We start from the raw sequence: 57,671 nt of genomic DNA on the forward strand, positions 1-57,671 counted from the left end.
GGTCTGGCAGGACGGGGACTGGAAAGCCGCCGACTGGTCCTACCGCCAGGGCCCGCGCCCGGAAGACGCGTCCTACCCGGCCGTCGATTCCGCGCTCGGCGGTCAACTGACCGCCGGGTACTACACCTTCTACATCGACTAGGAGAGAACATGATTCGCCGTCTCGTTCTCATCGCGGTCACCGCCGCACTGGTCGCTCTGTTCGGATCGCCCGCTGTTGCGCTCGCCCAGCCTTCCGCCGTTCCCGCTCCCGCACCGGGGGCGGTCACCGCCCAACAACCGGCATCGAGGCTGCCCGCGCACTTCCCGGACGATCTCAAGAAATTCATCGGCGGTACCGAGGAATTTCGGAGCGGGCCCTGGTTCACGGGGAACTGCGCAGACCACGGCGGCGACCTGGGAACCTATATCTCCCAAGCACTCACGAACGAAAACCGGCTCCTGTACTGGACCGCATCGGACGAGAACAAAGCCGTCATGCTCGGCGGTGCGGGCGCGGTCGGCTCCGACCCGCAGGCCCAGGCCACGGCCGAGATCACCCGTCAGGCCGTCGCCGACGGGACCGAACCACCGGCCGACGCTCTGCCGACCGTATTCCCGGCCGGGGACACCAGCTTTCACCCACCGACGGGAACCTGCGCCGCCGACCTCGCCCGGTGGGGCACCAAAGAATGGGGCACGTGGGGCTTCGCCTGGGCGCAGAGCCCGGACGCGGACTCGCTGACCGCGATCAAGGCGCTGCCCGGTGCCGACAAGGTGCCCGACGCCGCCTGGTCGGACCCGTGCTCGCAGGGTTCGGGCGACCAGTACTGCATGCATGCCTTCTTCGTCGACTGCTCGAAAGCCGAACGGGCAGATGCCAGCCGCTGCCAGGACTGGAACTTGTCGATCGGGCGATTGTTCGCCGGCACCGCGAACTGGATCGACAAGAACACCTCGTTCACCGAACGCCTCGACGACACTCTCGGCAAGGTCATCGCCGCCACCTTGCAGTACAAGCTCGGAAAGGCCTACCTACAGGCGTTCTCGTGGATCTCGGGGGCAGCGAACGACGTCGTCGACTTCGTCACCGATCCGACCACCGTCATCGACGACTGGGTCAACGCCACCAAGAGCGGGGCACTCTCGCTCACCGACGCCGTGCTGCGTGGGTTGACCTCGACCGGCGACTTCGATCCCACCCAGCAATGGTTCGTGACCTATTACGCCGGATCAACGGGTCTGGGAATCATGGTCATGTCGCTGGCGGTCCTGCTGGCGATCATGCGATCACGGCACAAGGGCTCACCGTCGGAGCTGGTGGCCAACGTCTTCGGCTACATGCCCGCCGGGGTGGTGATGATGCTGTTCTCCCTCGCTCTGGCCCAAATGGTGATCGAATTCGCGACGGTGCTCACCGAGGGCATCGCCAGTTTCAGCGGATCCACGATCACCGAGATGGTGGAGAACATCTACGCCACGATGGGCACGCTGAACAAGGACACCGTCGTCGGCGGCTCGATCGTCGGACTGGTCTTCTTCGGCATCCTGCTGCTCGGTGCGATGTCGGTCTACCTGGGTCTGCTCATGCACCAGATCGGGCTTCCGCTGACCGCGTGCGTCGCCGGAATCGGCTACGGCATGTGGGTGCACCCGACGTGGCGGACCAAAGCTCTGCGGCCACTGTTCACGTTCGTCGGCATCGTGCTCAGCAAGCCGATGCTGTTCCTGTTGATCGCGATCGTGCTCGCCGGGGCGAACAACGCTCTGCTCTCGGGCGGCGGCGGCTCGGGAGATCTGACCTCGCTCGGCGCTCTCGTACTCGTCGGTGCCTCGATGGTCGTGGTCGGTCTGGCACCGTGGGCGATGCTCAAGTGGGCACCGATCCTGCCGACCAAGGCCGACTCCGAAGGATTCGGCGGTGGTGGTGGCTCCGTCGCCGGTGGTGTCATCGGAGGCGTGGGCAGCTCGGCCCTGTTCCGCAGCCGCAGCGGCGGAGGCGGCGGAGGCGGGTCGACCGTCACACCGCGCTCGACCCGCTCCGGCGACGGCGTCGACAAGGCCACCCGATCCGGGCATTCGACACCGTCGACCAATTCCGCCCCCGGCCACACCACCGGGGCCGCCCACAGCGGCGGTGCCGGACACAAGAGCGGCACCCCCACACGTGGCGCGGTGGGCATGGCCGGGCGACTCGGCGGAAAGCTCGCGATGGGCTCGGCCGCGACGGTCGCCTCGGCCGGGGCCGCGGCGGTGCCGATCGCCGCACAGTCCGCAGCGGCGGCGATGAACAAAGCCAAATCCAGTGCCGAGTCCGCACCGTCCGAAGCCGAAGGCAGGTAAGCGATGTCGACCGAGACCGTCGAGCACGACAGCGAGCAGAGAACCTCGATCCTGGGCGGTGAGATCGCGCGCCGGGGAATGACCGGGATCTCGGCACCGGTGCTCATCACCTGGACCGCGGCCCTGGTCATCGGCGCGGTGTACTACTTCGCGGCCGGCGGCGGCGCGATGACCGTCGGGCTCGTGGCGGTGTTCTACGTCGGGGTGTTCGCCTCGACGTACGAATTCACCGAGACCTCGCTGGCGTCGCGGCAGTTGCACCGGTTGCGGAACTGGGCGCGGATGCGGCGAGGTGAGCACGTCTACCGCAACGCGGACGACCCTGCCTACGGGATCACCGACCTCGACCCCGGCTGGGAGTACCCGGTCCCGCTCGGGCGGACCGCCCCGCTCGACGTCGCCGGCACCGGCCTGGACGAGATGTTCATCGTCCGCACCGCCAACCCCGGCGAGCGGGCCTACTACACGGTCGTACTGTCCGTGCAGGGCCTGGCCGGGGGGCTACGCACCGACGCGGCCTGGGCGACGACATCGGAGAAGTTCGGTCTGTTCAGCGCCTCGATGGCCCGCAAGACCTCGCTCATCCGCGGAGTGCAACTGATCCACCGCTCCGTTCCCGCGGATCTGACCATGCACGAGGACTGGGTGGAGCGGGAGGTCGAAAAGCTCGGCGACATGCGTCTGCGGGCACCGGTGGAGTCCTACGGCGACCTCATCGACACCATCCGGCCGCACTCGGAAGAGCATCGGGCGTACGTGGTGCTCAAATTCCCCCAGACCGACCACTTCGAGGACGAAGCCGCGCGAGCGGCGGGCGGGAAGGGTGCCCGATTCGAGGGCGGTGTTGCCCAGGTGATCCGCGACGAGACGATGCGCGCAGTGAGCAAACTCGTCGCCGCGGGCCTGGGCCGCGTCCAGGTTCTCGGTGAGCAGCGCACCTGCGCGCTGATCCGCGCGTTCGTCGACCCGTCGAACCCACTCGATCGCCACCAAGGGGCGCGGTGGTCGAACTGCTGGCCCTCCTACATCGGTGGCCAGGACTCGGTGGTGGTGTCCGGACGCTGGCACACCCGTGTCGGGTTCCTCCCGCCGGCGAGCATCGAACCCATTCCGTTGGGCCCGTTGTGGCTCGCGCCGCTGCTGACCGGGGTCGCCCCCGACATCGGCGACGACGAGACACCGCCCTCCCCGACGATCCGAACCGTCAGTGTCCGAGTCGATTTCGTACCCGACGCGGTCGCCCGGGAAGCGGCGAGCCAGGACTTCACTCAGGACAAGGCGGCGCAGGAAAGCGCCGCACGCAAAGGCATCACCGGCGACGGCTCGGCCGAAGTGATGGCCACCGCGTCCGGGCGTCGCCGCGCCGATCTGATGCCCGGCTCGGGCCATCACGGCACCATCTACTCTCTCGCGGTCGCAGTGACCGGCCGCGACGAAGACGACCTCGAGCGGGCCTGCATGCGCGTGGAGGAAGCCGCCGACGAATCAGCCATCAAAACCATCACCTGGCAGGACGACACGCACGACGTCGCCTTGTTCACCACCCTGCCCTTCGCTCGCGGTCTCGCCGTGACGCGCTACACCAAGTAGCCCAGGAGATTTCGATGCCGCAACACACCACCCATCGCCCCTCCACCCGACCGGCCGCGACCGAGCAGCCGGCCCGATCGACGCGCCGCCGCCTGCTCGGCGACGACACCGCCGTCCTCGAGGCCGCGGAGGCGATCCCCAAGCGGATTGCCCGCCGCAAGCCGCCTAGGCGGTTCGCGCTCCTCGACCGCTACGGCTGGTACGAACCCCGCACCGAAGGCGCGTGGAGTACGACCAGGCAGTCCGAAGCGCTGAACCTGGCCATCAGCCGCCGCAGTGCCCGCCACCAGGGAGCAGTGACCGGCCTGAACCGGATCTCCCAGGACCTGGTGATCACCGATCCGTTCGAGCTCTACGGCACCGACATCTCCAACATCAACGTCTGCGTCGTCGGGGACATCGGCAAGGGCAAGTCCTCGATGATCAAGACCGCGTTTTTGTGGCGGCAGATCATCTTCGGCCGACAGGTGGTGGTCATCGACAAGAAACGCCAGGGCATCGAAGGCGAGTACTCCATCTTCGCCCGCACCCTCGGAGTGGAATCGGTCCGGTTCAAAACCGGTGGCGGCGGGGCGCGACTGAACCTGCTCGACCCCGCGATCACCACCGGCGGTGAACATGCCGGCGGTCTCGACGGTGTCACCCCGGCCGGTCAGGAAGCCCTCGTGCTCGCCGTCCTCGCCGACACGATGGAACGCCCGCTGACCACCCCGGAGAAGAGTGCCGTCGGCCGAGCGTTGGAGCTGGTCAATGCCGACGCCGCCGCGTCCCGTCGCGCACCGGTACTCAAGGATCTCGCCCGCCGCCTCGTCGAACCGGCCACCGACGACGGCACCTATTTCGGTGACCGTTGGTCCGAGCGCTCGCTCGAATGGGGCTACGAACCGGGTCTGGCCCTGCTGCGTCTGGTCGACCGGGACCTCAAAGGCCTCGTCGATGCAGAAACTTCCCCGGAGGTCCGGGACGCGCTCGAGCACCCGTTCGCGCATTTCGACGTGTCCGCTCTGCCGACCGAAGGGCCCGCACTGCGGGTGGTGATGACCGTGATCAACACCTGGCTCGCGAACCTGCTCGCGGCGCGCTCGTCGGTGTCCAAGCAGACCATCCTCATCGTCGAGGAAGGCTGGCACGTCGCCGAAGGATCGACCGGCGCGGTGTTCCGCTCGAACATGAAACTCTCACGCGGACTAGGCCTGTCGACCGTCTCGGCCTTCCATCACCCCTCCGATATGTCCCCCGACTCCCCCGCCCGGGCGCTCATGCAGGAAGCGGGAATCGTGTTCCTGTTCGCGCAGGAACGCTTCGACGACGCCCGCGAGACAGCGGAGATGTATCACCTGCCGCCCGGGTCGATCGAGATCATCATGGGCCTGGGCCAGGGCGAATGCCTGGTCAAGATCGGCTCGTCCGACCCGATCTTGATGGAACACGTCCGCTCCCCGCAGGAAATCGCCCTCACCGACACCGATGCCGCCGTCAAAGGAACGAGACTCGCATGACCGAATCATCGCCACCGTCATCATCGCCACGCTCATCGTCGCGGCCGGCACGGCGAATCCGTACCGGCCGCACCATCGACGTGCACGTGAGCTCCGCGGCCCCGATCGGGCCCGACGAGACCTCGCTGAGCAGCGAGCGTCGGTTCGCTACCCCCTCTGCCGCAGCACGATTCGCCGTCACCCAATCCGCCGCCCTCGACTTCGACAGTGCCGACATCACCGTCACTATCACCATCGACGGAGCCGACGACGTCTGCGTGTCCGGGACCCCCGGTGAGATCGCCTGCGCGCTCGCCGCCATCCCGACCTACACCGCTGGCGTCCGAAAAGCGCGGACCTCGCCGTCCGCCGAACTGGGCGGGGAACCGATGCGGATACCGGCACCGGACTTTCTCCATGCCGCGGTCGACGAGGTCGCACTGCCGATCCAGCGGGAGGGACGTGCGGACCCCGATGGCCGCGTGAGCGCGGAGACCACCGTCGATGTGCGTGTGCTCTCGACCCGGCCCGACCCGCTACCGAACTCGACGCTGCCGCTCGGACAGTGGCCACCGGACGTCGCCCACACGCTCGCGCACGACCTCGCGCGCGCGATCACCGAGCGCAGTGGCCAGCGCAGCCCGGCGACCGTGACCTACCGCCCCGACCATGAACGGTACGAGATCACCCATCCCGCCCCGATCTCCGATACCGACGCCGCCGCGGTGGCCCGGTACATCCGGATCATCCAACTGCGAGCCAACCTCGCCGCCCTCGACCCGATCGCCGACGCGGACTGCGCAGTCGGTCTCGCCGCCGAGCTGCACGTGCTCGAAAGCTATTCCCGCCGCACACCTTCCACCGACGACAGGACAGTTCGATGAGTGCGATGCAATCCCCTCCGCGCAGGCCCAGCGACCCGTTCATCCCGGCCGAAGTGTGGGTGGGCGCAACTCTGATCGTGGGTCTGGTGTTCGCCGTCGCCGGCGGCGGCATGGTCTCCTCGCTAGTCTCGAGCAAGGTGATCGCGATGCCCACCAGCCTCGGTGAGCTGTTCTCGATCTTCCGCGGATTGGTCACGAACCCATCTAACCCCGCGGCCGCGTGGCCGGCGACCGCGCAGCCGGGCCCGGCGTGGGTGACCTGGGTGTGCATTCTGGTGCTCGGTGCGCTGTATACCGCTGTCGCCCTGTGGATCAGCTCCGAAATCGACGACTGGCAACACCACCGCGGTCAGGCGCAACGTGGATTCGCCGGTCGACGTGAGCTCGCCCGTGCGGGTATCGACGACAAGAGTGTCCGCAAAGCCGCCGTCGCCACCCGTTCCTCGCTGAAGGGCACGCGGGCATCGAGACTGGACGCGAGCGAGGTCGCGATCGCGTTGGGCCGCAACATGGTCGACCCCGACAAGATCGTCTACATCAAACAGAACGACTGCATGCTCGTCGAAGGCGTCACCGGCTCGGGTAAGACCTGGCGCGTGGCATATCAACGTTGCATGGACGCACCCGGCACACTGCTGGTGACCTCGACGAAAGTGGACCTGATCTCGGCGACGTACGAGCACCGCGCCGCACTCGGGCGGGTGTCGATCTTCGATCCGGACAACATCACCGGATGGCCCGACCCGATCCGCTGGTCGATCCTCTCCGGATGCCAGGATCCGGACGTGGCGATCCGCCGCGCCCAGAGCTTGGTGTCGGCAATGCCGATGGGAGACACCAAGAACGGCGGCTACTGGGAAGACAAAGCAGTCGTGCTGCTGCGCTGCTACCTGCACGCGGCCGCGATCAGCGGCGCGGATCTGGCCACGCTGCGCGTATGGGTGAACTCGCGTAAAGGCCGCGAACCACGCGAGATCCTGACGCGGACGATGCCCGGCTGGGAAGCCGAACTCGGCCAGATCCTCGACTCCGGATCGGACTCCTCCGACGACATGATCGGCGCAGCCAGCAGACTCCTCGCCCCGCTCGCCTCCCCCGCACTGCTCAAGGCCGTCGATGTACCGATGAGCGAGTCGTTCGACATCGACGAGTTCATTCGATCCGGCGCGGACACGCTGTATCTGGTTTCCAAGGGCAAAGACAATTCTGCGGCACCGTTCATCGCGGCCCTGGCCAGCGAAGTGCACTACCTCGCCGATCGCCACTCACAGTCCCTGCCCGGTGGCCGATTCGATCCCCCGATCCGATTCGAGCTCGACGAAGTCAACAACGTCGCCCCGATCCCCGGCCTGCCGGATCTGATGTCGGACTCGGGCGGCCGAGGCATCACCATCCACGCCTACGCCCACAACGAAGAGCAGAACAAGCTCCGCTGGGGCGCGGTCGCGGGCAAGATGTTCGCCGACAACTCCCCCGCCCGACTCATCCTGCCCGGCCTCAAAGGCGACGAGCTGCAGGCGATCTCGAAGATGCTCGGCGACCGATACGAGTGGCAGCCCTCCGGCAACGCCCAGTCCGGCCCGACGCTGCGAGAGGTACCGGTGATGTCACCGGCGCAGATCCGCCAGATGGACCCCGACCAAGGCCTGCTCATCTACCGGACCGCTCCGCCGATCCTGGTGCACCTGCCGACGGTGTGGGACGAGAAACCGTCGCGTGCCGCGGTGCTGCAGTCGCAGAAGGTGTTCGACGCGATCGTGGCATCGGGCACCGCGCCTCATGCCGAGGTCCGGTCCGACGCGGTGGTGCTCGACAAGGTCAGTGAAGGGACGACACTGTCGTGACCACACCAGGCGGCGAGCAAGAAGAGTTGGTGCCGTCCCGGTTCACCTGGCGCTACCTCGACGCCGAGCAGGCGCGGGCCCTGTGGTCAGAGCTGATCGACTGGACCACGTGGCTGCGCGAGCGCTACGAGCTCGGCACCAAGATCCCGCCGTGCTGGTACCGCCACGATCCCGTCGTCGAGGAACTGACCGCCCTGATGGCGGCGTGGACCGATGCCTACTACCGCGGTGACCAGTACCGGGATGACCTGACCGCCTGGCATACCCAGTGGTTTCGCCCGCTCATGGCGCGCATCCGCGACATCTCGGACTTCGACAGCTGCACCCACGATCGGTGCGCGCACCGCCCGCTGCCGCCGGCCACGCTCGCCGGCATCGAGGAGTTCGTCGACGCCGACGTCGACGCCCGCCCCGAACCATCACCGGCCCCGCCTGCACCGGTCGTCGACGTCACCGCGGCCGAGGAAGTACGCACCATCCCCGCCGACGACATGGACATGGCCATCGACTCCGGCCTCGCCGAACCGCTCGACCCCGCCGACCCCGACAGCCCCGTCAGCTTCGAGGGCACCGAATGGACCTTCAACGCCCGCATGGGTGCATGGGTTCCTTCCACCTGACCGCATTCCCACTCCCTGAGCTCCAAGCCTGCGCAGAAAGAGCGCGGCGGATCTGCCGTACATCCCGCCCGGATACGACAGAACCGCAGCAACTTGCCGCGGGCTTGCCGAGCCCGGCTACCGATCGCACGTCACCCGCCCGGACATGTGATCGGTAGTCCGGGTGAGAAGAGATGCGGTGCGCGCCTCTCTCTAGCCTGAGAGGCCAGCGTCGGCACCTTGCCTGTCTACGACGCAGGCGGCACGATACGGTGGCGAAACTCGACCGTAGTCAAGCGACCTGGGTCCGAAGTACTTGCAGAGGCGACGATGACGCGACACGACGAACCGACTCGCGATGCCGAGAGCAGTGACGATTCCTCCGATGCCGTCGACTCCGAACGTGACGTTCCCAGTGAGGCGCAAGGGGAACAGTCCGTTGCAGCGCGCAAGGTCCGCCACGACGCGATTAGAGCTAGGGTCGATCGCAGCTACGAACTTGTACCGCACATCGGCACGCGGTGGCTGAGGTGGTACGACATACCCTATCGAGTACTGTCATGGCTCCTGACTTCTTGGCGACGCCGCATAGTTCCCTGGCGTCTGCGCCGTCGACTGAATAATGGCCGGATCTTTCTAAGTGCTTTCAACCATCACAGACGTCTCAAAGTGATGCCTTTGGACGACCCCTTGGACAACCTTCTTATCCCGTCTGACGAGCAAGTAACGCAGGGAGGAATGTGGGTCGTCGAGTTCTTTCCTCCCAGCTTGTACTCGGATCTTCACGACGCTTTAGATGCGAATCGGTGGGACGAGAATAACCATCTGCGTGCAATTGACGGTACCAACTCGGAACGAGTGACACAGGCGCGACGAGGGCAAAAATTTGGGTGGACTAAAATTGGCACAATCGCGAACCCTGGTTCCGGATATTTTCTCATCGACAAACAAGAGCATCTTCCAGATGAGTTCTCACTCATCGAAGTGACTGCCGTTCACATCGGCCCTAGCCTCACGGCAGTAGTGGCGTTTATCCAGTTGAGCGATCACGGCAAGAACGCTCTCAACTCAGTATGGAAAGCTCAGCACGAACCCACCCTCACATGGCAGGGACTCCGGCCACCTCACGTCGAGGACCGCCATTTTGCGGCGATCAACGCCACGCAACGGGAGCGTCAGAGGATGCACGACCTCGGTCGGTCCTGGCTGGCGGAACGATGCGGAGGGTATTTCGCCACGACCAAGACTCGACAGCCCGTGGTTGACTTCAGTTTATTCAAGAATTTCGATCCGACTTCGGGTCGTCCCTCCCAGGAGATTGGTGAGGCGCTCCGTGCACTTGGCATGGAGGGCGATCACTTGTATAACTTCATTTCGCCACAGCTTCCGGGGGCGGTATTCGTTCGAGGCGAAGCTTTACGTCAACCGGACGTGCTACTCCGGAATTGTTGGGGTGTAGTCGGTAATTATGATACTTTCGCCGGCTTCTACGACGACGACGGCTTTGGGACAAAGCCATATTCTGTTTCCACTTTCGCTCACATAGCCGACGATATGATCCGAAGTTTCCTCCTCCACACTGCGGTCCTGGAATACACCAGACAGCTGCGGGAGACGTTTTCGGATGCCCGCGATACTGCTCGGAAGAAGCACCATAAATTCAAGCCCAGCCAGCTCGATAAACTCAGGCAGGAAATGCTTACAACAAGCCTGGACTTGCCAGTTGTATCCCGTGACACTGCGCTCCTGTGGAAACGGAGATATCCAGGTGACTTTAGCGTCAAGGCGGTACCGATTCCCGGGATACCCCGACCTCCGGACGAGTTCGACTTCATCGAGTATCTCAGTGACCAGCGCACTGACGCATTCGACAAACTTCTGGAGGAGGATGTCGCGTACCGAGATGTCCTCTCTACTGCGTCGGCCCTCGGCTCAAGCGCAGCAAGCGCCCGCCTTGGCCGCCGCGCATTGTTCGTATCCGTCACTTCACTTGCGGTGTCCGCCACCACCATTCTCACTGCCAACGGAGCCGCCGTATGGCATCTGACAACGACAGTCCTCATCACGAGCGGTGCAGCTGTATGGCAGCAGATCGCCGAGTGGTTGTAAGGTTTTTCTCGGTCCGCTCAGCACCGAAGTCCAATATTGGGCGAGCGCCTCGGCCTGGCTGCACGGCCGTTAAAGGCCAGGCCGCCGCCGGGATGGAGTGTGAGGGCCGCGTGGGTGTGACTCAGCGATTGGCTGGTTCAGACGATCAGCGGCGGGTTTGGGTTCGTAGCGGAGTCCGCTCGCCTGGCTGCGGGTCGTAAGAGGCTCGACCTGGACGGGCTTTGATCGCCCGAGTCCAGTTGCTTGTTCGCTCCATTCGCGGATCCGCGCGTGGGACATGTGCGTGGAGAAGTCTCGTTTGAGGTCGACGCTGCGGTCGATGTGGTCGACGACGTCGTGGTGCGCGGCCGCCTTGGAGACCTCGATCGCTTCGTCGAGGTTCTCGACGGTCCTGCGGGTGTGGTCTCCTCCCGGCCAGGAGCGGAGTTCTGCAACACGTGCCTCCCGGGTGACCTCGTCGTCGAGCGTGCCGATGAGCTCGTACATCGATGCTCCTCCGAGGCCGGTTGCAGCGCGGTGTACGTCGAGCTGCGCTTCCACTGTCTGCATGTGTTGCAGCAGCGCGGGGGTATGGATCTGGGCCGCAATCGCAGCGTCATCGGTGGTGTTCCCACTCAGCACTGCGAGATCGCGGCGCAGTGACTCCACCTGAAAGACCAGACCGAGGTTGTCGAGGTGCAAATCTGCGTACTCGGCGAGGGTTGAGTCGGCGTGCATTTCCCGTCGGATTGCGACGGGCAGCTCGACGCCGGCGTCCACGTCCAAGTGATGTGCCAGCTCGTCGGGGCTGCGCATGCATTCCCATGCCTCGATCGGGTGGTCCGGCCCCACGAGGGATGCGTGGAAGGTCGGCCGGGACAGCTCGCGAATGTCGATCGAGCTCAGGGTGTCTTCGGCGATGCCGAATGTGTTGTCGAGATGGTCGAACAGTTCGGGGCACAGTCGCGCCCGGGTGGTGAACAGGCGCAGGGTGCGCCCGTCCGGCAGGTCGATAGTGCGGGGTGGGAAGTCGTGCTGCTCGACGACGTCGATATCGGCGGCGTGTGTCAGTGCATACGGGTCGTTCGCCGGGAGGTAGTGGGCCATGTCGAGGTGTTCCTTCGAAGTCGCTGTTCGCGCGTGCCAGGTCGGTCCACGCAGGGGACGTGCTGCTGGCGTGGTCGGACTTCTGGCTGGGTGGCACGACTGGCGACGGAAGGTTCGGCGGGCTTAGATGCGTGGGCCGCGGGTCGGCCCGGATCGGCGGGCCTGTTGCTGGCGCAGTTGTTCGCGCCGTTCGGCTTTACGTTGCTCGGCGAGGCGGCGTTGTTCGGCCGCGCGTTGCTCAGCGGCCTGTCGTCGCGCCCGGTCGGTGGCGACGATCGGATCGGGCGTCGCGGGTTGCGGGGTCGGTGTCGACTGCTGTGCGGGGCCTGCGTGTGCGGGCACCGGCGCGGGCGCGGGCGCGGTGACTGTTTTGATGCGGGCGTTGACCTGATCCCATGCTCGGGCGGATTCCCCGTGTTCGGGTCGGTCGCCTATGAGGGTGCGGTCGGTGTCGATGCCGAATTGTTCTCGGTAGGCCCCGACTTGCCCGGCGGTGATCTGCCAGCGCAGTCGGGCACCGCCGGAGTCGGGAACCTCGCCGAGGTGGCGAGTCCAGGCGGGTTGTTCGTCGACGGCGTGCTGTCCGAGCTCGCGGGTGCGTTCGGCGATCTCGGTGTATCGGCGGCGACTCCAGGCGACGAGTTCGGGGTCGATTCCTTCCCGGTCCTGCATCGGCGGCAGGACCCAACTGGGGGCACTGTGGTCGCGTGCTTCTCGGCCGAGGGGCCAGCGCCGTTCGGCGTCGTCAAGCAGATCCGCTGCGCTCGGGTCGGGGTCGGTGACACCGCGACGCAGCTCGACGATTGCGGCGTGGGGGTCTTTGCCGGCGCGTTCGGCATTGCGTAGATGGGCGGCGAGGTCGGGCCACGCCCCGTCGTCAGCGAGGATGGTGCCGGCGTGCTCGCCGAACTGGGTGCGCAACGTCGGTTCGATGCTCTGAGCCCAGGCGTGCATGTCTTCTGCGCCGTTCTCGATGTGCTTTTCGAGTCGCCAGTGCATCACGGCGGAGACGGAGTCGGCGCTGGCGAGTTCACGTTGCGAGCGAGCGGCGGCGAGGGTGGGGGCAGCGTCGAGGCCGAGCTGCTCGGCGCGGCGGTACTGGTGAACGAAGGCGTCCCATTCAGCTTCGGCGATCATCGTGTTCGCCAGTGCCGGACCCATGTTCTCGCGCACGATGGCCTCGATGCGGTGCGCGTCGATGAGTTCGCCCACGTACTCGTATCCGCCGACGTTGTAGTCGAGCTTGCGGTGTGCGACGGCGGCGTCGCGTTGTTGTTCGGTCGCCGAGACGTCCGAGCCGTCGCGACCGATGATGGTCCGCACGACTTCGTCGGCGATCTTCTTGTCCGGATGCACGTGGATCAGGTGCGGGTCGACGATCCGGTCGATCGGCACGTACAGCTGGCTTCTCTCGCGGCCGCGCGTGAGAGCGACGTAGAGGGCTTGCCGGTTCATGGTGTCTTCGACGAGGACATGAACCTGGTCGACGGTCATCCCTTGCGACCGGTGGATGGTGGCGGCGTAACCGAGCTCGCAATACTCCTTGACATAGTCGGCCGGCAGGCGGATTCTCCCTCCGTGTTCGAGGTGGCGCACGGTCAGCGATCCGTCGCGGTGCGCGGTCTTGACCGTCCACAGGTCACCGTTGCGCACTCGTTCCCCCCGCGTGCCGGTGACCCGCAGGCTGGTGTCGTTGCGGCGGGTGACGATGCGGTCCCCTGCGCTGGCGCGCAGTCCGTCGGGGAGGTCGTTGCCGCCCTTCTTGACCAGTCCTTTGGCGAGTCGTTCGGTGCGGGCCCGGTCGTTGAGATCGCGGACGGCGTGGTTGCTGCTGGCGATCATCAGCGACGTCGTGTCGGTGTCGGAGGTCTTCGCCCACGCGGTGAAGACTTTCTCGGCGAGGTCGTCGGCCATGCCGTGCTGCACGCGGTCTTTCGCGGCGTACCAGGCGGCGACGGAGGTATCACCGTCCCGCAGCCGCAGCGAGATCTCCGCCTCTTCCTTGTCGCGGAAGCGGTGGACGTCGACCAGTTCCGGTGCCGCGCTCGATCGGGCGACCAGTCGCAGTGCACCACCGGTGTCGACGGCGGCGAGCTGCTGCGGGTCACCGAGTAGCCGGACCGCTGCGCCGTGCTCGGCGGCGATGTAGGTCAGCCGGTCCAGATCGTGTGTCGAGGCCATGCCTGCTTCATCGACGAGAATCATCGATCCCGGGGTGATGCCGGTGTCGAGTTCGTTTTCGTAGCGGGTGAGGACGTCGGCGATGGTGCGGCCGGTGACACCGAGTTCGTCGCCGAGGACGCCGGCGGCTTTCGCGGACGGTCCGAGGGCGATCACGTCGTATCCGGTGCTGCGCCAGGCGTCGACGACGACGCGCATGGCGGTGGTCTTGCCGGTCCCGGCCGGACCGACGCCGGCGGCCAGGAGGGCACCGGAGAACAGGAAGTGCTCGACGAGTGCTTTCTTGTCCGCGCCGAGGTCCCAGCCTTTGCGTTGGGTGTGCGCGGCGAGGGCAGCGGTGTAGGCGTGGGCAGGTGCCATGACCGCGGTCGGGGTGTGGGCGGCACCGACGAGGCGGTGTTCGGCGGCGAGGATCGCTGCGCTGGTGTAGGTCTCGTTGCCGTGCACGGTCAGGATCGACGCACCGTCGCTGCGCTGCAACGCTGCCGGGGTCGCGACGACCTGGCGAGTCAATCGGATGGACTCTGCGCCGAGCGCGGCTTCGGTGACCTTCTCGGCGACCGCGTCACGCTCGGCGGCGGTGGCGAACACCAGTGGCCGTAGTTGTCGTTGGACTTCGGCTTGGATGTGCCAACGGTTCCAGCTCGAGCGTTGCTGTGCAATGCGTGCGACGGCGGTGCGGGCGATCTCGCGGTGGTCGATCGAGGCGGTATCGGTGACGGTGATCGTGTTCCCGGTGCTCTTCTTCAAGGCGGAGTTCAGGGCGCGGCGGCCGACGACGTCGAGTGCACGTTCGCGCCATTCCGCGCGCTGGGCACCGAGCGATTTCGGGGGTGCTTTCTCGTTGCGGGTTTCCAGGGTCGCTTGGTCGGCGAGGCGCATCTGCATCGCGGTCGAGGGGTCTTTGCCGTGGGTCTTGCGGTAGTCCGAGACGAGCTGCTCCAGGCGTGACTCGATGGCGTCGCGGCGGGAGAACTCGCTGAGAAGTTGCGTGGGGATGCCCTCTATTTCGCGGACGGCGCGTTTGTTGATTCCGGTGCCGGGTCGGTCGGCGAACACGGTGCCCAGCTCGAGGGTGACGTACTCCTCGATGAGGGTGTTGTAGCGCTCGGATGCGGCGACGGCGAGCTTGTGCAGCACGCGGCCATCCAGGCTGCGCCATTTGCCGTCGACGCCTCGCACTTTGGTGGAGATTGCGACGTGAGTGTGCAGGTTCGGGTCACCGTTGCGATTGTCACGGTGATCGAACCGGGTGTACATCAGGCCGGTCGATTCGATCTGTCCAACACCAGCTTTGCCGACGCGGGTGTAGGAGGCGTTGTCCTCGACCCAGCCGATGACATCGCTGACCGCGGCGCTGTGTGCGCGCTCGATCGCCACGCGGGTGTCATCGTCGCCCAGCCCCCAGAGAACGGACACCGATTTCTGTGGAGTGAACACGCAGTCGTAGCCGGCGACGGGTTGGCGTTCGCGGCGTTGCTGCGAGGCTATGTAGCGGACGAGCTCGGCTTCGCTGGCCGGTGATCGGCCAACTTCGCGGTGGAACTCGTCGGCTCCGACGCGGTAGCGGATCTGCTGGCACTGCTCGGCGGTGAGCGGCTTTCCGCCGGCGGCGCGGTCGTTGTCGATCTCGGCGCGGATGCGCTTCATCAGCGGCACCTCGTTGCGGAAGCTCGCGAACTTGCGGCCGAGACGCACGCTCTCGATCGCCGCTTTCGCCGTCGTACCGTCGAGGACGGCTGCCTCGATCAACGCTTGGGCTTCGGGGTGCAGGCCCTCCCCGAACAGCGCCTTCATCTGGTCCTCGCGGACAAACCCGGACACGCCGAGCTCGGCCGAGGCCCGCCCTCCCCAGATGCCCGGTTCGGTGCCTTCGACGGCGTAGTAGTCGCTGAGGTCTTGGCCGCGTTCGAGACGGATGTCGGCGCTGGCGACCTCGCGGGTCAGGTAGGTGTAGCCGTCCCCTGCGTGCAGCGCGTGGACGGTCATCATCGCGGCCACCGCCGCCGACGGCGAGTCGGTGTGCGACGAGATCTCGCGGGCCGAACTCGCTCGAATTCTGCTTCTGAATCGCGCGACACAGTCGCGATAGTACGCAGATTCCGCCCATGGACACTAATAGTGCAAGAGGTGTGTGGCGTTTAGTTATTCATTTCTCTAAGAGATACAGGGAATCTGAAGACAATCGTATCTAGATTTCGGACGAACTAGAACGTGCATGGACGGTGAGGGACGAAAGTTGTTGCAGGACACATCAATCAAGGCGACGTTGGGTGCGTATGCCCCTTTCGCCGGCCAGCCTTTTGGCGGTAGCCTGTACAGCATGACTCCCTCGAACGGTGGACCGGTCAGTGCTCGGGAACGGGCTCGGCGAGCGAATGCGCAGCGGCTGTCAGAGGCACAGTTGCGTTTGAAGAATCAGGAGCAGGATTTGATTTCGTACTTCGATGCCACCCGAGACGAACAAAGGATCAACGACGATGTGACCTCGAGGATCGAGCGGTTGCGGCGGGACGCGGAAGCCAAACTTGCTGCGGCGTATGAGAGACGCGCTGGAGCTCTTGCGAAGCTCAAGAACCGCGGTGAAACATACGCCAGTATCGCTGCCTTGGTGGATCTCTCGGTGCCGGAGGCGACGCGGTTGGTCAAGTCGACGATGGTGTCACGTGCGACCGCCATGCCCGATGTTCATCCGGATGCAGAGGATGACGCGGGTGGCACGGAGGAAAGTTTCGAGAGCCCTGGGGATTCCGCATCAACTGCGTCTGCAGAGCCTTGGATAGATGGAGACGCGGGGGCGGATGAAGAGGGCGCGCGCAGCATCGCCTGACAAACGAGTTGAGCTAGCGCCGCAGGCTTCACGCCCGCCACATCGAAGGTTCGAACTCAATGCAACCACAACGGTAGTTCGAGAACGCAATGGGAACGCACGCCCACTGCACATGGCTACGGCGAAATAGTTATGCCGTTGGCTTGGTGTTGAATCCAGCTCGAGGTAGGAGGTCAACGATCGTGATCGCACTTGTTGCCATCGGCTTGATCGTCGTAGGAGCGCTGTGGCGCGCTGGGAAGTCCGAGTCAGGTTGGCGGTTCGCTCCCTTGCGGGCAACGGGATTCATCGCCGGCGGCGTGATTCGCATCGGCGTGATTATTGCGTCGATCATGTTTTCCGTAGTCGTTGCTGTTGCCATCGGCGCGTTGCGCAGCACCTTCCAATAGGCCGTCGAAGCTTCGTCACGTAGCGAGCTTGCAGCATGGTTCGTATGTGTGACGGACTAAAGGGGTTGCCGGATGCGATCAACGCCGTCAGGGAGTTGGCGGTGGTGCAGACACTGCCCTACCATCGCGCAAACCGTCTACACCGCCACCCGGTCTCTCAACGGATGGCGGTGTAGACGGTTTGCTCACGAATGCCACGCTGCAAGCAGTTGCTTAGCACCCGCAACGCAGATTCGCCACCATGCACTTTACCGGTGGACTACTTCGCAATCCGGCGAAATTTAGAAGCAGTGCGAGAAACGCGTCCCAGAAAGGGCCGCGAGGTCGGCTGCCGCGAAAGCGCTGACGCGGACGCGTGGTTGCCGCATAGGGTAGCGGGACGAGAGCGGCCCATCCGGGCAGTCCACTTGCCTCTTATCGCCTGGCCAGCTGGTCACGTTCTCTCAACCTAAGGAGTTCTTGTGGACGGCCCTTCAGTCACCGATCTACGCTGCACGCGAGGTGGAGCCAAATGAGCCTGGGGGACGTGGACCGCCGCCTTCTGTGGGTGCGCGCGGGAGGGCGATGCACCCTGTGCAAGACCTACCTCCTTGAGGGCAATCTCAGCGCCAAAGAGGTACCCCTGGGTGAAGGCGCGCACATTGTGGGACGGGAGAAGTCCGAGAAGTCGGCTCGTGGCCTGCACGAGCTGCCTGTGAACGAGCGCGACACCGCCGACAACCTCATGCTGGCGTGCCCGTCGTGTCACAACGAAATCGACAAGCAACTGGTTGCCGGCCTTCTGGATGTGGACTTTCTGCTTGCGAAGAAGCGCGAGCACGAAGCGGACATCAAGCAGCGCACCGGGCTGGCGAAGGATCGCCGCACCGCCATCGTGCGGATGGCCGGTGAGATCCGCGGCCGCCGGGTCATGGAGATGCCACGAGACGCCGCGGCTGAAGCCGTCATCCAGTCCTCCGGACGCTTCCCGCACTTCGCCGAGTCCTACGACCGCCAAGGAGTCGAGATCGACCTGCGGGATCTGCCCGGCGAAGAACCTCTAACCGACAACTACTACGAGACCTCCCGGGCCAAGATCGACCGCGCCGTCGACAACCAGATCCGTCCGGCCATACAAGAGGGATCGATCACCCACCTGAGCGTCTTCGCGTTCGCCCGCCTTCCGCTACTGGTCTACCTAGGCGCGAAGCTCGACGACAGCTTTCCCCTCGACGTGTACCAGCGGCACCGCTCAAGCGGTTCCTGGAGCTGGCCCACCGACGTCCTTACTGCAGGCTTCACCGTCACCCCCTCCGTCGATGGAAACCAGGACGCGGCGGAGGGTGTCCTTATCACCAACCTGTCCGGCACCACCCCACTCACTGACCTCCCGCCCGACCTTGACGGGTTGCCGAACTGGGCAATCGACATTGACGGCGACACGGCCGAGGACGTCTTCCGGAGCCCTGCCGACCTGGCCGCGTTCGTGGAGACGATCCGCGCGTTCTTCACAGGACTGGAGAGCACCCACAAAGGCATCAAGCGCCTTCACTTGTTCGGCGCCATGCCAATCTCGTCGGCGCTCGCGTTCGGCATCTGCCTGAAGTCCGACAGCCTGCGGCCGGTCGTCGCCCTATACGACCGCACCCCCACCGGCTACCGCTACGCCCTGGAAGTATGAGCAAATGACGATCGACTTCGACACGCACTTCCACGCGTTCCTAACCAACAGCGTCAACCTGAAGCCGCACAAGCTCATTCAGCTCGAAGGGCGTGTCGCCGCCATTACCAACGCGTTCCAGAACGACGGCACAGTCGGCCACATGTACAAGGAGCACACCCCTCAGGGCTCGTGGGCCCATGAGACGATCATCAATCCCGTCGGTGCCTTCGACGAGTTTGACGCAGATATCCTGCTCCACCTCGAACAAAACCCCGACTGGAACGACAACCCCAAGGCGTACCTCCAGCAGGTGCGGGCAGCGTTCAAGCGCAACACCACATATAAGGACAAAATCCAGCGGAAGAACCGCTGCGTCCGCATCCAGTACGCCAACGACTGCCACGTCGATGTCGTCCCTTCGATCACTCTCGACGACGGCAGAGAGGCAATCATCTATTACCGCGACAACGAGTTCGAGGAGACGAACCCGGTCGGCTTCGCGGACTGGATGAAAGAACGAGACGACATCACCGACGGCCAGCTGCGTCGCGTTATCCGACTCTTCAAGTGGCTCCGCGACTTCAAGAACACGTTCTCATGCCCGTCGGTAATCCTGACCGTGATGCTCGGCAATCGGGTTCAGTGGTGGAACTCAAACGAGGAGTACCAGGACATCCCGACCGCCCTGGTCAACCTCCTCGAGGCCCTCAAGCTGTGGTTGGACGGGCACCTGACGATGCCGCTCCTGGACGACCCTAGTTGCCCAGGCCTGAGCTTCAACCACCGATGGGACGAGGACAAGTACGCGAACTTTAAGCAAAAAGTCAGCGACTACGCTGCGATCTCGCGCGAGGCCTACGACCTGCAGGGCGACGACGATGCTGCAGCGCTGAAGGCATGGCAGAAAATGTTCGGCCCCGAGTTCGCCGCCAGCGAGGTCACCGAGGCACGAACCGCTCTGGCCGCCAGCATGTCCGGCAAGTCACTCACGTCGACAATTGACGACATCGCCCCGCACGAGGAGTTCATCACCAGCAAGTATGGCCACGTTGAGCTGCGTTACACCGCTCAGATCGACGCCAGAATCCCGGGCTCGCGTCGCAGTGAGCTGCTGCGACGCAGCAGGGTGGTCGGTCGTAGACGCTCTATCAAGTTCCACCTCAAGACCGACGCCCCGGAGCCGTACGACGTCTTGTGGAAGGTACGCAACCGAGGCGTCGAAGCCGAGCGGCTCGGTAAGCTGCGAGGCGAGATCCGTTACGGCGGCAACGAGAGCCGCAACCTGCACCAGGAGTACACCGAGTACCGCGGCACGCACTACGTCGAGGCGTACGTCGTCCGGAACGGCATGGTAGTCGCCAGCGACCATCACGAGGTGAAGATTGTTTAGCAAGCAATATTGGCCGGAGTTTGCGTGTCGATGAAGAATGCGGATATCGGAGCTGGTTACGCTAACGAACACAAATGCGGTTGCGCATTGCGAATGCATCGAAGAAAGGTTCTCCGGCTGTGGCCAAACGAGTGACAACCCAATTGGTGGACGATATCGACGGGTCGGTCATCGAGGACGAGTCCGGCGAGACGATCGAATTCGCGATCAACGGCGTCGAGTACTCGATCGACCTGAAGGCGAAGAACGCGAACGAGTTTCACAAGAAGCTCGACTACTACGTCGGACACGCGACGCGAGTCGGTGGCCGCAAGCGCAAGCCCTCCCCCGCTGCGGCGTCGGCCGCGACAGCTGCCGACGTATCACCAAAGCGTGATCCGGAGCAGACACGGGCGATCCGGCAGTGGGCGTTCGATCAAGGCTATGAGATCAGCGAACGTGGCCGCATCCCGGCCGATATTGAAGAGGCGTACAACGCCGCCCACTGACGGGCGGCGAGCTGCCTCCGTCTACGTGAGCGGGCGGATTCCTGTTCGCTTTACTGCCCGGGCCGTGGCAGGACGGATCGCAGCGTAGTTCGATTCGCCTGCCGCCCGCATGGCGGCCACTCGTTCTGCGTAGTCGACGGCATCGATTCCCGATGTGCGCGACATGACGAAGGCCCGCCCCTTGGTTTCGGGGCGGGCCTTGTCGGGCTGATGGGGCGGTCAGTCAGTCGGCGGCTTGGTGTCTTTGCCTGCGGCGACGTCGCGTAGCCACTGCGGGACCGGATCGTTGTCGTATTCACGGAGCTTGATCGAGGCTCCTGCGGCTGCGGCGCGGACCTTGCGGCGCTGCTCGGCGGTCCAGGCCCGGCGTGGTTCGGTGGTGGTCATGGGCGCTCCTCGCGGTCTGCTGTAGGTCCATTGTCACTGTTAACGTCGGTTTCCGCCAGATCGTCGCTGCCGGGGTCGATGTCACGGTCCGCGATTGCTCGGAGTGTGCGACGGTCGGTCTTGGCGATGAACGGTGTCGCGGCTACGGTGCCGAACACCGTCCAGCCGAGCGCAACCTCGTCGGGGTTGTCGCTGACGGTCCGTTCGAGGCACCAGGTAATTCGTTGCCAGGATTGGGAGCGGTTGTCCGCTCGGGTGCGTTGGTTGACGGTTCCGGCGACGCCGACGACGGCGAAGACGGCGAAGACGCCCACTATGAGGGTGATCCAGGCTTGTGCTGGCACGGGCCGAGTTCCTTCCGTGTGGTGGGTTCGAATGCGGCTCGCTGCGCAGCACCTTCTGACATCTCGTCGAAGTGTCGTCACGTGGCGGGCTTGTGGCGTTGGGCCGAACGTTGTTCAGTGCGCGGAAGCGCTCCGCGTCAACGCAGAAGCGCTGGAGTAAGTTCGCTTTCGATCTGTACCAGGTCGATATATACCGTGAATTCAGATCAACGGGTCATACGCCCACTCGTACACCCAGCGAGGCATCTTGGGTGCATCGAACGGTGCGGTAGCGAAGCTCGATCCGAAGTGCATTGCGCATGCGGGGATTGCATCGACTGTGCGGGTGCCGAAGGACCTTGCTGCGACAATCCACTGTCCACGGTGATGCACTCGGATTGCAGTCGACACTGTGCACCGCCCACCGGAGTATCCAGCGGTCAGCTGGTGGCATTCCCACTCGACGTGCTGGTTCTGTCCGAAGAAGTGTGTCAGCGTCTCGGCGAAGGATGGCCCGTAGAGGGTCCCTCGGTCGGTGTCGATGCGGATAAAGTTCATAGTGTCGGCCTATTCGGGTCACGGCGGCAATGCGAGGTGTGCGTTGAATCTTGCTCAGAACAGAGGGATTTGGTTGCGCGCCGCGAGACTCTCGCGGTGTTCTCGGAACTTGCGCAGAAGGTCTGAGGCGACTGCCTCGGTGTAGCCGATGGACCGCGCGACGTCAATGAGCGTCGTGCCGGCGGCGAGCGCTTCATCTATCTCACGCCCGGTAGCGAGGTCCTCGACTTCGTCTGTATCGAGATGCGCGACATCTGCGGCGGCCAGCCGGACAGAAGCGAGGGCAGCTCGACGCCGCTCATGGCCCGACTCTGTCTCTTCCCGTGCCGTCATAGTGTGCTACCGCTGCGGAAGGCGTTCAGGCGGTTTGTCGCTTCACGTTGCGCCCTTCCGATTTCGACGAGCTGGTCGAACAGAAATTCTTCCGGCGCTTCCTCGGCGAGCTGCTGAATTCTGATCCCAGCGTCGAAAAAACTACGTCGGTAGCTTTCCGACAGGACCATGCCGGCGTAGTCGGTCGCCGATGCTCCGCATGCGTTCGCTGCGGTGACGTCGGTCAGTGTTCGACGCAGCCGTGCACCGCGGTGTCCACTCGCACCTGACCGGACAAGAACGCCCAGAACACTCGCGGGGTCGTGTGGGAGGTTGTCGATGATCAGCCCCTGCACGATGCCGTACAGCTCGCGATAAACGGGATCGTGGAAGTCGTTGGCCTGCAATGACGCTGCAATGCGGGCGGCCTCGTCGGTGTCCTGCAACCACATCAGTGCGCAGATGACCAGTGCTTCCGGTGCCGTCTCCGGATGGTCCGTCAGATCAACGTGATCGTCGTCGTCGGTGGGTTCGACTGCTCTCAACGGGGTCATCTGTTCGCCTCGTTTCTATGTGCGGGTCTGTTGCGGGAGAACTGGCTTCGGTACTCCGGTGGCGCTTTGCTTGGTTATGCCGCGTTCGTCGTCATTGCGGAGGTGTGGGTCAGATGTAGAGAAGGTTCGGTGGTGCGGTGCCGTCGAACTGCTCGAGGCTGTCGAGGACGGCGTTGTAGTTCTCGGGCCTGCAGCTTCCGAGTCCGATGATGAGGGCACAGGTTCCGTCGAGTGTGACGAGGTAGGACGGCGGGGTCCCGTTGTCGGACGATGCGTGCTCGCGTGCGTCGAAGAGGGCGAAACGGACGGCATCCGCGGCGGCCAGTTTCGCGCATTCGAGATTGGGTTCTGCTCCGGTTGCGTTCAGAATTTCGGGGTTGTCCTCGGGGTGTGTGGTGACGGTCCAGGTGATCATCGTTGGTTCCTTGTCGCTCGTGCCGGCCAGCTGCTTCTAATCGAGCGTCACACGAGGTCCATAACAAAGCGTTCGCTGCGGAGACAGATCAGGCGAGGGTGTGGATAACTGTGGTGTCGAGTCAGCCTGTGGATAAACGACGTTCGGCCCCGGGGTTGGGGCCGAACGTGTGGTACTAGACGTCGTCGAAGACATCGAGGAGTTTGGCGGGGTCGCGGCGGTAGCGGCTGCCGTCGAGAAATACTCCGACGGCAGCGCGGTGAACGCGTCGGAGTTCGGCCATCAGGGTGTCGTACCCGATGCGGTCGGTGATGCGCCAGGTGACAGGTCCCATGTGCAGGTCTACCCAGTGGATGGTGCGACGTTGTTCGGAGCTGTAGCGGTGGTACGGCACTGCGGTGTGTTCGGGGCTATCGAGCCACAGGACAGAGATCGCGGCGGCCCCGAATTCTGCGCCTGGTTGCGCGGGGTGAGGGGCTTGTCCATCGGCTCCGGCGAGTGCGGCCCGGACGGTGGCAAATCCGGTGATGACTGCGGATACTGTCTCGGCGCTGCGGAAGGTCATCATGACGTGACCTAGTGCGACGATCATCTGCGCTTCGTCGGTGGCTGCGGAGGTAGCGGTGATAGTGGCCTGTTGGGGTCCGGAGACCAGGACGGTTGTGTGGGTAACGATTCCGGTAGTCCGCGCGTTGTGTGCGGCGGTGGCCCGTCGTCCTGTGCTGGAAGTATTCTGCTGCGGCATGTCGGGCTCTCTTTCTGTTGCGGAACCGGCTCCCCCGGCCCTTTCGCTCTGCCAATTTCTTTCGCCGTCATCTGGCTCGAAGGAGAGAAGGCGGCGCACTGGACCGGCGTCCTGGCCCTGATCCGGAAAGTTTTCAGCCGCAGGCGCTTTGAAAATTTTTCGGAGCCCATCGGGCCGGAGTAACGCGGAGTCAGGGTTGGGTAAGACGGGTCAGGGTGTTGCATGCTCGATCGGAGCCAGATGTGCGAAGGAAATTGTTCTTTCTGCTGTGCGGAGCGCAGCGGAGCTCAATCCGGAGACCGCCGGAGGTGGTCCCAGGGCAGCGCGCGCCTCGACACAGACTGAGCCAACCGGGCGGGACCACCTCACAGCCATCAACAGCCTGGGGTGATTGCGCGGGAGCGACGGAAAGCAACCAGGCTCGATGTCGCGGTAGCACTTCTATCCTGCGGACATGCGGTCACGCTCGCTGGCTGGCTTGACATCAAAGTTGGATTGCCCGTCCTGGTGGCCATCGACGATCCCTGCGGTGACTTCTTCCCACTTCCGATATCGGCGCATCGCGGTCGATGCAACGGAGCCGTCCGTTTCTCTACCGATTCGTGCCCACGACCATTCGCGGTGGGCGTGTCGGAGCCGCGCTGTTTCCGCAACTTCCGGTGTGAGGCCGTCTACTTGGAGTCGAGGCGAGTCCGCCGTCTCGACGTGTTCTCCCCGCGTGCGGTCTTCGCCCTCTGAATCATCCCGGCTCGGGCTGGGGCCTTCTTGGCTGAACTCGGTGTCTGTCCAGTCCGGCTCCTCTGTGGCAGCACTTGAAGTGAATTCCACTCTGACGGCCCCGCGGGGCGCACGAAGTATGACGGCCAGCACTTCGGTCATCGCAAGGAGCGCAATAGGTGCAATGGTGGCAATACCCGCCGAGACGACGGCCGGAAGCAAGGTCGCACTCAACACTGCGTGGTATGAGTTACCCGCAATCGACGCCGATGCGGCAACACGCAAAATCATGACGACGAAGCGACGGCCCTTGATCGTGCGGTTGTCCGTGTCGTTGGACAGCGCAATGGCTGTCACTGTTGTCGAGACGATTGCCCCGTCCAACACCACTGGAATCACCCACGCCTCGCCGGGACCTATCCCAGCCATCACCGCGAGATCACGCAACACAGCGAAACTGAGCCAGAAGGACGCCCCGGCGATGCCAACTGTCAGCGCAACGGCCGTTGCCAGGGCCCACTGCAAAATCGCTGGATGCAGCGCAACGACATCCGACGGCTTCGTTGTCAACGGGATTGCCGCTGAATGTGATCGGCTCATCGGATTCTCGGTCCTCGTGCGAGAGGGCCGGTTCGTTGCGGGAAGGGCGCACCGTCGTTGAATCTGTTGCGCAACAACTCCAAATACTCTTCGATCGCCGCATTGACGAGATCCGACGGGCCCCGCGGCGCGCCGGGTGTTGCGGACAGTGCTTCGGCTGCGTTGAGAAGATCGTCGACGGTGGACTGGTAGAGGTAGTACGAACGCTTCTGTTTTGCGTTGTCCGGTGACGGTTGCGCAACCGTCTCGGCCGACGAAACAGTGTCGTGGGGCTGCCGCGAGTTCTCCGGCGGGTCGACAGGGCTCGACCCTGCGAGTGCGCTCTTCATACGTTCGGGCCGGGCCATCACAGGTGTCCCCTCGTGAGCAGCGCAAGAGTGTCGCGATAGATCGTCGACAGGCTGCGAGATTGTGTTGTCCCCCAGTCGACCAGGCTGGTTTGGGCCTCCATCGAGTCCTTGATGACAACACGTTTGGGAACGGCGTCACCGAGGACGTTGATGCTCGCGGCGATCTCGATCAGTTGTTCTCGACCGCTGATCGTCGCGATCTCGTGGAGGTTGACGATCGCACCGAGCATGGCGAGGTCCGGGTTGTAGCTGCGCTTGACTGCATCGATGGTGCGCAGCAATCGCGCGAGTCCATTGGCCGAGAACAGCGCGGACTGAGTCACGACGACGGCGGCGCGCGCTGCAACAAGGGCGTTGATAGTCAGCAGATCGAGGCTTGGTGGGCAATCGATGAGGATCACGTCGTACACGCCTCGCACGACGTCGATTGCGTCGCGCAGCCGCCGTTCTCGGCCGGCACCGGCGACGACCAATTGATCGCGGACGTAGGCCAGGGACTCGTTTCCCGGCGACGTGGGTACCAGGTCTACGCCGGGCCAGATGGTGGGGACGACAGCATCGGCGATGGTCGCGTTCGACGACTCGGCGAGTACGTCGGCAACACCGACATCGTCGCTCTCTAGCTCGGTCCTGGTCAGGACTGTGCTGGCGTTGCCTTGCGGATCCACGTCGACAACAAGCGCGCGTTTACCCGCTTGAGCCACGGCGTAGGCGAGGTGAAAGACAGTGGTGGTCTTGCCCACTCCGCCCTTCTGGTTGCAGAACGCAAGGATGTCAGCGGGCATGGTGGGTTTCACTTTCCATGGATGAATGGGACGAACTGGCGGTATAGCGGGAATGGGATGTCATGCACGCTTTGGAACCGAGGGATGAGTCGTGCCCCGTAGAAGTGCTGGAAGCATTGCAGGTAAGGGGTTCGATTCGCGAGTCGCGTTCCAAAGGCGAAATGCATGCCATAGTGGTATGAGAAGCGTTTACTACCAATGCATCCCGGGTGTGGGTGACATCCCTTGTGTGTATGGGAGGTGTAACCACCGCAGGACGTATGACATCCGTCGCCAGCGAGTCATCTGAGGGACTCTTTGCGGGTAATTCAGGTATGGGACTGGCGGGGAAAGCCCCCGTACCGCTAGCGGGAGCGGCCTGCACCGGCGCACTGCTGCGCTCGTGTCCAAGCAACCAAATGTGTTGCTCTGGTCGGATCTTCGGAGAATCGACGTGCACAACGGATAAGAGCAAGAGAGCGGCAAGGACTGAACGATCGAGGCCCGAATGACGGTTCGCCATGAAAGGCAACTCGTTGGTGTCAGCAATACAGATGGGTCGAGAGCTCAACTGGTACCTCCATAGTGGTGACGTATGAAAGACAAGGGACTTCGTTCGTTCCCTCCGGACCCCCCATGGCCCCTGAGCCAATTTCCGCACCCACGTTGTCCGCTCCACGCCCGATAGCCCCGCGCCTCGATGGGCGCGCGGCTAATCGGTATCGCCACCCGTTCAATGATCAGTCGAGCCGGTGGTGCCTCGGGGCCGGTCTCCGAGGATTTACAAAGGGTGCACAGGCCGGCGGCAGGCTGGTTGTTCGTCGGGCTCTGCCAGAAAACGACGCCGCGACAGCGACTGCGGGCGGTCTTCAGCGGCACGCGGGACCCACGCAGGAGTACGGCGTGACGCAGACAATCGCGTAAACAGCGTGTACGCAGATGGATTCACCGAGACATGGGTAAATACAGCCTCTACTCATCCCCGCTATACGTCGACAACATCTCGAAGCAAAGCGAGTGCATGAGCGCGGCAAAACGCCTTGTGAGGCGCGTCAGGACCGATTAGTATCCGTGGACGAAGCTCCTTCCTGCAAGGTGGGAATTTCGAGGACGCCCTCGGCACCGGTGCTCGTAACACCGGAATTCGCCGGGGGCGTCTCTAGTTCGTAAGGGTCTGCGGCGAGAGGCATGTCAGGCAACGCCCGAGCTGACGCGTGCCGCCTCCTCCAGTCCGACGATGTACTCGTCAATGGCCGTGTCGGGAATCAGTCGGCGCTTACCGACCTTGACGCTGCGAATCTCACCGGCCGCAAGCTTGTTGAACAGGTTGGAGCGTCCGAGACCCGTCCGAGCCATCGCTTCCTGGACCGAATACAACCGTCGAGACATGGTGTTTCCTCTCCCGCATTCTGCGTACCTCCACCACAATCGCGCACCCGATTGAGCACCGTCCATGTGGTTCCACCACAACGTAGCAATTCAGTAGCGCAGCCACAACACTTGCAAGAAATCAGTTAGACTGCGTGCTTATGACACAGTCCTGGGCTGAACAGCTAGTGGCCCGCGTCGCCGGTGAAGTTCGGCGGCTCCGAGGTAAGGAGCACTCGGCACTGTCAGCGGCGAAGCTTGCAGATCGCACCGTAGAGATCGGATATGGGATCTCGCGGTCGGTGGTCGCCGATCTGGAGACAGGGCGAAAGAAGACCATTGACGTGCCCGAGCTCCTCGTTCTTGCTGCAGCTCTTGGAGTTTCGCCGGCCCAGCTCGTCTTCCCAGATCTCCCCAGAGGCAAAGTCGAGGTGCTTCCTGGCCTGGAGCAGGAATCACACGGTGCTTTGCAGTGGTTCAGCGGCGAGGCAGGCTTGATGAAACCGTCCGCCGACTGGACCGATGCGGAGACAGAACGGCCCGTCGAAATATGGGCGCGGGAACAGTTCGATCCGAACAACGACCGAGTTGGTGTCACGCGCGAGTGGCTGCAGGCCCTTCATACGATGCGGCGCGCACGGGTACAGCTACGAACTGGTTTGTCCGCGCGGGAGTCAACGGAGCATATCGAGACCATGCAGATGGCCTACGAGGACGCGCGCAGACGTGCAGAAGAGCTGTTCCACCGGATGACAGATCTCCAGATGGCAATGGGCGAGGACGACAACGATGGCTAGGACTCAGCTGCCGCCACAGATTAGAAAGCTGACGATCACGGACCGCAAGACCGGTCGTGCAATCGTGCGGTACGAGGTCAGAGTCGACACCGGTAGCAGAACTACAACGCGAAAGAACCCCGACGGAACGACGACACAGATCGTCAATCGAACGCAGAGCAAGCGCAGATTTGCAACCGAGCAGGCAGCCCGCCAAGCACTCGCCGAGACCACGAACAAGGTTTCCAACGGCACGTTCATTCATTCGTCCGAGCTCACTCTTGCTCACGCCTGCGAGCGGTGGCTGGATTCGAAACACAAGCTCAAAGAGTCGTCACTTCGGGGACATAGGGTCAACCTGCAGCCCGTGATGTCCGAGATTGGCGGCATCCCCGTACAGAAGCTGACCAAGACTGACATCGACAGCCTGGTCAAAAAACTCCGAGCGGGTGGCCTTGCCTTGCCGAACGGTCGAGCTCGAAAGCCCTGGTCCGCACGCACGGTCAATTACATGCTGAGCTTGCTGACGGCGATCCTCGACGATCAACTCAAGCAGGGCAGCATAATCCGAAACGTCGCCGCGATGGTCGATCGATTGCCGACCGAGGCAGCCGAAATGGAAACGCTGTCGCAGGTAGAGGCGAAACGCCTACTGAAGTATGTCGACAGAGATCCAATGGCTCACGCTTGGCATCTTGCGCTTTCCGGGTTGAGACGCGGTGAGATTGCAGGCCTTCGCTGGTCCGACGTCGACTTCAAGAAGAACACCGTCTCTATTGCGAACAGCAGAGTTGCAGTCGGCTCTCGCATAGTCGAAGGCACACCGAAGAGTCGTCGCTCCAAGCGACGACTCCCGCTCCCGAAACCTCTGGCCGCAGCGCTGAAAGCCGCGAAAGCTCAGCAGGCGGAGGACAAACTCTCGCTGGGCGTCGACTACACCGACTCGATATACGTAGTTCGCCTTCCATCGGGTGAGGCCGTGCATCCGAACCTCCTGACCTTTCGCTGGAAGAAGGTCCTTAAAGCAGCGGGCCTGAAGTCCGTCCGTCTGCACGACGCCCGACATACTTGCGCGACTCTTATGCATCTGCAGGGTGTGCCGATCGCTGTCATCGCGGCGTGGCTGGGCCATGCGTCCGCAGCATTCACCCTGAGCGTCTACGCACACTCGCAGGAAGATGCTCTGTTGGAAGCTGCCAGAAGCTTCGACAACGTCACCACTCGCATGTGATGAGAGCCAAGCATCACCGCTCTACCCGAGAAGTATCGCGCCCCCAGATACGTAGCAGCAACCGGGAACAGCCCACTCCAGCGAGCACTCCGCAGAGTCGAGCATCGATGGCGGACACGGTCCATTTTGCTCCCGCCTGTCGATGCCGACCGATCCACATACCGACACCGTATCGCTCATGACTGGTTCGCTACTCGACTGAGAGGAGCTCTTAGCGGCGGCACGCTCGGGGAAACCGCACGGTTAGGTATGGTTCTCTGGCAACGGCCGCCTGACGAGATTGGTACACGCTACGCATGACCATCCCCGACCTCGATCCGGGTACCGGCCACCTACCTCTCGGACGGCACGTCTGCACCATCGCTGACGTTCGCGAACATTTCGTTGACCACCCTCGGTTTACCTCTTCTGAGCGGCGCGCAAAGCTTTTCATGAACCTGGGTAAATATCTGATCGACTGGCAGCATGCGCAGTCTCGCGTGGGATCCGACGAGATCCTCAGATCCATGTGGATTGCCGGCAGCTTCGCCAGTAGCGAAATGAATCCCGACGACATAGATGTCTCGCCGATTCTCAACGGGCCCAAGCTCCAGGAGATCAAAGGACGAGTTGGAGCGGGACGCATCGCAGAACTGCAAGGGGTCCGACGAGAACGTATGGTTCGGGAGTACGGCGTCGAGCCCTTCCCGATAACGTGGTGGCCTGTGACAACACTGCGTCGAGGCGACCTGTCACTCGTCGAACACGATTACGTCGGAACCCGCGGGCTGATGGACGATGTCTGGCAGAGAACGCATTCGACGTCACCAAAGGGCGCGTTTACAGTAGATACAGCGGTCCCCCGACGCGGCTATCTGGAGGTGGTCTTGTGAACATTGCGGACCAGTTCCCTGAGCTGCGGGGGAGAGAACTTCCCAGCTGGCTCGGACAAGACATCGACGACGATGTCGACTTAGTGGCAAGCGCCAGGAAGGCTCTAGCTGAGTCCCTTCGTGGTCTCGACCTGGCCGCGTCACTTCCAGGTCTGATCGACCTCCGGTTTTCTAGCGCAACGGTTCTCGAGGGCGGCTCTTTAAGCGCCGACATGAGCGGCCTGGTTAAAAAGTTTCAGGCCGAGTTGCAAGCGGCCATGCCTCCTGCGCTTGTCGAGGCCGGATTGGGGGACCTCAACATTTCCGGAATCAGCGAAGGAAGCGTTGTCGTTCACCTCAGGCCCCGTGTCGCGGGTCCAGCAGACCAGTCGCTGACGCCTCATCTGCAACCGGACGCATTTGAAGAAGCGCTGAACAAAATCCTGAGTCTGCACGACGACTTTGAGCATGGAGACGCGTGGGGACATCTGCTGGAGCAGCCTGACGCTTTACTAGATTCAGTTCGTAAATTCGTCTTGGCCCTGGACGAGTTTCATGCCGATGTAGAAGTTGATGCGTTCGCGACCAATGGTGACCGATTGCACTCTTCGCTCACGAAACGCGGTCGGGCTGACGCAATCAAGTTTTTTGCCCATCGTGAGAAGCTTGTTGACGATCAGATTATCGCTGGCAACGTCCGAGGTTTGAGCGACGCCGGCTGGATCGAAGTCACGACCCAGGGGACACGCGGGAAACGTCGCATCAAGGACGTCCCTTCCGACTTGCTCGATAGCGGACAATTAGCTTTCGGAAGGTACGTCCGTATCAAAGTGTCGGAACAGACCGCGCCCCAAAAAAAGACGATCTACAGGTTCAAGGAACTACTGACGCCTGACGACATAGGTAGCGACTAGGGCGGGGCAGACGTCGGCCACCTCGCTAACGAGGAGAAGGTCGAGTTCGATCTCGCATCACCGACCGAGTGGGCGAACCGCCACGTGTGCAGGCCCAGAACGGGGCGGGAATCCAAGTGTGTCTATGCAAGGCCACTCAAGCTCTCGCAGGCAGTTAAATCCAGTTGTGTCAATATGTGTCACTCTCACGAGCGTTCGAACGTCCATGCACGTCCTAAACCGCCCCTGACCTGCGGAACAGTGGTGCCCCCAGTCGGACTCGAACCGACACTGTGCGGATTTTAAGTCCGCTGCCTCTGCCAATTGGGCTATAGGGGCCACCGCCGGAGGTTCGCTCCAGCGGTGACGATCATATCGGGCAGCTACTGAGCCGGGATGACCGGCGGCACGAAGTCGAAGGTCATACCGAGGAGCCACACGAGCAGCAGGACGACCGGAAAATGAAAGATGAACTGCAGGAACGTGAATCCGATCAGATCCCGTGCTCGCAGACCCAGAACGGCCAGCAACGGGAGCATGAAGAACGGGTTAATCAGGTTCGGCAGCGCCTCGGCGACGTTGTAGATCTGGACGGTCCAGCCCAGGTTCATCTGCACGTCGGTCGCCGACTGCATCACGTACGGCGCTTCGACGAGCCACTTGCCACCACCGGACGGAACGAACAGACCGAGCACGACGGTGTACACCGCGATGACCACGGCGAATCCGCCGCCACTGCCGATGTCGGTGAAGAAGTTCGCGAGGTGTTCGGAGATCGTGACGCCTCCTCTGCCCTCCGCCTTGGTCAGCATGGCCGCCATCGCGGCGTACAGGGGAAACTGCACCAAGATGCCCGCGGTTGCAGGGACAGCCTTGCTGACGGAATCGAGGAAGCGGCGCGGAGTACCGTGCAGTACGAGCCCGAGCATCAGGAAGACCAGAAGGTACCCGTTCAGGCTGCTGACCACCGACAGCACCGGCAGCGTCAACAACTGGGAGACAAGCCATCCCAACGTCATTGCCCCAGCGAAGAGCGGAAGAATCCGACTGTACTCGAGCCACTCCCCCGGCCGGGTGCGCGGTGCCGGCTCCGCGACGGTGTCGTCGAGATCGACCTCCATGTCGGCGGCAGTCTTGATCGCTGCACCCTTCGGAGCAGACACGTGTGCGATGACGACCGTCAACACGATGATGATCGCGCACATCAGCAACGACTGCCACGTGAAGATGGTGGTGCCGAAGTCGAGTACACCGGTGACCGAAAGCAGTGTCGCCGGAAGCGAACTCGCCGTCGCCTGCAGCTGCGCAGCCGAGGACGACATTCCGAGGGCCCACACCGCGCCGAGGCCCATGAACGCGGCAGCACCCAGAGCCCGGTAGTCCGTGCGCAGATCGTCACGGCGCGCGATGGCACGGGCCAGCAGACCGGCGAACACCAGGCTCAGCCCCCAGTTGAGGAACGACACCGAGCAGGACAGCAGAGCGACGAAACTGACTGCGCTGCTGGAGCTTTTCGGTACCCGCGCCAATCGGGTGATCAGTCTGGCGACCGGCGGCGATGTCGCGACGACGTAGCCGGTGAGAACGACCATCGCCATCTGCAGCGTGAAGGCGGTCAGGTCCCAGAAGCCGTTACCGAATGCGTCGACCACATTCTGGGGAGACGACCCGTTCGCGAAGGCAGCAACCGCCACCACGACCACGCCGACGAGAGCGAAGATGTAGGCATCGGGAAACCACTTCTCGGTTCCCTTGGCGAGCGCTTGCGCTACGCGCGCCAGACCTTTCTCGGCCGGAGCCTGTTCGGCCGGTGCCTGCTCGGCGGGTGACGTCATCGGTGGTCCTCACCTCGTAGGTAGCCGTGACGTGAGCCACAGCACCCGTAAGGTTTCACCGAAAGACGTAGCGATGCAACCTACATCGCCGCAGACCGCGTCTGCAGATTTGCAGGTCAGATCTTGATGGACATCGCGATGCCGTCGAGGATGTCGTGCTCACTGACCGTCAACGAGCTCACGGCACCGCGTCGCTCGAACTCTTCGGCCAGCACGCTGCAGACAATCGCACCGCCGCCGATGACGTCGACCCGACCGGGATGCATGGGGCCCAACGCACTTCGCTGCGTATGCGTCATGCCGATCAGTCGCTCGCACACCTCGAAGAGCTGATCGAACGGCACCCGCGACAGGTGCACCGCATCCGCGTCGTACTCGGGTAGTTCCTTGGCGATGGCCGCGATGGTCGTCATCGTGCCGGCCACCCCCACCCAGCTCGACGCGTCGCCGATCGACACGTCCTCGAACGCCTCCGCCAACTTCTCGCGGGCGTACTCACGCGCACCGTTGATCTCGTCTGCGGTGGGCGGATCCGAATGCAGGAATCGTTCGGTCAGACGGACGCAGCCGATGTTCGCCGAGAACGCCGCTTTCACGCCTTTGGCGTCGCCCAGTACGAGCTCGGTAGAACCGCCGCCCAGATCGACGACCAGGAAAGGTCCTGCGGCAGAATCGAGTTCACCGACCGCTCCCGCGAAAGACAGCCGCGCTTCTTCGTCTCCGGTGATCACCTCGGCCTCGGCACCGGGAACGACCTTGCCGAGTACCTCACGCACCATCGAGAAGAAATCCTCGCGATTCGACGCATCACGGGTGGCGGAGGTGGCGACCATGCGCACCGCGGTGGCCCCGGTCTTACGGATGATCTCCGCGTACTCCACCAATGCAACACGGGTGCGCTCGATGGCCTCGGGCACGAAGGCTCCGGTCGCGTCGACGCCTTGCCCCAAGCGCACGACCCGCATCTCACGAGCGACGTCGGCGAGGGTCTTACCGTTGTTGTCTGCGACGAGCAGGCGGATGGAGTTGGTGCCGCAATCGATCGCTGCAACCCTGGTCATGATTTCTCCGCACGTAGTTCTTCGATGGTCGGCCAATCGGCCGGAATAGCTTTGCCGCGCAACGAGTTCTCGGCTGCCAATGCCACCGACTCGTCGCCGAGCGGATTGACTCCTGGCCCCTTGGCCAACGAATGCGCGATCAACACGTGCAGGCACTTGACGCGGTCGGGCATACCGCCGCCGGTGAAATCCGTTCCGAGAGATTCGATCTCGTTGCGCTCAGCCAAGTACGACTCGTGGGCACGCAAATACGCGGCAGCCAATTCCGGATCGGTGCCCAAGCGTTCGGTCATCTCACGCATGACTCCGGCCGATTCCTGCCGACTTGCTTCCGCCGTCAATCGCGGGTCGGTCAAGTAGTACAGGGTGGGAAACGGAGTGCCGTCGGGAAGCTTCGGGGCAGTTTTCACCACACCCGGCCTGCCGTCCGGAGATCGATACGCGATTTCGAGTACGCCACGCGGTTCACGTCCGAGCTGCGATGCGACCGCATCGAGATCTTCCTGCGAGACTGCCGAGGAATTCACCCGACGGGTCCCCCTTCTGGTTCTGGCACCGGCGGGGCCGGAGCGGGTTCTGGCTGTACGACGGGCATGGGCGCGGACGTGGGCTCCGACGGCTCGTCCGATCCCTGCGGCTGCACCGCGGTGTTCCACAGGTCGGTGTACCACGGCCCGGTCGGGGTGTTGTCCACCTCGAGATCCTTGGAGCTCGGCGAGTAGTCGCCGGGGAGCTGCACCTGATACGGCGTCTCCCCCGGCATGACGAACCGCAGCCGCTCGCGAGCATCGGCGGCGATGCGGGACGGTTCGTTCAGCTGAGATTTCTGGGTCTCGAGCGCGTCCACCTCGTCCTGCAGGGTCTGACGCTCGGCCAGCACGGACTCGAGCTCACCGCGCTGCGAGAAGTAGGTCCTGAGCGGCACGGCCAGCGTCAGTGCCAACGCGCACACCACGACACCGAGAATGACTGCGCGGCCGGTGGACAGCCCGAAGAACGTGCGCTCGGGCATCTTGGGCCTACGAACACCGACGCGCCTCGGAGCAGCTTTGCCACCCACCACCGCGTCACGCGCCTGATCGGACGGCTCCGGTGGAGTGGCCGGCCGGCCGGAGGCGGTCTCGTCGCGAGACGCACCCCCGGTCGGCTTCGAGCGATTCGGAGAGGAAGGACGGCCGCGGGGTCGGGGATCCCGTCCACCTGGACTGGTCCCGGACCTCCCGCGTCGTGCCATCATTCACTCTCCACTTCGTGCATACGTATCGGTTGACTCAGCCCTCGTAATTGAACCGGGGGAAAGCCAGCTCGCCTGCGTAACGCGCCGCGTCACCCAGAGCTTCTTCGATTCGCAGCAACTGGTTGTACTTGGCGACGCGCTCGCTTCGGGCGGGGGCACCGGTCTTGATCTGCCCGCTGCCGACGGCAACTGCCAGGTCAGCGATGGTGGTGTCCTCGGTTTCGCCGGAACGGTGGCTCATCATCGTCTTGTAGCCGTTGCGGTGGGCCAGATCCACTGCATCGAGGGTCTCGGTCAGCGTGCCGATCTGGTTGACCTTGACCAGCAGTGCGTTGGCCGCACCCTTGACGATGCCGTCTTCGAGACGCTCGGGGTTGGTGACGAACAGGTCATCGCCGACGAGCTGAACCTTGTCGCCGATCGATTCGGTGAGTGCGACCCAGCCGTCCCAGTCGTTCTCGTCGAGCGGATCCTCGATGGATACCAGCGGGTAGGCGTCGACGAGCTCGCCGTAGAAGGCCGACATCTGCTCGGCGGACTTGGTCTCACGCTCGAAGGCGTAGCCGGTGCCCGCGGTGTAGAACTCGGTGGCCGCCACGTCGAGGGCGAGCGCGACATCCTGGCCGGGCTTGAGACCGGTCTTGCCGATGGCCTCGAGGATCAGGTCGAGAGCTGCCTTGGTTCCGGCGAGATCGGGAGCGAAGCCGCCCTCGTCGCCGAGGCCGGTGGACAGGCCCTTGGCCTTGAGCACTGCCTTGAGTGCGTGGTAGACCTCGGCACCCCAGCGCAGCGACTCCTTGAACGTGGCCGCACCGATCGGCGCGATCATGAATTCCTGGACGTCGACGCCACTGTCTGCGTGCGCGCCACCGTTGATGATGTTCATCATCGGCACCGGCAGGATGTGCGCGTTCGGGCCACCCAGGTAGCGGAAGAGCTCGAGTCCGGTGGACTCCGCAGCAGCCTTGGCGACAGCGAGCGAAACACCCAGCAGGGAGTTCGCGCCGAGGCGGGACTTGTCGGGAGTGCCGTCGAGGTCCAGGAGGGCCTGGTCGACGGTGCGCTGCTCGATGGCGTCGAGGCCGATGACGGCGGGTGCAATCTCGTCGAGCACCGCGTTGACGGCCTTCTCGACGCCCTTGCCGCCGTAGCGGTCTCCGCCGTCACGAAGCTCGACGGCCTCGTGCTCACCGGTGGATGCGCCGGAGGGAACGGCTGCACGGGTCAACGTCCCGTCGTCCAATGCGACCTCGACCTCAACCGTGGGGTTGCCACGGGAATCGAGGATCTCGCGAGCTCCGACCTGCTCAATGATGGCCACGAATGCTTCTCCTAGTAACGGGGACCGGCGGACTGTGCCGGGTGCAAGACTAGCCGCTGTTGCATGGTGCCCGCGATGCACGGAGTTTCTACGGCCTGGTGCCTACCGAGTACGCGGCCGCTCGATCTCGCACGTCGCGCAGGTACTGGCCCGAGAGGTTGTACGCCATCAACGCGCTCTCCCACCCCTGCGCCGTCCGCAGATCACCGCCGCGCGCGCAGAGATAACGCGCAGCCGTCAGAGCGGCGTCGTCGATGTTGTCCGGATCTGCGATGCCGTCGCCGTTGGCGTCGACTCCCCATTTCTTCCACGTCTCGGGGATGAACTGCATGGGTCCCATCGCACGATCGAACTCGGCATCACCGTCCATCGATCCGCCGTCGGTGTCCGGGATCTCGGCGACGCCCGGGCCGCCGTCGAGTGGGATTCCGCGAATCGGCGGTGCGACGAGTCCGTCGGGTTGCACGGAAGATCCCTGGTAGGTGCCGTGCCGACTCTCGATGTACCCGATCCCGGCCAGTGTCGTCCAGGCGATGCCGCAGTCCGCGTCGGTCTCGGCCATGATCGCGGCAGCGTGCCCGTACGACGCGAGTGCGGTCACCGAGATACCGAGCGCATCGGTCTGCGGCTCTGCCCAGGCAATGAGCAGATCGGCCGTTCGGCCGGGGGCATTGAAGTCGATGATCGGCACCTCCGTGCCCGGGCCGGGCGGAATGCCCTCGGGAATCTCACGCTTCGGCTCGCTGCTGCCACATGCGGTGAGCGCAAGGAGTACCGATGCGGTGGCGAGCACGCAGATTCGTGAGATCACCTCACCATCCTGCACACGGAAGGTAATAGAAAGCTAAAGACCGATAAAACCCCAGTACAACGTGCATAAGGACCAGGTTGCAGGGTGTATGTTTCTGTCAACCTTCACGCATGAGGGTCGCCTACCCTTCGCGAGGCAAGGCGTACCAATGTTCGACGCACAACAGGAGCACCTTCCGTGTCCGTACTGGCTGCCGCAGGATCTGCGCCGTCGATCGCTACCCAGATGTTCGGCAGCGGTCTGATCGGTCTTCGCGAGGGTCTCGAGACCGGCATCGTGGTGATGATTCTCGTGGCGTTCCTCGTCAAGGCGAACCGCCGCGACGCCCTCAAGTGGGTGTGGCTGGGAGTCGGCCTGGCCGTCGCGATGGTGGCGGCGATCTTCTTCGTGATCCACTACGGCACGTCCACCGTCACCGGACTGACGGCCGAGATCATCGCGGGAGCGGCCTCGCTGGTCGCCGTCGTCATCGTCACGGCCATGGTCCTGTGGATGCGCACCGCCGCCAAGAACATCTCCGGCGAGCTGCGGGCGAACATGGAGAAAGCTCTCACCGTCGGGCCTGCGGCAGTGCTGACGCTCTCGTTCTTCGCCGTCGGCCGTGAGGGCGTCGAGACGGCACTGCTCATGGTCGGGTACGCCGAGAACACCAACGGCAGCCTGTGGCCACTGCTCGGACTTCTACTGGGCATCGTCGTCGCCGCAGTACTGACGGTGTTCCTGTACTTCGGCGCGGTGCGCATCAACTTTGCCGTGTTCTTCAAGTACACCGGCATCTTCCTCATCGTGGTCGCCGCCGGAATCCTGGCCTACGGCATCCGCGCCCTGCAGATCGGCGGAGTCCTACCCGGTGGCAGCGCTGTCGCCTTCGACATCACCGCACACTTCGATGCCTCGAGCTGGTACGGCACCGTGCTCGCCGGCATCTTCAACTTCCGCCCCGAACCCACTGTCTTCCAAGCGATCGCGTGGGTGCTGTACATCGTCGTCGTGTTGTTCCTCTTCCTCCGCCCGGTCCGCGTTCCCGCGGCTCCCGAGCCTGTACTTCAGAACTCCTGAAAGGCACCACCACCATGCGTCGTACCACCTACGCTCTGGCCGCGGTCGCGGTTCTACCGATGGCCCTGGCCGGATGCACCGAGAAGTCCTCGACCGAGGCCGCATCGGGCGATATCGCCGTCACGGCCACCGACTCGTCCTGCGACGTCGGTGCAACCGAGGGCACCACCGGAAACTCCACGTTCCAGATCACCAACAACGGCAGCAAGGTCACCGAGTTCTACGTCTACGGCGAGGGCGACCGCGTCATGGGCGAGGTCGAGAACATCGGACCGGGTCTGACGCGTCAGCTCATCGTCGCTCTGCCCGACCCCGGCACGTACCAAACCGCCTGCAAGGCAGGCATGGTGGGCGACGGCGTCCGGGCCGATTTCGTCGTGACCGGCGATTCGGTTCGCCAGACGGACGAGGACGGCTTGCTCACCGAGGCAGCCGACGGCTACAAGCGCTACGTCGTCAGTCAGATCGACGCGTTGCAAGAGACCACGACGTCGTTCGTCACCGCGGTCAAGAGCGGCGACGTTGCCGCCGCCAAGGCCCAGTTCCCCATCGCGCGTAGCTATTACGAGCGCATCGAGCCGGTCGCCGAGAGCTTCCCGGACGATCTCGATCCGCGCATCGACTTGCGCGAGCCCGACGTCGAGCCCGGCGCGGAGTGGACCGGCTTCCACCGCATCGAGAAGGACCTGTGGACGCAGGGACTGCAGACCGACACCAACGCGATGGCCGATCAGCTCGAGGCCGACATCACCGAACTCGCAGACAAGATCAAGGCCGACGACTTCACCATCGACCCCGTCCAGGTCGCCGGTGGCGCACAGGGATTGCTCGACGAGGTCGCCAAGACCAAGATCAGCGGTGAAGAGGACTTCTTCTCGCACACCGACCTGTGGGACTTCCAGGCCAACGTCGACGGCTCGCAGGCAGCCATCGCGGCCGTGCGTCCGATCCTCGACGAACGCAACGCCGAACTGGGCACCGCGATCGACGCCCGCTTCGCAGAACTCGACGCCGAACTCGCCAAGTACCGCAGCGGCGACGGCTTCGTCTTCTACGACACCGTGACCGAACCGCAGCGACAGGAACTGTCGAACAAGATCGACGCACTGTCCGCCGAAGTGAGCCAGGTGCAGGGTGTCGTTGCCGGACAGTAAGACTGGACAGTTCTCCCGGCGGCGACTGTTCGGTGCTGTCGGGACCGGGGCTGCACTCGTCGGAGTCGGGGCCATCGCGGGACACGCGACGGCCTCGGGAGCCGAGGTGCCGACGTCGGACGTCGTCGAATTTCGCGGTGAACATCAGGCCGGCATCGTCACCCCGGCACAGGACCGCATGCACTTCGTCGCGTTCGACGTCACCACCGACTCGCGCGAGGATTTCGTTGCGCTGCTGAAGAAGTGGACCCTGATGGCCGAGCGGTTGGTGCATGGCGAGGAGACGTTCGACGGCGGAGCTGTCGACGGCGGCCAGTACAACCCGCCCGCCGACACCGGTGAGGCGCTGGGCCTGACCGCATCGTCTTTGACGTTGACGATCGGTTTCGGTCCGGCACTGTTCGATCGGTTCGATCTGACGTCGAAAAGACCTGCCTCCCTTGCTGATCTGCAGCACTTTCCGGCCGACAACCTCGACCCGCGCCGCTCGGGTGGCGACCTCTGCATCCAGGCCTGTGCAAACGACCCGCAGGTTGCCGTGCACGCCATTCGGAACCTCGCCCGCGTCGGCTTCGGCACGGTCTCGGTCAAGTGGTCTCAGCTGGGCTTCGGACGCACCTCGTCCACCTCGACCACCCAGGACACCCCGCGAAACCTGTTCGGCTTCAAGGACGGGACCGCCAACCTCAAGGCCGAGGACCCGACTTTGCTGGACGAGAACGTCTGGGTTGCCCCTGACGACGATCAGGAATGGATGGCAGGTGGCTCCTACCTCGTCGCCCGCCGCATCCGCATGCTCATCGAATCGTGGGACCGCACCACGCTCAAGGAACAAGAGCGAGTGATCGGACGCAGCAAGGGAACCGGCGCACCGCTCGGCCAGAAGGACGAATTCGACGCACTCGATTTCGAGTCACAGGGACCCGAGGGCACCTTCATCGACAAGACCGCGCACGTGCGTCTGGCGTCGAAGGAAAACCTCGGCGGCGTCCAGATCCTGCGTCGGGGATACAACTTCACCGACGGATCGGACGGCTTCGGACACCTCGACGCCGGACTGTTCTTCATCGCCTACTGCCGCGATCCCCTGACCCAATTCGTCCCGATGCAGTTGGCCCTGTCTCGCAAGGACGCACTGAACGAATACATCCAACACGTCGGGTCTGCGGTATTCGCGTGCCCACCCGGCGTCGGAGAATCCGAATACTGGGGTTCGACACTGTTCGAGTGATTCTTCGCCGGCCCCACCCCGTCCGGGCGGTGAGTTCGTGCACGCGGTTCGGTCTACATCGTCGTATGTTTTCGTCATCGACATCGGGAGCACATATGGGTCAGCTGGTTCGGGTACAGAATTTCACCGTCTCGAGCGACGGGATCGCTGCGGGCGAAAACCAGAGCTTCGAGAGCCCGTTCGGTCTCGACCATCTGGCACTGATGAGGTGGTACTTCGCCACCGCCAGTTTTCCTGGAAACGCCGGTTCGAGCGGAAGCCGCGGACTCGACGACTACTTCGCCCGCGACTTCGCCCGCAACATCGGTGCCGAGATCATGGGCCGACACAAGTTCGGGCCACAACGCGGACCGTGGGCCGATCACGAGTGGCAGGGCTGGTGGGGCGACGAGCCGCCGTTCCACACGCCCGTCTTTGTGCTCACCCACCACGAACGGCCGTCGATCACACTCTCCGACACCACTTTTCACTTCGTCGACGGCGAGCCCGCCGACGTACTGAAACAGGCGAAGGAGGCGGCCGACGGCAAGGACGTGCGACTCGGCGGTGGCGTCACGAGTATCCGCGAATTCCTCGACGCCGATCTGGTCGACACCATGCACATCGCCGTCACACCCATCGAATTCGGCTCGGGTCTGAAGCTGTGGGATTCACCCGACGAACTGAACGACAGATTCGAGCACGAAGTTGTCCCGAGTAGCAGCGGTATGACTCATCACCTGTTCTGGCGTAGGTAGCCGGGCCGGATCAATGCGCCTTTGTTGCACTCTGACCCACTGAAACCCACATTGATCCCGACCAGAGGGACGAGGAATACCCCCAGCGCGAGTATTGGGGCGAGTGAGAACATCTCAGGCGGAGTCGGCGTCGGAGGGGAAATCCGATGCCGACATTCCGAGGTGCTCGATGTGATAGACGGCCTCGTCGAGCAACATCGCGACGTGGTTGTCGTACAGGCGATAGATGACGCTTCGGCCCGAGCGAGTCCCGGTGACCAGTCCCATGGCGCGTAACAGCCGGAGCTGATGCGACACCGCCGACTGTTCCATTTCCACTGCGTCGGCCAAATCGTTGACCCCGCTCGGCCCCTGCCGTAGCTGCGTCAGAATGCGCAGTCGGCTCGGTGTGGCCAGAGCCTGGAGGGTCGCGGCCACCGTGGCGGCAGATTCGGCATCGAGCTGCGCAGGTGGCGTGCTGCGTCCCTCGACTCCATGTCCCATGCGACAACTATAGTTTATGTACACATGTAAAGGTCTTCATGTAATCCTGTACGGTGAGGTTTGCCCTGTCCGACGGAACGAAGGCCCGCATGACTTCCACCAGCACCGCCCCGGCACCGGCCGACGTGCGACATCCAGCCGGCGCAAGCCGCACCCGTCTAGTCGACATCGCCGAAGTCAGATGGGCGCTGGCCGCGACAGCACTGTTCGCCCTCGGACTTCTCGCGCAATTGATCGACGCGCCGACATGGACGTACTGGGCGCTGTACCTCGCCTGCTACGCCACGGGTGGGTGGGAGCCTGCGCTCGAAGGACTCCGGGCGTTGCGGGACCGAACTCTCGACGTCGACCTACTGATGATCGTCGCCGCACTCGGTGCCGCCGCGATCGGGCAGATCTTCGACGGCGCACTGCTGATCGTCATCTTCGCCACGTCCGGTGCCCTCGAAGCGGTGCTCACCAGACGCACCGCCGACTCGATTCGGAGTTTGCTCGATCTGGCACCCGAGACCGCGACCGTGCTCGACACCGCCGGCCACGAACGAACGGTCGCCGCATCCGACCTCCGCCCGGGCGACATCGTGACAGTGCGCCCCGGCGAACGCATTTCGGGTGAAGGCACCATAGTCGACGGCGCATCCGACATCGATCAGGCCTCGATCACGGGGGAATCGGTACCCGTCTCGAAATCCGTGGGCGACGAGGTGTTCGCCGGAACCATCAACGGCACCGGCGCACTACGGATCAGGATCGACGTCGACCCGTCCGACACGATCATCGCGCGCATCGTCACCATGGTCGAGCATGCGTCCGAGACCAAGGCCGAGAAGCAACTGTTCATCGAGAAAGTCGAGCAGTACTACTCGAAGACCGTCGTGCTCTGTACCGCAGCGATATTCGCGGTGCCGATGCTGCTCGGCCACGACCTCGAATCGTCGTTGCTGCGGGCGATGACGTTCATGATCGTCGCCTCGCCGTGCGCGGTGGTCCTGGCGACCATGCCGCCCCTACTCGCAGCGATGGCCACCGCGGGCAGAAACGGCGTACTGGTCAAGTCTGCCGTGGCGATGGAACAGCTGCGCTCCATCGACACGGTCGCCTTCGACAAGACGGGGACCCTCACCGAGGGAACACCCCGGGTGGAGTGCATCGATATTCTGGGAACCCTGGACGAGCACGAAGTGCTCCGCCTGGCAGCTGCGGCCGAGAACGGAAGCGAGCACCCGATCGGACTCGCTGTCGTCGACTACGCCACGAGGCGAGGCGTCGCGATCACCACGGCAACGCACTTCGATTCGACACCCGGCATGGGAGTCACGGCCACGGTCGACGGCCGCACCGTCACGGTCACCAAACCCGAAGCCGCACCGCACAACACGAACGCCCCGGCCGAGCGCACAGCCGCCCTTCGAGAAGCCGAGGGCATGACGGCGGTGATCGTGCACCTCGACGGAGAAGCGATCGCGGTGATCGGACTCGTCGACATCGTTCGCGCCGAAGCCGACACCACGGTCGCAGGTCTCGAACGTCTGGTCGGCACCCGACCGGTGCTCCTCACCGGCGACAACGACCGCGTCGCTCGAGCAGTGGCAGCGCGCGCCGGCATTGTCGACGTACGCGCGGGACTGCTGCCCCAGGACAAGGCCGAGGCCGTCACACAACTGCAGAACGAACGTACCGACGGCGAGACCCCGCGGCGAGTGCTGTTGGTCGGCGACGGCGTCAACGACGCGCCGGCGATGGCCACGGCCGACATCGGTGTCGCCATGGGACGTCGAGGATCCGATCTCGCGCTCGACACCGCCGATGCCGTCCTGATCCGCGACGACCTCGGGGCCCTGGCGTCCGTCATCGCGCTTTCGCGGCGGGCTCACCGCATCGTGGTCGCGAACCTGGCGATTGCGGCGACGTTCATCGTGGTGTTGGTCGCCTGGGATCTGATCGGTACCCTTCCGCTACCGATCGGCGTGGCCGGTCACGAAAGCTCCACAATCATCGTCGCTTTGAACGGGATGCGATTGCTGTCCTCGCGTGCCTGGAAGCAGAAAGCGTCCCGGTCAGCCCCGTAGACCCCAGTGTTCGATCCAATCCAACGCACTCATCTCTCCCGGCGTGACGCCCGCATTGCGGGCCGATGCCTCGGCATTACGGATCAACGCCGCGAAATCGAGTACTCGACGCCGTAATGCGTCCTCGGCACTGTCCCCGCCGTTCGAATGGTCGACGCCGATGTGGACGACCCGTAGACCGTCCGGAACGAGCTCGTCGGGCAGTCCCGCCTTGCTGGCGCGTCCGATCACCTTCTGCGCCAATGCAAGTGACGGCTGAGACATCGCGATGCCGTCCAGGCAGGAGCCCCTGGCTTTTTCCGACGCCTTCTTCTCTTCCCACATCCGCTCCTGCTCGACGATGTCGATCGGTCCGGTGTCGGTTCGGCTCAGATGCGGGCTGCGGTGTGTCAGCTTCCGCACCAGACCTGCGGCAACGTCATCGACGTCGAAGGGGTCCTCGGCGGCGTCCTGAGCGATCCGGGAGTGAAAGAGCACCTGTAACAACAGGTCTCCCAGCTCCTCACGGAGGTCGACCAAGTTGCCTGCGGCGATGGCATCGAGCAGCTCGTAGGTTTCTTCCAGAAGATAGCCGCGCAGCGACTCGTGCGTCTGCTGAGCTTCCCAGCCGCCGACGCTACGCAAACGGTCCATCAGCTGGACCGCCGCGATGACGTCGTCGCCAGGAAGCTTCTCGGCCGCGACGACGCATTCGCCGCGGGCGATCCGGTTCTGTACATCGGGATTGGTCCGGTCGGTGCTCACCAACACGGCATCGACGTCGTCGGGCGCGGCGGTGCCGGAGAACAACCAGCGCACCTTCACCGGAACCTCTTCGGTGAACTGCACTGCGCCACCGAGAAATTCGACGGCGTCCACCGGTACCTGAGTAGGACGAACAGGGTCGAGCAGAACGATCGTCACCGCTACACCCCCACAGTTTGCTCCAACAGGACGGACCGAGATGGCTTCCCGTCCAAGGATAGGATGAGATCGGCGATAAACTGCACCAATTCGACATCGCGGACGCGCGCCGCTCCGACACCGCCGCCTTCGACGCGGGGCAACGGCAGCTGCACCACTCCGGTGGTCGCACGATACGTCGCGCTCGGGTAGAGGCGCTTGAGCCTGATCTGCTTGGAATCGGGCAGGTCCATCGGAGCCAATTTCACCTGTGTCCCGGCCACATTGACGTCGGTCAGGCCGTACTCCTTAGCGATCAAGCGCAGCTTCGCGATGGAGACCAGGCGGCCGACCTCCTCGGGTAGCGGGCCGTAGCGATCGACGAGTTCGTCGATGACGGCGTCGATGCCCTCGGAGTCGGCCGCGGCGGCGAGCTTCCGGTAGCCCTCGAGCCGAAGCCGGTCGCTGGTGACGTAATCCGGCGGGATGTTCGCATCGACGGGGAGGTCGATACGCACTTCCTTGGGTGCCTCGTCCGTCGTGATCGGCTTACCGTCGGCGGCAGCGCGGTAGGCCTCGACCGCTTCACCGACGAGCCGCACGTACAGATCGAATCCGACGCCGGCGACGTGGCCCGACTGCTCGGCTCCCAGAACGTTTCCGGCACCACGAATTTCGAGGTCCTTCATCGCCACGGCCATACCGGCTCCGAGGTCGGAGTTCTGCGAGATGGTCGCCAACCGGTCGTAGGCGGTTTCGGTGAGCGGCTTCTCCGGCGGGTACAGGAAGTACGCGTACCCGCGTTCGCGGCTACGACCCACTCGACCGCGCAGCTGATGCAGCTGGGACAGGCCGAGCGAATCGGAGCGTTCGACGATCAGCGTGTTGGCGTTGGAGATGTCGAGACCGGTCTCGATGATGGTGGTGCACACCAACACGTCGGTCTCGCGTTGCCAGAAACCCTGCACGGTGCGTTCGAGAGTTTCCTCGTTCATTTGACCGTGTGCGGTCGCCACTCGCGCCTCGGGGACGAGATCCCGAATCTTCTTGGCGGCCTTGTCGATCGAGCTCACTCGGTTGTGCACGAAGAACACCTGGCCGTCGCGCAGCAATTCACGCCGAATGGCGGCGGCAACCTGCTTGTCGTTGTAGGCACCGACGTAGGTCAGCACCGGATGCCGCTCCTCGGGCGGGGTGAGGATGGTCGACATCTCGCGAATGCCCGCCAGGCTCATCTCCAGCGTTCGCGGAATCGGGGTGGCCGACATCGTCAGCACGTCGACGTGAGTACGGAGCGACTTGATGTGCTCCTTGTGCTCGACGCCGAAACGCTGCTCCTCGTCGACGATGACCAGGCCGAGGTCCTTCCAGGCGACACCGGTCTGCAGCAACCTGTGCGTGCCGACGACGATGTCGACGGTGCCGTCGGCCAATCCGGCCATCACTTCTTTGGAATCGGCACCGTGGGTGAAGCGCGAGAGCCCTTTGACCGTCACCGGGAACGACGCCATCCGCGCGGTGAACGTCTGCAGATGCTGTTGAGCGAGAAGGGTTGTCGGGACCAGGACGGCCACCTGCTTGCCGTCCTGAACTGCCTTGAACGCGGCACGCACAGCGATCTCGGTCTTGCCGTAACCCACGTCGCCCAGGATGACGCGGTCCATCGGTACGGCCTTCTCCATGTCGGCCTTGACCTCGGTGATGGCCGTCATCTGATCGACCGTCTCGGTGAACCCGAACGCATCTTCCATCTCGCGCTGCCACGGAGTGTCGGCCCCGAAGGCGTGCCCCGGAGCCGCCTGGCGAGCGGCATACAGTTGCACGAGTTCGCCGGCGATCTCGCGAACCGCCTTGCGCGCCTTGCGTTTGGTGTTCGCCCAATCGGAACCGCCGAGCTTGCTCAGTGTCGGGAGTTCGCCACCGACGTAGCGCGAGAGTTGATCGAGCGAATCCATCGGCACGAACAGTCGGTCGCCGGGATGACCGCGCTTGCTCGGCGCGTATTCGACGACGAGGTATTCGCGCCTGGCACCGCCGATGGTGCGCTCGACCATCTCGACGAACCGGCCGATGCCGTGCTGGTCATGCACGACGCTGTCGCCGGCGACGAGAGCCAGCGGATCGACCTGATTGCGACGCTTCGCCGGTAGCTTGCGCCCCTCCCCCGCCGCCGCGACACGGTTACCGGTGAGATCGCTCTCGGTGACGACCACGAGCTTCGCGTCGGGAAACACCAGGCCGTCGTGCAGCGAACCGCACAGGACGTTGACGACGTCCGGAACCGGGACGGCACCGGAATCGAGATGTGCGGCAGGAACTTCGGCCTCGGCGAGGCGTTCGATGATGCGCTTTGCGGTACCGGCTCCGGCCACGGAGATGACGGCCCGTCCCCCGGTGGCGATGTGAGCTCGCAGAGTGGCGTACAGCGCCGTCAACGCTTCCTCGGAACCTCGCACCTCGGGCACGGGATCGACGGCGAGCTCGACTTCTTCGCCGTTGCCCGACGCCAAGGGGCTGATGGTCCACCACGGCCGGCCGTGCACCTGGGCCGATTCGCGTACCTGCCGCAGCGAGCGGTACGCGGAGGCACCGAGATCGAGCGAGGCCCCCTCGAGGCTGGACGTATCGAGGGTGGACGTATCCAGTGGCGCGGCTCCACCGATGGATGCCGCAGTCCAGGACGCTTCTAGGAATTCCTGTCCGGTGCGGACCAAATCGGTTGCGCGAGTTCGGATTCGCTCGGGATCGCAGAGCAGGACGTGGGTTCCGGCGGGCAGTGTGTCGGCGAGCAGTTGCAACTCGCCGGGTTGCAGCAGCGGCAGCAGCGCCTCCATGCCCTCCACCGGGACTCCGGCCGACAGCTTGTCCAGCATCTCGACCAACGCGGTGTCACCGGCATTGTCGGCGGCGAGCACGGCCGCGCGATCGCGAACTTCCTGCGTGAGAAGCAATTCTCGGCACGGCGGCGCGATGACGAGATCGACCTCGTGATCGGGGAGCGATCGCTGATCGGAGACCGCGAATGCGCGGAGCTCGGTGATCTCGTCGCCCCAGAATTCGACGCGGACCGGATGATCGGCCGTCGGCGAGAACAGGTCGAGAATGCCGCCGCGGACGGCGAATTCGCCGCGCTTGCCCACCATGTCGACGCGCAGGTAGCCGAACTCGACGAGTCGATGGATCAAGCCGTCGAAGTCCAGATCGAGACCGACTTTGAGCGTGACGGGTTCGATCTCGCCGAGACCCGGCGCCATCGGCTGCACCAGCGAGCGGACGGTGGTGACGATGACACGCAGCGGATCGCCGTAGTCGCTGTCGCCGGGGCGGGCGAGACGACGGAGCACATCGAGCCGCTTGCCCACGGTATCGGCGCTCGGGGAGAGCCGTTCGTGCGGCAGCGTCTCCCACGACGGGAACATGGCGACGCCGTCACCGAGAATCTGGGTGAGTTCACTCGTCAGGTCGTCGGCTTCGCGTCCCGTCGCCGTGACGATCAGAAGTTGGGTGTGCTGTGCGATTGCGGCGGCCACGAACGGGCGCACCGAGTGCGGCCCGATCAACGTGTGCTCGGCCGTTCCGATCGCGTCGGCGACCGCGACCATCGACGCATCCGTCAACGCGACACTGGCGAGCCCCGAAAGGTGAAGCGCCGCGTCGGGAACGATCGGGGCCGGCCCGGACGTGGTCATGGCAGGCAGGGAATCGGAAGACAACAGCAATGCTCCTGAACGAGTCGAGGCGATGGCTGCGCACGCACAGTCCCGTCGAGTCTATGGGAGCGCACCGACACCGTGACACGCGGGAGATGCCGTCGAACCAGGACCGAGCCCGAGAATCAGGGCCTCGAAATCAGAGCCTCGAAATCAGAGCCTGGAACTGGGGGGCCCGAACTACGGACCGAAGCGAATGACGCGACGGGCCGCGAATTCGCGGAAGTAGTCCAACTTGTTGGTCGGCACCAGCGCGGGGAGCAGGTAGTACCAGAGTCGCTCCATCCGCGAGGGCAGTTCCTCGGTGGTGGAGGTGGCGACGGCGACCATGTGAACGCCGGTGAGGATTTCGAGCACGAGCGAACCGATGGTGCTCGGATCCGAACTGGGGTCGATGTCACCCTGTGCGATGGCCTTGGCGGCGAGCTTGTCGAACGCGACGCTCCAGCCGGCCATGACGTTGCCCTCGGTGCCGCGGTAATCACCGATCTGATGGCTCAGACGCAGCATCGCCGACACCATCGGGTCGGTGACGGAGAGGTCGACGACGATGTAGGAGATCCCGATCGCAGCTTCCAGGGCCGGGATGCGCCCGTCGTTGAACTGCATGCAAGCCGTGCTCAGACGCGCATTGCCCTCGTCGATGACCGCACGTGCGAGTTCTTCCTTCGAGCCGAAATGGAAGTACAACGCGCCCTTGGTGACCTGGGACTGAGAGATGATTTCACTGAGGCTTGCGTTCGCGTACCCGAGGCGCAGGAAGACATTCGCTGCGCCTGCAAGCACGGTGTCGCGAGTGATCTCAGCGCGAGCCTGCCTGACCATAGGATCCGCCTCTGCGATTGAACTTCCACTGCGCAAATTACGCCCGAACGGTACCACTGAGCAGCTTTACGTTTGACGCCAACATGCATCGGTCCGGATGACAATCGCCCCTGATGTGTTGCGGCCCTCCCGCCCGACAAAGGGGACGATACCCCCTTTTTTCCTCGGTGAGAGCCGAAACAGAGTTGTCATTCCTCGGCCAGTCGAGGGTCCGCCTCCAGATTCGTCAGCCCGTTCCAGCACAGGTTCACCACGTGGGCCGCAACCACTTCCTTGGGCGGCGTTCGCACGTCGAGCCACCACTGGGCCGTCATCGACACCATGCCGACCAACGCCTGCGCATACATCGGCGCGAATTCCGGATCCAGACCGCGCCGGGAGAAATCCCCCGCGAGCATGTGCCCGACGCGTCCCACGGCCTCGTTGAGGAGAGACGAGTACTTGCCGTCCTCGGCCGATGCCGGCGAATCGCGGACCAGAATGCGGAATCCGTCGGTGCGCTCCTCGATGTACGTCAGCAGGGCGAGCGCGACTCGTTCGACCCGAATACGCGACCGGTTGAGTTCGAGTGAACTGGTGATCATGCCCAGCAGCGTCGACATCTCGCGATCCACGATGACGGCATAGAGGCCTTCCTTGCCCCCGAAGTGTTCGTAGACCACCGGTTTGGACACGTTCGCGCGTCCGGCGATCTCCTCCACCGACGCCGCCTCGTACCCACGCTCGGCGAACAGCGTGCGCCCCACCTCGATCAACTGCTCGCGTCTCTGTGTCCCCGTCATGCGGACACGAGGTGTGCGTTCCTGCTCGGAGGCTGCGCCTGTCATCGAAAACCGCTTCCGTCACCGACCGTGGGCAATTCGGACGTCGAATCGACGCCTACTACAGACTAACGATGCCCGATCCATCCGTTTTTCCTGTCGCAGGGGCCGCGCCGGAACGACGCAAGTGGTCTGTTATGCGTCGCGGTTCGACTCACCGCCACCTCTCATGCGAGGATCGGTGCGCTCAGTGGGAGCGCAGCGGCTAACGAAGGCGTCGTTCGATTCGTCGGCCACTGCTGCCACCGCTGGTCGATTATCCGCCGTGGTGTAATGGCAGCACCTCTGATTTTGGTTCAGATAGTTCAGGTTCGAGTCCTGGCGGCGGAGCGAGCAAGACCATTCGTGCATGCCCGTTTCGCGTCATCGCCCCGAGGAGCTCAATGCCTGTGCAGACCGCCGTGGTCGTTCTCGCTGCGGGTGCAGGTACCCGAATGCGGTCCAAGACTCCGAAAGTTCTGCATCCCCTGGCCGGCCGCACCATGCTCGCCCATGCGCTGCACGCCGCCGCCGATCTTGGTCCGGACCACCTGGTCACCGTCGTCGGCCACGATCGCGAACGGGTGAGCGCCGCAGTTCACGATCTGGCCGCCACGTTCGGCCGCACCATCCACACCGCAGTGCAGGACCGACAGCTCGGTACCGGGCACGCCGTCCAGTGCGGCCTTGCGGCGCTACCGGATGACTTCGAGGGCACCGTCCTCGTCACTGCCGCCGACGTCCCGCTGCTCGACGGCCATACCCTCAAAGCTCTGCTCGACGAGCACCTGAGCGCTCCCCGCCCGGCGGCGGCGACGGTACTGACCTTCCTCCCCGAGGATGTCAACGGCTACGGCCGCATCGTGCGTACGAACGACGGCGAGGTGGCCGAGATCGTCGAACATGCCGACGCCACCCCCGCTCAGGTCCTCATCGGTGAGGTCAACTCCGGCGTCTACGCATTCGACGCGGTCGCTCTGCGCACGGCATTGGGCAAGCTCAGCACCGCCAATGCGCAGCACGAGCTGTACCTGACCGACGTCGTCAAGATCAGCAAGGCCGACGGCAAGGCCGTCTACGGCACCCAGCTCGCCGATCCGGACCTGGTGGTGGGCGTCAACGATCGCGTTCAGCTGGCGCACGTCACGTCCGTGCTCAACCGCCACATCATCGAACGGCACATGCGCGCAGGCGTGACCGTCGTCGATCCCGCGACCACCTGGATCGACATCGATGTCACCCTCGGCGCGGACGTACGCATCGAACCCGGCGTCCAACTGCACGGCAAGACGCACATCGCCGACGACGCGGTCGTCGGTCCCGACTCGACACTGCGGGACGTCGAGATCGGCGAGCGCGCGTCGGTCGTCCGTACCCACGCCGAGCAGGCCGTCATCGGACCGGATGCGACAGTCGGGCCGTTCACCTACCTGCGTCCTGGAACTGTCCTCGGCACGGGCGGCAAACTCGGTGCCTACGTGGAGACGAAGAACGCGACGATCGGCAACCACGCCAAGGTCCCGCACCTCACCTACGTCGGCGACGCCACGATCGGGGAGCACAGCAACATCGGCTGCTCCAACGTCTTCGCCAACTACGACGGCGTCAACAAGAGCCGCACGGAAATCGGATCCCACGTACGCACAGGATCCGACTCGACGTTCGTCGCCCCTGTGCACGTGGGCGACGGCGCTTACACCGGTGCAGGAACAGTGGTTCGGGACGATGTTCCTCCCGGCGCACTGGCCGTGTCCGGTGGCAAGCAACGCAATATCGAAGGCTGGGTCGTTCACAACAGACCCGGAACCGAAGCTGCACAGGCAGCGGCGCGCGCAGATCGTGCTCGGCAAGAACTAAAGGACGGCGAAAAGCAGTGACCACCCCTAATTGGATCGACAACCAGAAGAACCTCATGTTGTTCTCTGGCCGAGCACATCCGGAGTTGGCCGAGCAGGTCGCCAAGGAACTCGGAATCGACGTCACCCCGCAGACGGCACGTGACTTCGCCAACGGCGAGATCTTCGTGCGCTTCGAGGAGTCGGTCCGCGGATCGGACGCATTCGTTCTGCAGTCGCACCCGTTCCCGCTGAACACCTGGCTGATGGAACAGCTCATCATGATCGACGCACTCAAGCGTGGATCCGCCAAGCGCATCACCGCGATCCTCCCGTTCTACCCGTACGCACGCCAAGACAAGAAGCACCGCGGCCGCGAGCCGATCTCCGCTCGCCTCGTCGCCGATCTGCTCAAGACCGCCGGTGCCGACCGCATCATCACCGTCGATCTGCACACCGACCAGATCCAGGGCTTCTTCGACGGTCCCGTCGACCACATGCATGCACACAGCCAGCTCGCCGATCACATCCGCGGCAAGTACAGCCTCGAACACATCACCGTTGTCTCCCCCGACTCCGGCCGCGTGCGCGTGGCCGAAAAGTGGGCCGACTCGTTCGGCGGCGCACCGCTCGCCTTCATCCACAAGACGCGTGATCCCCTGGTGCCCAACCAGGTCAAGTCCAACCGCGTCGTCGGCGAGGTCGAAGGCCGCACCTGCATCCTCATCGACGACATGATCGACACCGGCGGCACCATCGCAGGCGCAGTCAAGGTCCTCAAAGAAGCCGGAGCGGGTGACGTCGTCATCGCCGCAACCCACGGCGTGCTGTCCAACCCGGCCGCCGAGCGCCTCGCCAACTGCGGTGCCAAGGAAGTCGTCGTCACCAACACCCTGCCGATCAGCGACGAGAAGCGCTTCGACACGCTGACCGAACTCTCGATCGCACCGCTGCTCGCCCGCACCATCCGCGAGGTCTTCGAAAACGGTTCGGTCACCAGCCTTTTCAACGGCAGCGCGTAACAGTAGGTCTGTTTCACTCGATCCGAAACCCGCTCCGCCCGCTCCCCACCTGCATTGCATGAACTACGTCACGCCCGTGGCCGGAATATGCAGCTCGCGAGACGGGGGCGTGCGGGGCGGGTTTTGTTGTCACCTAAGATGACTCGTCGTGATCGACGCACATTCTCTCAACGCCCCGGCCGGAACTACTACCGTCAGAATCGCTCGATGGACGCCGGGCGGGTGCGTCTGGTGCGGCAGCACCGACAGCGTCGAAACCTTCCGTAACGAGCCGCGGTGCGGCCTGTGCCGAGAGAAGGAAGCCGTCATCGACGAGGCGAAGCACTTCATCGGCATGTACGGCCTGCGGCCTCTCGGTGGCACGCTCGCGTCCGACGACGAGGAGGAGCGCGAGTACCGCGTCACCGCCCGCGATGCGCGTGAGGTGCTCAACCGCATTCGACTCGAGAAGCTCCCCGACCCGGCCGCGGTCCGCAAAGCGTTGCGGCCCAGAGCCGCTGCTGCAGTGAACGCAGCGGCGTCTTCGTCGGCGACGACGTCGGGGTCTGCTCCGGCGAAGGCACCCACCAAGAAGTCGCAGGCCGGTGTCACCGGGATCGACGCGATCGAACTGCAGTCGCGGGTGGAGAAGTTGCTGACTCAACTCACCTCGGTGGACGAACAGATCAGCGCACTGGACGGCGCGCAGGGCCTACCGGCACGCGCACGTATGAAGGATCTCGAGAAGCAGCGGACGACCGTTCTGACGACGCTGGCCGCCCTCGAGAAGGCGCGTCGCCGCACCAACTGATGCACGTAGTCTGATCGAGTGCTGCGCAAGCTATCGATCTCACGGCAGGTACTCGACGCCGCGTACGCGGTCGTGTTCGTCCTGCTGCTGCTGGCGTCCACCGTGAACGGAGTCGCCGGCACCGCAGGTGTGGGCATTCTGGTCGGGTTCGGCGTTGCACTGGCCATCCGACGCCGATCTCCACGATGGTCCTTGGCGCTCGCCTGGGTGCTGGCTGTCGTGCAGATGGTCACCGGAGTGCTGCCGCTGTCTGCCGACACTGCGATCTTCGCAATTCTGTATTGCACGGCCGCGTACGGCGACAACGTGGTTCGACGCCTCGGGCTCGCGTCCGCCGTCGGCGGCGGAGTGATCGCAGCGGTGTATCTGGCGTATGTGGACGGCAATCCGTTCGGCCCACCCACGGAAGAGGGCTTTCAGGAACCCCGACTCCTACAGTTCGCTTTCCTCCTCGCGGGCCTGTGGGCGATACTCGGGTTGTCCTGGGCCTTGGGTCGCTTGGCCTACGCGCGGCGCACATCGATCGAATCGGCACACGCGCGCGAGCTCGCGGAAGTTCATCAGGCCCGCGCCGAGCACGAGGTGGCAATCGAGCAGGAGCGCAACCGAATTGCTCGCGACATGCACGATATCGTGGCGCATTCGCTGGCCGTGGTGATCGCACAGGCCGACGGCGCGCGGTACGTACGCGCTGTCGATCCCGCCGCGGTGGACACCGCACTGACCACCATCTCCGATACCGCCCGCGCCGCGCTGTCCGATGTACGGGTGCTACTCGGCCAGCTGCGGCACAGCCAAGGCGACCTGCCGAACCCGACATCGGAGGATCTGGATCGACTGCTCGCCTCGATGCGGGCCACCGGTCTGCAGATCGACGCCACCATCGACACCACCGGCTCGTCGTTGGGGGCCGGAGCGCACCTGGCGCTGTACCGCATCGCACAGGAATCGTTGACCAATGCGCTGCGCCACGGCGACCCGGACGAGCCGGTGTCCGTCACCATCGAATCCGATTCTGCCGGCGTCGAACTGACGGTCCGCAACAGTGTCCGTCCCGGCCGTTCGGTCACCGAATCCTCCGGCCACGGGGTCGCCGGCATGAAGGAGCGTGCCGGTCTCTCGGGCGGTACGTGCATTGCGTCCGGTGACGACTCGTCGTGGACCGTCACTGCGTGGCTGCCTGCCGCGTCCGAAGCCAGCAAGGGAAAAGTGTCATGAGCGAGCGCATCAGAGTGGCCCTGGTGGACGACCAGCAACTGTTCCGGGCGGGCATTCGTATGCTCATCTCCTCCCAGTCCGACCTCGAGTTCGTCGGGGAAGCCGGGAACGGCGTCGAGGCCGTTGCGCTCGCTGCGTCCGCAACGCCGGACGTGATGCTCATGGACGTGCGGATGCCGGTGCTCGACGGTATCGCCGCCACCGAGCAGATCCTGGCCGCATCCGAGCACCCGCCCCGGATTCTGGTCTTGACGACGTTCGACCTCGACGAGAGCGCTGCACGTGCAATCCGTTCCGGTGCAAGCGGATTCGTCCTCAAGGACGCCGACCCGGAGTTCCTCCTCGCGGCGATCCGCACGGTGCACGCGGGCAACTCGGTCATTGCTGCGTCGGCGACGACCGGCCTGCTCGCGCACTTCACCCCGACTCCCGCTGTACCGAAGGCACCGGCCGAATTCGCCACTCTCACGGCGCGGGAGAAGGAGCTGTTCAGGCTCACCGCACGCGGGTTGAGCAACTCCGAGATCGCCGAGCTGGAGTATCTCAGCGAAGCCACCGTGAAGACACACATCAGCCGCATCTTCGCCAAACTCCACCTGCGTGATCGGGTGCAGTTGGTGGTCTACGCCTTCGAGCACGGACTGACTGGAGACTGACACCGAAGTCATCCTGCAGATGTACGACGCGAAGTCTCGCGCCTGATTACTTCGGTCCGGCGAATTCATAGCGTTGTTGCCATGACGATCACAGCAGGCCCTGTTGCACGGGCATATCAAGTCAGCAAGCATTTCGGCGACTCGTCCAACCCGGTGAGTGCGCTCGACAACGTCTCTCTCGACATTCACGGCGGCCGGTTCACCGCCATCATGGGGCCATCGGGTTCCGGCAAGTCCACCCTCATGCATGTCATGGCAGGGTTGGACACCCCCAGTTCCGGGCAGCTCATGCTGGCCGGAGCCGACATCACGTCGGCGGGCGACGACGCTCTGACGACGTTGCGCCGCAAGCAGGTCGGCTTCATCTTCCAGTCGTTCAATCTCGTTCCGACGCTCGACGTCAGGGGCAACATTCTGCTGCCGTTCGAGCTGGACGGCCGCGCGCCCACCGCCGAGGAGTCGGCCTGGATCGAGCAACTCATCGACACCCTGGGGTTGCAGAGCCGCGTCGGGCACCGACCCCATCAGCTCTCGGGTGGGCAGCAGCAACGCGTCGCGATCGCTCGCGCTCTGGGTACTCGGCCGCAGCTGATCTTCGCCGACGAGCCCACCGGCAACCTCGATTCCGGCACCGGGCGTGAGGTTCTCGGCCTCCTCGCTGCGGCGGTACATCAGTACGGTCAATCCATCGTGATGGTCACCCACGATCCAGTCGCGGCCAGTTACGCCGATCGCATCGTCTTCCTCGCCGACGGCCGCATCGTCGACGAACTGGGACGTTCGACGCCGGAACAGATCTCGAACTACATGCTGGGAATGGAAGGTGTTCTCCGATGAGCGTGTCCACATCTGCTCGGGCGTCTCGGGAACACGGTGCGAGCATTCTGGTGACGGCGCTCGCGTCGTTCTTCGGCGTCGTGCTGATCCAGGCCACTGCGTTTCTGGTCGACATCTTCGACGACGGCAGCGACAGCACCGGAATCGTGGCGTTGTACTGCGTAGCCCTGGTGTTCATCGGCCTTGCCCTGTATGTCGCGGCTGTCGTCACCTCCAACACGTTCGCGACGATCGTGGCCGGCCGCACCCGCACCATCGCGCTGCTCCGCCTACTGGGTGCCCGGGCTCGCGATCTGCGTCGATCGGTCGCCCGGGAAGGCTTCCTCGTCGGGTTGTTCGGTGGCGCAGTCGGTCTGGTGCTCGGTGTCGGTGTCAGTCACCTGGCCCGCGCCGTCGCGGTATCGGCCCGCCAATTGCCGGAC

General features: G+C 64.1%; 54 protein-coding genes and 2 tRNA genes (2 of these 56 cut by a window edge). 30 read left to right on the plus strand and 26 right to left on the minus strand.

Features of this window, described 5'->3' with window-relative positions:
• From CH278_RS15160 to CH278_RS15200, 8 genes are all read left to right on the plus strand, one after another.
• On the plus strand, positions 1-142 hold the 3' portion of the coding sequence (locus CH278_RS15160; RefSeq protein ID WP_094622287.1) for a hypothetical protein. The gene continues 599 nt to the left of window position 1, outside the view; 142 of the gene's 741 nt are visible here — the last part of the coding sequence; the start codon falls outside the window, past its left edge; the stop codon is at positions 140-142.
• A gap of 8 nt (positions 143-150) precedes the next feature.
• Positions 151-2,322, plus strand: a complete 2,172-nt coding sequence (locus CH278_RS15165; RefSeq protein WP_094622288.1) for a hypothetical protein — start codon at positions 151-153, stop codon at positions 2,320-2,322.
• 3 nt (positions 2,323-2,325) lie between these two features.
• Positions 2,326-3,912, plus strand: coding sequence for an SCO6880 family protein (locus CH278_RS15170; protein WP_094622289.1), 1,587 nt, complete (start codon positions 2,326-2,328; stop codon positions 3,910-3,912).
• Positions 3,913-3,926: 14 nt separating this feature from the next.
• A complete protein-coding gene (locus tag CH278_RS15175; RefSeq protein ID WP_094622290.1) occupies positions 3,927-5,411 on the plus strand; it encodes an ATP/GTP-binding protein in 1,485 nt (494 codons plus the stop codon).
• Positions 5,408-6,274: a hypothetical protein gene (locus CH278_RS15180; protein WP_094622291.1), complete on the plus strand. Its 867-nt coding sequence runs from the start codon at positions 5,408-5,410 to the stop codon at positions 6,272-6,274. The genes CH278_RS15175 and CH278_RS15180 overlap by 4 nt, the downstream gene beginning before the upstream one ends.
• Positions 6,271-8,118, plus strand: a complete 1,848-nt coding sequence (locus CH278_RS15185; protein WP_094622292.1) for a type IV secretory system conjugative DNA transfer family protein — start codon at positions 6,271-6,273, stop codon at positions 8,116-8,118. The genes CH278_RS15180 and CH278_RS15185 overlap by 4 nt, the downstream gene beginning before the upstream one ends.
• A complete protein-coding gene (locus CH278_RS15190) occupies positions 8,115-8,738 on the plus strand; it encodes a DUF4913 domain-containing protein (RefSeq protein ID WP_094622293.1) in 624 nt (207 codons plus the stop codon). Before CH278_RS15185 ends, CH278_RS15190 begins: the two co-directional genes overlap by 4 nt.
• 657 nt (positions 8,739-9,395) lie before the next feature.
• Positions 9,396-10,826 (plus strand): hypothetical protein, encoded by a 1,431-nt coding sequence (locus tag CH278_RS15200; protein WP_143536269.1) that lies wholly within the window; start codon positions 9,396-9,398, stop codon positions 10,824-10,826.
• 69 nt (positions 10,827-10,895) lie between these two features.
• Here CH278_RS15200 and CH278_RS15205 read toward each other — a convergent pair whose 3' ends face one another.
• Together CH278_RS15205 and mobF are read right to left on the minus strand one after the other, a co-directional pair.
• The gene (locus tag CH278_RS15205) at positions 10,896-11,912 is read right to left on the minus strand and encodes a hypothetical protein (RefSeq protein WP_094622296.1); all 1,017 of its coding nucleotides are present in this window, start codon (positions 11,910-11,912) and stop codon (positions 10,896-10,898) included.
• 123 nt (positions 11,913-12,035) lie between these two features.
• Entirely contained in the window at positions 12,036-16,085 is a 4,050-nt protein-coding gene (gene mobF, locus CH278_RS15210) for a MobF family relaxase (protein WP_094622348.1), read from the minus strand.
• A 331-nt stretch (positions 16,086-16,416) separates the two neighbouring features.
• Here mobF and CH278_RS15215 point away from each other — a divergent pair, with 331 nt between their 5' ends.
• The 5 genes from CH278_RS15215 to CH278_RS15235 all read left to right on the plus strand — a co-directional run bounded on the left by CH278_RS15215 (position 16,417) and on the right by CH278_RS15235 (position 20,832).
• Positions 16,417-16,923: a hypothetical protein gene (locus CH278_RS15215; protein ID WP_094622349.1), complete on the plus strand. Its 507-nt coding sequence runs from the start codon at positions 16,417-16,419 to the stop codon at positions 16,921-16,923.
• A gap of 182 nt (positions 16,924-17,105) precedes the next feature.
• On the plus strand, positions 17,106-17,312 hold the full coding sequence (locus CH278_RS15220; RefSeq protein WP_094622297.1) for a hypothetical protein: 207 nt from the start codon (positions 17,106-17,108) through the stop codon (positions 17,310-17,312).
• Between the two features lie 511 nt (positions 17,313-17,823).
• Positions 17,824-18,972, plus strand: a complete 1,149-nt coding sequence (locus CH278_RS15225) for an HNH endonuclease (protein WP_094622298.1) — start codon at positions 17,824-17,826, stop codon at positions 18,970-18,972.
• A 4-nt stretch (positions 18,973-18,976) separates the two neighbouring features.
• On the plus strand, positions 18,977-20,344 hold the full coding sequence (locus tag CH278_RS15230; protein ID WP_094622299.1) for a nucleotide-binding domain-containing protein: 1,368 nt from the start codon (positions 18,977-18,979) through the stop codon (positions 20,342-20,344).
• Positions 20,345-20,463: 119 nt separating this feature from the next.
• Positions 20,464-20,832: a histone-like nucleoid-structuring protein Lsr2 gene (locus CH278_RS15235; protein ID WP_094622350.1), complete on the plus strand. Its 369-nt coding sequence runs from the start codon at positions 20,464-20,466 to the stop codon at positions 20,830-20,832.
• Between the two features lie 21 nt (positions 20,833-20,853).
• Here CH278_RS15235 and CH278_RS27615 read toward each other — a convergent pair whose 3' ends face one another.
• The 12 genes from CH278_RS27615 to CH278_RS15285 form a co-directional block, all read right to left on the minus strand.
• Positions 20,854-20,997 carry a hypothetical protein gene (locus tag CH278_RS27615; protein WP_179274379.1) on the minus strand — a complete coding sequence of 48 codons (144 nt, stop codon included), beginning with the start codon at positions 20,995-20,997 and terminating at the stop codon, positions 20,854-20,856.
• A gap of 54 nt (positions 20,998-21,051) precedes the next feature.
• Positions 21,052-21,219 (minus strand): hypothetical protein, encoded by a 168-nt coding sequence (locus tag CH278_RS27620; RefSeq protein ID WP_179274380.1) that lies wholly within the window; start codon positions 21,217-21,219, stop codon positions 21,052-21,054.
• On the minus strand, positions 21,216-21,563 hold the full coding sequence (locus CH278_RS15240; protein ID WP_094622300.1) for a hypothetical protein: 348 nt from the start codon (positions 21,561-21,563) through the stop codon (positions 21,216-21,218). Before CH278_RS15240 ends, CH278_RS27620 begins: the two co-directional genes overlap by 4 nt.
• A gap of 201 nt (positions 21,564-21,764) precedes the next feature.
• Complete coding sequence (locus CH278_RS15245; protein ID WP_094622301.1) at positions 21,765-22,100, minus strand: hypothetical protein; 336 nt, start codon at positions 22,098-22,100, stop codon at positions 21,765-21,767.
• 54 nt (positions 22,101-22,154) lie between these two features.
• The gene (locus tag CH278_RS15250) at positions 22,155-22,433 is read right to left on the minus strand and encodes an urea amidohydrolase (protein ID WP_094622302.1); all 279 of its coding nucleotides are present in this window, start codon (positions 22,431-22,433) and stop codon (positions 22,155-22,157) included.
• The gene (locus CH278_RS15255) at positions 22,430-22,966 is read right to left on the minus strand and encodes a DnaB-like helicase N-terminal domain-containing protein (RefSeq protein WP_094622303.1); all 537 of its coding nucleotides are present in this window, start codon (positions 22,964-22,966) and stop codon (positions 22,430-22,432) included. The genes CH278_RS15250 and CH278_RS15255 overlap by 4 nt, the downstream gene beginning before the upstream one ends.
• A gap of 109 nt (positions 22,967-23,075) precedes the next feature.
• Complete coding sequence (locus CH278_RS15260; RefSeq protein WP_094622304.1) at positions 23,076-23,381, minus strand: hypothetical protein; 306 nt, start codon at positions 23,379-23,381, stop codon at positions 23,076-23,078.
• A 175-nt stretch (positions 23,382-23,556) separates the two neighbouring features.
• Positions 23,557-24,126 carry a hypothetical protein gene (locus tag CH278_RS15265; protein ID WP_094622305.1) on the minus strand — a complete coding sequence of 190 codons (570 nt, stop codon included), beginning with the start codon at positions 24,124-24,126 and terminating at the stop codon, positions 23,557-23,559.
• 441 nt (positions 24,127-24,567) lie between these two features.
• Entirely contained in the window at positions 24,568-25,443 is an 876-nt protein-coding gene (locus tag CH278_RS15270; protein ID WP_094622306.1) for a DUF2637 domain-containing protein, read from the minus strand.
• Positions 25,440-25,790, minus strand: coding sequence for a hypothetical protein (locus tag CH278_RS15275; protein ID WP_094622307.1), 351 nt, complete (start codon positions 25,788-25,790; stop codon positions 25,440-25,442). The genes CH278_RS15270 and CH278_RS15275 overlap by 4 nt, the downstream gene beginning before the upstream one ends.
• Positions 25,790-26,578 carry a ParA family protein gene (locus tag CH278_RS15280; RefSeq protein ID WP_094622308.1) on the minus strand — a complete coding sequence of 263 codons (789 nt, stop codon included), beginning with the start codon at positions 26,576-26,578 and terminating at the stop codon, positions 25,790-25,792. Before CH278_RS15280 ends, CH278_RS15275 begins: the two co-directional genes overlap by 1 nt.
• A 1,170-nt stretch (positions 26,579-27,748) precedes the next feature.
• Positions 27,749-27,946 (minus strand): excisionase family DNA-binding protein, encoded by a 198-nt coding sequence (locus CH278_RS15285; protein ID WP_032368532.1) that lies wholly within the window; start codon positions 27,944-27,946, stop codon positions 27,749-27,751.
• Between the two features lie 140 nt (positions 27,947-28,086).
• Here CH278_RS15285 and CH278_RS15290 point away from each other — a divergent pair, with 140 nt between their 5' ends.
• From CH278_RS15290 to CH278_RS15305, 4 genes are all read left to right on the plus strand, one after another.
• Positions 28,087-28,722, plus strand: coding sequence for a helix-turn-helix domain-containing protein (locus CH278_RS15290; protein WP_094622309.1), 636 nt, complete (start codon positions 28,087-28,089; stop codon positions 28,720-28,722).
• Positions 28,715-29,932: a tyrosine-type recombinase/integrase gene (locus CH278_RS15295; protein WP_094622310.1), complete on the plus strand. Its 1,218-nt coding sequence runs from the start codon at positions 28,715-28,717 to the stop codon at positions 29,930-29,932. Before CH278_RS15290 ends, CH278_RS15295 begins: the two co-directional genes overlap by 8 nt.
• Positions 29,933-30,228: 296 nt before the next feature.
• A complete protein-coding gene (locus CH278_RS15300; protein ID WP_094622311.1) occupies positions 30,229-30,804 on the plus strand; it encodes a DUF6932 family protein in 576 nt (191 codons plus the stop codon).
• A complete protein-coding gene (locus CH278_RS15305; protein WP_094622312.1) occupies positions 30,801-31,697 on the plus strand; it encodes a hypothetical protein in 897 nt (298 codons plus the stop codon). The genes CH278_RS15300 and CH278_RS15305 overlap by 4 nt, the downstream gene beginning before the upstream one ends.
• 241 nt (positions 31,698-31,938) lie before the next feature.
• On the opposite strand, the gene CH278_RS15310 is transcribed toward CH278_RS15305, so the two are convergent.
• The 7 genes from CH278_RS15310 to CH278_RS15340 all read right to left on the minus strand — a co-directional run bounded on the left by CH278_RS15310 (position 31,939) and on the right by CH278_RS15340 (position 37,929).
• Positions 31,939-32,015 (minus strand) — tRNA-Leu (locus CH278_RS15310).
• 44 nt (positions 32,016-32,059) lie between these two features.
• Positions 32,060-33,511: a short-chain fatty acid transporter gene (locus CH278_RS15315; protein WP_094622313.1), complete on the minus strand. Its 1,452-nt coding sequence runs from the start codon at positions 33,509-33,511 to the stop codon at positions 32,060-32,062.
• A gap of 116 nt (positions 33,512-33,627) precedes the next feature.
• Positions 33,628-34,572: a Ppx/GppA phosphatase family protein gene (locus CH278_RS15320; protein WP_094622314.1), complete on the minus strand. Its 945-nt coding sequence runs from the start codon at positions 34,570-34,572 to the stop codon at positions 33,628-33,630.
• On the minus strand, positions 34,569-35,099 hold the full coding sequence (locus CH278_RS15325; protein WP_032371198.1) for a DUF501 domain-containing protein: 531 nt from the start codon (positions 35,097-35,099) through the stop codon (positions 34,569-34,571). Before CH278_RS15325 ends, CH278_RS15320 begins: the two co-directional genes overlap by 4 nt.
• Positions 35,096-35,584, minus strand: coding sequence for an FtsB family cell division protein (locus CH278_RS15330; protein ID WP_027496114.1), 489 nt, complete (start codon positions 35,582-35,584; stop codon positions 35,096-35,098). Before CH278_RS15330 ends, CH278_RS15325 begins: the two co-directional genes overlap by 4 nt.
• 259 nt (positions 35,585-35,843) lie before the next feature.
• Positions 35,844-37,130: a phosphopyruvate hydratase gene (gene eno / locus CH278_RS15335; protein WP_027496113.1), complete on the minus strand. Its 1,287-nt coding sequence runs from the start codon at positions 37,128-37,130 to the stop codon at positions 35,844-35,846.
• Between the two features lie 88 nt (positions 37,131-37,218).
• On the minus strand, positions 37,219-37,929 hold the full coding sequence (locus CH278_RS15340) for a lytic transglycosylase domain-containing protein (protein WP_045842124.1): 711 nt from the start codon (positions 37,927-37,929) through the stop codon (positions 37,219-37,221).
• A 189-nt stretch (positions 37,930-38,118) separates the two neighbouring features.
• On the opposite strand from CH278_RS15340, the gene efeU reads away from it, so the two are divergent.
• From efeU to CH278_RS15360, 4 genes are all read left to right on the plus strand, one after another.
• Positions 38,119-39,000 carry an iron uptake transporter permease EfeU gene (gene efeU / locus CH278_RS15345; protein WP_032373011.1) on the plus strand — a complete coding sequence of 294 codons (882 nt, stop codon included), beginning with the start codon at positions 38,119-38,121 and terminating at the stop codon, positions 38,998-39,000.
• A gap of 14 nt (positions 39,001-39,014) precedes the next feature.
• A complete protein-coding gene (gene efeO, locus CH278_RS15350; RefSeq protein ID WP_094622315.1) occupies positions 39,015-40,154 on the plus strand; it encodes an iron uptake system protein EfeO in 1,140 nt (379 codons plus the stop codon).
• A complete protein-coding gene (efeB, locus tag CH278_RS15355) occupies positions 40,135-41,385 on the plus strand; it encodes an iron uptake transporter deferrochelatase/peroxidase subunit (protein WP_094622316.1) in 1,251 nt (416 codons plus the stop codon). Before efeO ends, efeB begins: the two co-directional genes overlap by 20 nt.
• Positions 41,386-41,480: 95 nt before the next feature.
• On the plus strand, positions 41,481-42,122 hold the full coding sequence (locus CH278_RS15360; protein ID WP_094622317.1) for a dihydrofolate reductase family protein: 642 nt from the start codon (positions 41,481-41,483) through the stop codon (positions 42,120-42,122).
• 114 nt (positions 42,123-42,236) lie between these two features.
• Here CH278_RS15360 and CH278_RS15365 read toward each other — a convergent pair whose 3' ends face one another.
• Entirely contained in the window at positions 42,237-42,605 is a 369-nt protein-coding gene (locus tag CH278_RS15365; RefSeq protein WP_027496107.1) for an ArsR/SmtB family transcription factor, read from the minus strand.
• A gap of 89 nt (positions 42,606-42,694) precedes the next feature.
• Here CH278_RS15365 and CH278_RS15370 point away from each other — a divergent pair, with 89 nt between their 5' ends.
• On the plus strand, positions 42,695-44,674 hold the full coding sequence (locus CH278_RS15370) for a heavy metal translocating P-type ATPase (RefSeq protein ID WP_094622318.1): 1,980 nt from the start codon (positions 42,695-42,697) through the stop codon (positions 44,672-44,674).
• On the opposite strand, the gene CH278_RS15375 is transcribed toward CH278_RS15370, so the two are convergent.
• The 4 genes from CH278_RS15375 to CH278_RS15390 all read right to left on the minus strand — a co-directional run bounded on the left by CH278_RS15375 (position 44,663) and on the right by CH278_RS15390 (position 50,918).
• A complete protein-coding gene (locus tag CH278_RS15375) occupies positions 44,663-45,577 on the minus strand; it encodes a MazG family protein (protein ID WP_094622319.1) in 915 nt (304 codons plus the stop codon). The genes CH278_RS15370 and CH278_RS15375 overlap by 12 nt on opposite strands.
• 2 nt (positions 45,578-45,579) lie before the next feature.
• Positions 45,580-49,245, minus strand: a complete 3,666-nt coding sequence (mfd, locus tag CH278_RS15380) for a transcription-repair coupling factor (protein ID WP_032389913.1) — start codon at positions 49,243-49,245, stop codon at positions 45,580-45,582.
• A gap of 201 nt (positions 49,246-49,446) precedes the next feature.
• Entirely contained in the window at positions 49,447-50,091 is a 645-nt protein-coding gene (locus CH278_RS15385) for a ScbR family autoregulator-binding transcription factor (RefSeq protein ID WP_027496103.1), read from the minus strand.
• A 188-nt stretch (positions 50,092-50,279) separates the two neighbouring features.
• Positions 50,280-50,918: a TetR/AcrR family transcriptional regulator gene (locus CH278_RS15390; protein WP_032407562.1), complete on the minus strand. Its 639-nt coding sequence runs from the start codon at positions 50,916-50,918 to the stop codon at positions 50,280-50,282.
• Positions 50,919-51,171: 253 nt separating this feature from the next.
• On the opposite strand from CH278_RS15390, the gene CH278_RS15395 reads away from it, so the two are divergent.
• From CH278_RS15395 to CH278_RS15430, 8 genes are all read left to right on the plus strand, one after another.
• A tRNA-Gln gene (locus CH278_RS15395) sits at positions 51,172-51,242 on the plus strand.
• A gap of 53 nt (positions 51,243-51,295) precedes the next feature.
• Positions 51,296-52,768 carry a bifunctional UDP-N-acetylglucosamine diphosphorylase/glucosamine-1-phosphate N-acetyltransferase GlmU gene (gene glmU / locus CH278_RS15400; RefSeq protein ID WP_094622320.1) on the plus strand — a complete coding sequence of 491 codons (1,473 nt, stop codon included), beginning with the start codon at positions 51,296-51,298 and terminating at the stop codon, positions 52,766-52,768.
• On the plus strand, positions 52,765-53,748 hold the full coding sequence (locus tag CH278_RS15405) for a ribose-phosphate diphosphokinase (protein WP_027496100.1): 984 nt from the start codon (positions 52,765-52,767) through the stop codon (positions 53,746-53,748). The genes glmU and CH278_RS15405 overlap by 4 nt, the downstream gene beginning before the upstream one ends.
• A 148-nt stretch (positions 53,749-53,896) precedes the next feature.
• On the plus strand, positions 53,897-54,538 hold the full coding sequence (locus tag CH278_RS15410) for a hypothetical protein (RefSeq protein WP_027496099.1): 642 nt from the start codon (positions 53,897-53,899) through the stop codon (positions 54,536-54,538).
• 18 nt (positions 54,539-54,556) lie between these two features.
• Positions 54,557-55,756 carry a sensor histidine kinase gene (locus CH278_RS15415; RefSeq protein ID WP_094622321.1) on the plus strand — a complete coding sequence of 400 codons (1,200 nt, stop codon included), beginning with the start codon at positions 54,557-54,559 and terminating at the stop codon, positions 55,754-55,756.
• A complete protein-coding gene (locus tag CH278_RS15420) occupies positions 55,753-56,412 on the plus strand; it encodes a response regulator (RefSeq protein ID WP_032364108.1) in 660 nt (219 codons plus the stop codon). Before CH278_RS15415 ends, CH278_RS15420 begins: the two co-directional genes overlap by 4 nt.
• A gap of 81 nt (positions 56,413-56,493) precedes the next feature.
• Positions 56,494-57,249, plus strand: coding sequence for an ABC transporter ATP-binding protein (locus CH278_RS15425; RefSeq protein ID WP_094622322.1), 756 nt, complete (start codon positions 56,494-56,496; stop codon positions 57,247-57,249).
• Positions 57,246-57,671 carry the 5' portion of an ABC transporter permease gene (locus tag CH278_RS15430; RefSeq protein WP_027496095.1) on the plus strand. The gene runs 957 nt beyond the window's last position, so only the first 426 of its 1,383 coding nucleotides appear in the window; the start codon lies at positions 57,246-57,248; its stop codon lies off the right edge, out of view. The genes CH278_RS15425 and CH278_RS15430 overlap by 4 nt, the downstream gene beginning before the upstream one ends.

Source organism: Rhodococcus sp. 05-2254-5, assembly GCF_002258575.1.
Classification (GTDB): Bacteria; Actinomycetota; Actinomycetes; order Mycobacteriales; family Mycobacteriaceae; genus Rhodococcoides; species Rhodococcoides fascians.

Excerpts from the sequence above, each read along its gene's own strand:
- CH278_RS15185 (WP_094622292.1), top strand. The coding sequence starts at position 6,271 with ATGAGTGCGATGCAATCCCCTCCGCGCAGGCCCAGCGACCCGTTCATC.
- CH278_RS15315 (WP_094622313.1), bottom strand. The coding sequence starts at position 33,511 with ATGACGTCACCCGCCGAGCAGGCACCGGCCGAACAGGCTCCGGCCGAG.
- CH278_RS15255 (WP_094622303.1), bottom strand. The coding sequence starts at position 22,966 with ATGACCCCGTTGAGAGCAGTCGAACCCACCGACGACGACGATCACGTT.
- CH278_RS15290 (WP_094622309.1), top strand. The coding sequence starts at position 28,087 with ATGACACAGTCCTGGGCTGAACAGCTAGTGGCCCGCGTCGCCGGTGAA.
- CH278_RS15165 (WP_094622288.1), top strand. The coding sequence starts at position 151 with ATGATTCGCCGTCTCGTTCTCATCGCGGTCACCGCCGCACTGGTCGCT.
- CH278_RS15330 (WP_027496114.1), bottom strand. The coding sequence starts at position 35,584 with ATGCCCGAGCGCACGTTCTTCGGGCTGTCCACCGGCCGCGCAGTCATT.
- CH278_RS15390 (WP_032407562.1), bottom strand. The coding sequence starts at position 50,918 with ATGACAGGCGCAGCCTCCGAGCAGGAACGCACACCTCGTGTCCGCATG.
- CH278_RS15280 (WP_094622308.1), bottom strand. The coding sequence starts at position 26,578 with ATGCCCGCTGACATCCTTGCGTTCTGCAACCAGAAGGGCGGAGTGGGC.
- CH278_RS15180 (WP_094622291.1), top strand. The coding sequence starts at position 5,408 with ATGACCGAATCATCGCCACCGTCATCATCGCCACGCTCATCGTCGCGG.
- mfd (WP_032389913.1), bottom strand. The coding sequence starts at position 49,245 with ATGACCACGTCCGGGCCGGCCCCGATCGTTCCCGACGCGGCGCTTCAC.
- CH278_RS15245 (WP_094622301.1), bottom strand. The coding sequence starts at position 22,100 with ATGAACTTTATCCGCATCGACACCGACCGAGGGACCCTCTACGGGCCA.
- CH278_RS15170 (WP_094622289.1), top strand. The coding sequence starts at position 2,326 with ATGTCGACCGAGACCGTCGAGCACGACAGCGAGCAGAGAACCTCGATC.
- CH278_RS15250 (WP_094622302.1), bottom strand. The coding sequence starts at position 22,433 with ATGACGGCACGGGAAGAGACAGAGTCGGGCCATGAGCGGCGTCGAGCT.
- CH278_RS15300 (WP_094622311.1), top strand. The coding sequence starts at position 30,229 with ATGACCATCCCCGACCTCGATCCGGGTACCGGCCACCTACCTCTCGGA.
- CH278_RS15275 (WP_094622307.1), bottom strand. The coding sequence starts at position 25,790 with ATGGCCCGGCCCGAACGTATGAAGAGCGCACTCGCAGGGTCGAGCCCT.
- CH278_RS15360 (WP_094622317.1), top strand. The coding sequence starts at position 41,481 with ATGGGTCAGCTGGTTCGGGTACAGAATTTCACCGTCTCGAGCGACGGG.
- CH278_RS15270 (WP_094622306.1), bottom strand. The coding sequence starts at position 25,443 with ATGAGCCGATCACATTCAGCGGCAATCCCGTTGACAACGAAGCCGTCG.
- CH278_RS15365 (WP_027496107.1), bottom strand. The coding sequence starts at position 42,605 with ATGGGACATGGAGTCGAGGGACGCAGCACGCCACCTGCGCAGCTCGAT.
- CH278_RS15225 (WP_094622298.1), top strand. The coding sequence starts at position 17,824 with ATGAGCCTGGGGGACGTGGACCGCCGCCTTCTGTGGGTGCGCGCGGGA.
- CH278_RS15175 (WP_094622290.1), top strand. The coding sequence starts at position 3,927 with ATGCCGCAACACACCACCCATCGCCCCTCCACCCGACCGGCCGCGACC.
- CH278_RS15295 (WP_094622310.1), top strand. The coding sequence starts at position 28,715 with ATGGCTAGGACTCAGCTGCCGCCACAGATTAGAAAGCTGACGATCACG.
- CH278_RS15420 (WP_032364108.1), top strand. The coding sequence starts at position 55,753 with ATGAGCGAGCGCATCAGAGTGGCCCTGGTGGACGACCAGCAACTGTTC.
- CH278_RS15425 (WP_094622322.1), top strand. The coding sequence starts at position 56,494 with ATGACGATCACAGCAGGCCCTGTTGCACGGGCATATCAAGTCAGCAAG.
- CH278_RS15205 (WP_094622296.1), bottom strand. The coding sequence starts at position 11,912 with ATGGCCCACTACCTCCCGGCGAACGACCCGTATGCACTGACACACGCC.
- mobF (WP_094622348.1), bottom strand. The coding sequence starts at position 16,085 with ATGATGACCGTCCACGCGCTGCACGCAGGGGACGGCTACACCTACCTG.
- CH278_RS27615 (WP_179274379.1), bottom strand. The coding sequence starts at position 20,997 with ATGTCGCGCACATCGGGAATCGATGCCGTCGACTACGCAGAACGAGTG.
- CH278_RS15215 (WP_094622349.1), top strand. The coding sequence starts at position 16,417 with ATGACTCCCTCGAACGGTGGACCGGTCAGTGCTCGGGAACGGGCTCGG.
- glmU (WP_094622320.1), top strand. The coding sequence starts at position 51,296 with ATGCCTGTGCAGACCGCCGTGGTCGTTCTCGCTGCGGGTGCAGGTACC.
- CH278_RS15320 (WP_094622314.1), bottom strand. The coding sequence starts at position 34,572 with ATGACCAGGGTTGCAGCGATCGATTGCGGCACCAACTCCATCCGCCTG.
- CH278_RS15265 (WP_094622305.1), bottom strand. The coding sequence starts at position 24,126 with ATGCCGCAGCAGAATACTTCCAGCACAGGACGACGGGCCACCGCCGCA.
- CH278_RS15385 (WP_027496103.1), bottom strand. The coding sequence starts at position 50,091 with ATGGTCAGGCAGGCTCGCGCTGAGATCACTCGCGACACCGTGCTTGCA.
- CH278_RS15260 (WP_094622304.1), bottom strand. The coding sequence starts at position 23,381 with ATGATCACCTGGACCGTCACCACACACCCCGAGGACAACCCCGAAATT.
- efeO (WP_094622315.1), top strand. The coding sequence starts at position 39,015 with ATGCGTCGTACCACCTACGCTCTGGCCGCGGTCGCGGTTCTACCGATG.
- CH278_RS27620 (WP_179274380.1), bottom strand. The coding sequence starts at position 21,219 with ATGACCACCACCGAACCACGCCGGGCCTGGACCGCCGAGCAGCGCCGC.
- CH278_RS15230 (WP_094622299.1), top strand. The coding sequence starts at position 18,977 with ATGACGATCGACTTCGACACGCACTTCCACGCGTTCCTAACCAACAGC.
- CH278_RS15370 (WP_094622318.1), top strand. The coding sequence starts at position 42,695 with ATGACTTCCACCAGCACCGCCCCGGCACCGGCCGACGTGCGACATCCA.
- CH278_RS15285 (WP_032368532.1), bottom strand. The coding sequence starts at position 27,946 with ATGTCTCGACGGTTGTATTCGGTCCAGGAAGCGATGGCTCGGACGGGT.